General features: G+C 70.4%; 55 protein-coding genes, 3 tRNA genes, 1 pseudogene and 1 riboswitch (1 of these 60 only partly in view). Of the genes and pseudogenes, 42 read left to right on the top strand and 17 right to left on the bottom strand.

Going from position 1 to position 52,594, the window contains the following annotated elements; translation table 11 throughout:
- The 5 genes from ACYQ1K_RS12720 to ACYQ1K_RS12700 all read left to right on the top strand — a co-directional run.
- The coding region (locus ACYQ1K_RS12720) for an HNH endonuclease (protein WP_459983360.1) at positions 1 to 183 on the top strand (183 nt) is incomplete at its 5' end.
- 104 nt (positions 184 to 287) lie between these two features.
- On the top strand, positions 288 to 1,325 hold the full coding sequence (gene glsA, locus ACYQ1K_RS12715) for a glutaminase A (protein WP_459983359.1): 1,038 nt from the start codon (positions 288 to 290) through the stop codon (positions 1,323 to 1,325).
- Positions 1,326 to 1,382: 57 nt separating this feature from the next.
- Positions 1,383 to 1,967: a hypothetical protein gene (locus tag ACYQ1K_RS12710; RefSeq protein ID WP_459983358.1), complete on the top strand. Its 585-nt coding sequence runs from the start codon at positions 1,383 to 1,385 to the stop codon at positions 1,965 to 1,967.
- Positions 1,964 to 2,173: a DUF6186 family protein gene (locus ACYQ1K_RS12705; protein ID WP_459983357.1), complete on the top strand. Its 210-nt coding sequence runs from the start codon at positions 1,964 to 1,966 to the stop codon at positions 2,171 to 2,173. The genes ACYQ1K_RS12710 and ACYQ1K_RS12705 overlap by 4 nt, the downstream gene beginning before the upstream one ends.
- A gap of 127 nt (positions 2,174 to 2,300) precedes the next feature.
- A complete protein-coding gene (locus ACYQ1K_RS12700; protein WP_459983356.1) occupies positions 2,301 to 2,852 on the top strand; it encodes a hypothetical protein in 552 nt (183 codons plus the stop codon).
- Between the two features lie 128 nt (positions 2,853 to 2,980).
- Here the strand turns inward: ACYQ1K_RS12700 and ACYQ1K_RS12695 are convergent, their stop codons facing one another.
- The 3 genes and pseudogenes from ACYQ1K_RS12695 to ACYQ1K_RS12685 all read right to left on the bottom strand — a co-directional run bounded on the left by ACYQ1K_RS12695 (position 2,981) and on the right by ACYQ1K_RS12685 (position 6,280).
- Entirely contained in the window at positions 2,981 to 5,137 is a 2,157-nt protein-coding gene (locus ACYQ1K_RS12695) for an AAA family ATPase (protein ID WP_459983355.1), read from the bottom strand.
- A gap of 286 nt (positions 5,138 to 5,423) precedes the next feature.
- Positions 5,424 to 5,945: pseudogene (locus tag ACYQ1K_RS12690) on the bottom strand (trypsin-like peptidase domain-containing protein); the annotation flags it as partial.
- Positions 5,946 to 5,956: 11 nt separating this feature from the next.
- The gene (locus ACYQ1K_RS12685) at positions 5,957 to 6,280 is read right to left on the bottom strand and encodes a trypco2 family protein (protein ID WP_459983354.1); all 324 of its coding nucleotides are present in this window, start codon (positions 6,278 to 6,280) and stop codon (positions 5,957 to 5,959) included.
- Between the two features lie 127 nt (positions 6,281 to 6,407).
- On the opposite strand from ACYQ1K_RS12685, the gene ACYQ1K_RS12680 reads away from it, so the two are divergent.
- The 4 genes from ACYQ1K_RS12680 to ACYQ1K_RS12665 all read left to right on the top strand — a co-directional run bounded on the left by ACYQ1K_RS12680 (position 6,408) and on the right by ACYQ1K_RS12665 (position 9,683).
- A complete protein-coding gene (locus ACYQ1K_RS12680) occupies positions 6,408 to 7,763 on the top strand; it encodes a cytochrome P450 (RefSeq protein WP_459983353.1) in 1,356 nt (451 codons plus the stop codon).
- A gap of 75 nt (positions 7,764 to 7,838) precedes the next feature.
- Entirely contained in the window at positions 7,839 to 8,042 is a 204-nt protein-coding gene (locus ACYQ1K_RS12675; RefSeq protein ID WP_459983352.1) for a hypothetical protein, read from the top strand.
- Between the two features lie 45 nt (positions 8,043 to 8,087).
- Positions 8,088 to 8,387 (top strand): hypothetical protein, encoded by a 300-nt coding sequence (locus ACYQ1K_RS12670; RefSeq protein WP_459983351.1) that lies wholly within the window; start codon positions 8,088 to 8,090, stop codon positions 8,385 to 8,387.
- A gap of 108 nt (positions 8,388 to 8,495) precedes the next feature.
- Positions 8,496 to 9,683 (top strand): phospholipase D-like domain-containing protein, encoded by a 1,188-nt coding sequence (locus ACYQ1K_RS12665; protein ID WP_459983350.1) that lies wholly within the window; start codon positions 8,496 to 8,498, stop codon positions 9,681 to 9,683.
- 73 nt (positions 9,684 to 9,756) lie between these two features.
- Here ACYQ1K_RS12665 and ACYQ1K_RS12660 read toward each other — a convergent pair whose 3' ends face one another.
- A complete protein-coding gene (locus ACYQ1K_RS12660) occupies positions 9,757 to 10,143 on the bottom strand; it encodes a thioesterase family protein (protein WP_459983349.1) in 387 nt (128 codons plus the stop codon).
- A gap of 99 nt (positions 10,144 to 10,242) precedes the next feature.
- Positions 10,243 to 10,581: a transglycosylase family protein gene (locus tag ACYQ1K_RS12655; RefSeq protein ID WP_459983348.1), complete on the bottom strand. Its 339-nt coding sequence runs from the start codon at positions 10,579 to 10,581 to the stop codon at positions 10,243 to 10,245.
- 4 nt (positions 10,582 to 10,585) lie between these two features.
- Positions 10,586 to 10,741, bottom strand: a riboswitch (cyclic di-AMP (ydaO/yuaA leader).
- A 362-nt stretch (positions 10,742 to 11,103) separates the two neighbouring features.
- Between ACYQ1K_RS12655 and ACYQ1K_RS12650 the strand changes: the two genes are divergently transcribed.
- The gene (locus ACYQ1K_RS12650) at positions 11,104 to 11,712 is read left to right on the top strand and encodes a DUF402 domain-containing protein (RefSeq protein WP_459983347.1); all 609 of its coding nucleotides are present in this window, start codon (positions 11,104 to 11,106) and stop codon (positions 11,710 to 11,712) included.
- Between the two features lie 18 nt (positions 11,713 to 11,730).
- On the opposite strand, the gene ACYQ1K_RS12645 is transcribed toward ACYQ1K_RS12650, so the two are convergent.
- Positions 11,731 to 13,194, bottom strand: a complete 1,464-nt coding sequence (locus tag ACYQ1K_RS12645) for an aminopeptidase P family protein (protein ID WP_459983346.1) — start codon at positions 13,192 to 13,194, stop codon at positions 11,731 to 11,733.
- Positions 13,195 to 13,320: 126 nt separating this feature from the next.
- Here ACYQ1K_RS12645 and ACYQ1K_RS12640 point away from each other — a divergent pair, with 126 nt between their 5' ends.
- Entirely contained in the window at positions 13,321 to 14,259 is a 939-nt protein-coding gene (locus ACYQ1K_RS12640; protein WP_459983345.1) for a uracil-DNA glycosylase, read from the top strand.
- 24 nt (positions 14,260 to 14,283) lie between these two features.
- Here the strand turns inward: ACYQ1K_RS12640 and ACYQ1K_RS12635 are convergent, their stop codons facing one another.
- Together ACYQ1K_RS12635 and ACYQ1K_RS12630 are read right to left on the bottom strand one after the other, a co-directional pair.
- Positions 14,284 to 14,898 carry a maleylpyruvate isomerase N-terminal domain-containing protein gene (locus ACYQ1K_RS12635; RefSeq protein ID WP_459983344.1) on the bottom strand — a complete coding sequence of 205 codons (615 nt, stop codon included), beginning with the start codon at positions 14,896 to 14,898 and terminating at the stop codon, positions 14,284 to 14,286.
- Between the two features lie 34 nt (positions 14,899 to 14,932).
- Entirely contained in the window at positions 14,933 to 15,313 is a 381-nt protein-coding gene (locus ACYQ1K_RS12630) for a hypothetical protein (RefSeq protein ID WP_459983343.1), read from the bottom strand.
- 495 nt (positions 15,314 to 15,808) lie between these two features.
- On the opposite strand from ACYQ1K_RS12630, the gene ACYQ1K_RS12625 reads away from it, so the two are divergent.
- Positions 15,809 to 15,979, top strand: coding sequence for a hypothetical protein (locus ACYQ1K_RS12625; protein ID WP_459983342.1), 171 nt, complete (start codon positions 15,809 to 15,811; stop codon positions 15,977 to 15,979).
- On the opposite strand, the gene ACYQ1K_RS12620 is transcribed toward ACYQ1K_RS12625, so the two are convergent.
- The gene (locus ACYQ1K_RS12620; protein ID WP_459983341.1) at positions 15,922 to 17,022 is read right to left on the bottom strand and encodes an acyltransferase family protein; all 1,101 of its coding nucleotides are present in this window, start codon (positions 17,020 to 17,022) and stop codon (positions 15,922 to 15,924) included. The genes ACYQ1K_RS12625 and ACYQ1K_RS12620 overlap by 58 nt on opposite strands.
- A gap of 135 nt (positions 17,023 to 17,157) precedes the next feature.
- Between ACYQ1K_RS12620 and ACYQ1K_RS12615 the strand changes: the two genes are divergently transcribed.
- The gene (locus ACYQ1K_RS12615) at positions 17,158 to 17,754 is read left to right on the top strand and encodes a hypothetical protein (protein WP_459983340.1); all 597 of its coding nucleotides are present in this window, start codon (positions 17,158 to 17,160) and stop codon (positions 17,752 to 17,754) included.
- Positions 17,755 to 17,803: 49 nt separating this feature from the next.
- Here the strand turns inward: ACYQ1K_RS12615 and ACYQ1K_RS12610 are convergent, their stop codons facing one another.
- A complete protein-coding gene (locus tag ACYQ1K_RS12610) occupies positions 17,804 to 19,363 on the bottom strand; it encodes a bifunctional phosphatase PAP2/diacylglycerol kinase family protein (RefSeq protein ID WP_459983339.1) in 1,560 nt (519 codons plus the stop codon).
- Between the two features lie 41 nt (positions 19,364 to 19,404).
- Between ACYQ1K_RS12610 and serS the strand changes: the two genes are divergently transcribed.
- The 5 genes from serS to ACYQ1K_RS12585 are packed head-to-tail and all read left to right on the top strand — an operon-like array spanning position 19,405 to position 23,633.
- Positions 19,405 to 20,679 (top strand): serine--tRNA ligase, encoded by a 1,275-nt coding sequence (serS, locus tag ACYQ1K_RS12605; protein ID WP_459983338.1) that lies wholly within the window; start codon positions 19,405 to 19,407, stop codon positions 20,677 to 20,679.
- 1 nt (position 20,680) lies between these two features.
- Entirely contained in the window at positions 20,681 to 21,520 is an 840-nt protein-coding gene (locus ACYQ1K_RS12600) for an HAD family hydrolase (RefSeq protein WP_459983337.1), read from the top strand.
- A gap of 19 nt (positions 21,521 to 21,539) precedes the next feature.
- Positions 21,540 to 22,037, top strand: a complete 498-nt coding sequence (locus ACYQ1K_RS12595; RefSeq protein WP_459983336.1) for a GNAT family N-acetyltransferase — start codon at positions 21,540 to 21,542, stop codon at positions 22,035 to 22,037.
- 25 nt (positions 22,038 to 22,062) lie between these two features.
- On the top strand, positions 22,063 to 22,899 hold the full coding sequence (locus ACYQ1K_RS12590; RefSeq protein ID WP_459983335.1) for an HAD family hydrolase: 837 nt from the start codon (positions 22,063 to 22,065) through the stop codon (positions 22,897 to 22,899).
- A 50-nt stretch (positions 22,900 to 22,949) separates the two neighbouring features.
- A complete protein-coding gene (locus tag ACYQ1K_RS12585) occupies positions 22,950 to 23,633 on the top strand; it encodes a hypothetical protein (RefSeq protein ID WP_459983334.1) in 684 nt (227 codons plus the stop codon).
- A gap of 10 nt (positions 23,634 to 23,643) precedes the next feature.
- Here the strand turns inward: ACYQ1K_RS12585 and ACYQ1K_RS12580 are convergent, their stop codons facing one another.
- From ACYQ1K_RS12580 to mobA, 4 genes are all read right to left on the bottom strand, one after another.
- On the bottom strand, positions 23,644 to 24,192 hold the full coding sequence (locus ACYQ1K_RS12580) for a bacterial proteasome activator family protein (protein ID WP_459983333.1): 549 nt from the start codon (positions 24,190 to 24,192) through the stop codon (positions 23,644 to 23,646).
- 34 nt (positions 24,193 to 24,226) lie between these two features.
- Positions 24,227 to 25,216: an NAD(P)H-quinone oxidoreductase gene (locus ACYQ1K_RS12575; protein ID WP_459983332.1), complete on the bottom strand. Its 990-nt coding sequence runs from the start codon at positions 25,214 to 25,216 to the stop codon at positions 24,227 to 24,229.
- Positions 25,217 to 25,900: 684 nt separating this feature from the next.
- Entirely contained in the window at positions 25,901 to 26,059 is a 159-nt protein-coding gene (locus ACYQ1K_RS12570) for a hypothetical protein (protein WP_459983331.1), read from the bottom strand.
- 108 nt (positions 26,060 to 26,167) lie between these two features.
- Complete coding sequence (gene mobA, locus ACYQ1K_RS12565) at positions 26,168 to 26,887, bottom strand: molybdenum cofactor guanylyltransferase (RefSeq protein ID WP_459983330.1); 720 nt, start codon at positions 26,885 to 26,887, stop codon at positions 26,168 to 26,170.
- A gap of 24 nt (positions 26,888 to 26,911) precedes the next feature.
- On the opposite strand from mobA, the gene ACYQ1K_RS12560 reads away from it, so the two are divergent.
- From ACYQ1K_RS12560 to ACYQ1K_RS12545, 4 genes are all read left to right on the top strand, one after another.
- Positions 26,912 to 27,682: a carbon-nitrogen hydrolase family protein gene (locus ACYQ1K_RS12560; protein WP_459983329.1), complete on the top strand. Its 771-nt coding sequence runs from the start codon at positions 26,912 to 26,914 to the stop codon at positions 27,680 to 27,682.
- 181 nt (positions 27,683 to 27,863) lie between these two features.
- Positions 27,864 to 29,153: a hypothetical protein gene (locus ACYQ1K_RS12555; protein ID WP_459983328.1), complete on the top strand. Its 1,290-nt coding sequence runs from the start codon at positions 27,864 to 27,866 to the stop codon at positions 29,151 to 29,153.
- A 45-nt stretch (positions 29,154 to 29,198) separates the two neighbouring features.
- A complete protein-coding gene (locus ACYQ1K_RS12550; RefSeq protein ID WP_459983327.1) occupies positions 29,199 to 29,429 on the top strand; it encodes a biotin/lipoyl-binding carrier protein in 231 nt (76 codons plus the stop codon).
- A gap of 43 nt (positions 29,430 to 29,472) precedes the next feature.
- Positions 29,473 to 29,560 (top strand) — tRNA-Ser (locus ACYQ1K_RS12545).
- Between the two features lie 43 nt (positions 29,561 to 29,603).
- Here the strand turns inward: ACYQ1K_RS12545 and ACYQ1K_RS12540 are convergent.
- Positions 29,604 to 29,984: a hypothetical protein gene (locus ACYQ1K_RS12540; RefSeq protein WP_459983326.1), complete on the bottom strand. Its 381-nt coding sequence runs from the start codon at positions 29,982 to 29,984 to the stop codon at positions 29,604 to 29,606.
- Positions 29,985 to 30,063: 79 nt separating this feature from the next.
- On the opposite strand from ACYQ1K_RS12540, the gene ACYQ1K_RS12535 reads away from it, so the two are divergent.
- Complete coding sequence (locus ACYQ1K_RS12535; protein WP_459983325.1) at positions 30,064 to 30,543, top strand: hypothetical protein; 480 nt, start codon at positions 30,064 to 30,066, stop codon at positions 30,541 to 30,543.
- 128 nt (positions 30,544 to 30,671) lie between these two features.
- Here the strand turns inward: ACYQ1K_RS12535 and ACYQ1K_RS12530 are convergent, their stop codons facing one another.
- Positions 30,672 to 32,621 (bottom strand): APC family permease, encoded by a 1,950-nt coding sequence (locus ACYQ1K_RS12530; protein ID WP_459983324.1) that lies wholly within the window; start codon positions 32,619 to 32,621, stop codon positions 30,672 to 30,674.
- 159 nt (positions 32,622 to 32,780) lie between these two features.
- On the opposite strand from ACYQ1K_RS12530, the gene ACYQ1K_RS12525 reads away from it, so the two are divergent.
- The 9 genes from ACYQ1K_RS12525 to ACYQ1K_RS12485 all read left to right on the top strand — a co-directional run bounded on the left by ACYQ1K_RS12525 (position 32,781) and on the right by ACYQ1K_RS12485 (position 41,501).
- Positions 32,781 to 33,149 carry a hypothetical protein gene (locus tag ACYQ1K_RS12525; RefSeq protein WP_459983323.1) on the top strand — a complete coding sequence of 123 codons (369 nt, stop codon included), beginning with the start codon at positions 32,781 to 32,783 and terminating at the stop codon, positions 33,147 to 33,149.
- Positions 33,150 to 33,225: 76 nt separating this feature from the next.
- The gene (gene kdpF, locus ACYQ1K_RS12520) at positions 33,226 to 33,315 is read left to right on the top strand and encodes a K(+)-transporting ATPase subunit F (RefSeq protein ID WP_459983322.1); all 90 of its coding nucleotides are present in this window, start codon (positions 33,226 to 33,228) and stop codon (positions 33,313 to 33,315) included.
- 3 nt (positions 33,316 to 33,318) lie between these two features.
- Complete coding sequence (gene kdpA, locus ACYQ1K_RS12515) at positions 33,319 to 34,980, top strand: potassium-transporting ATPase subunit KdpA (RefSeq protein WP_459983321.1); 1,662 nt, start codon at positions 33,319 to 33,321, stop codon at positions 34,978 to 34,980.
- Complete coding sequence (gene kdpB, locus ACYQ1K_RS12510) at positions 34,980 to 37,094, top strand: potassium-transporting ATPase subunit KdpB (RefSeq protein ID WP_459983320.1); 2,115 nt, start codon at positions 34,980 to 34,982, stop codon at positions 37,092 to 37,094. The genes kdpA and kdpB overlap by 1 nt, the downstream gene beginning before the upstream one ends.
- Positions 37,095 to 37,105: 11 nt before the next feature.
- Positions 37,106 to 37,711 (top strand): potassium-transporting ATPase subunit KdpC, encoded by a 606-nt coding sequence (kdpC, locus tag ACYQ1K_RS12505; RefSeq protein WP_459983319.1) that lies wholly within the window; start codon positions 37,106 to 37,108, stop codon positions 37,709 to 37,711.
- A gap of 7 nt (positions 37,712 to 37,718) precedes the next feature.
- On the top strand, positions 37,719 to 40,319 hold the full coding sequence (locus tag ACYQ1K_RS12500; protein WP_459983318.1) for a DUF4118 domain-containing protein: 2,601 nt from the start codon (positions 37,719 to 37,721) through the stop codon (positions 40,317 to 40,319).
- Positions 40,316 to 41,005 (top strand): response regulator, encoded by a 690-nt coding sequence (locus ACYQ1K_RS12495; protein WP_459983317.1) that lies wholly within the window; start codon positions 40,316 to 40,318, stop codon positions 41,003 to 41,005. The genes ACYQ1K_RS12500 and ACYQ1K_RS12495 overlap by 4 nt, the downstream gene beginning before the upstream one ends.
- Positions 41,006 to 41,050: 45 nt before the next feature.
- Positions 41,051 to 41,144: transfer RNA gene (locus tag ACYQ1K_RS12490), tRNA-Ser, on the top strand.
- A 234-nt stretch (positions 41,145 to 41,378) separates the two neighbouring features.
- Positions 41,379 to 41,501, top strand: coding sequence for a hypothetical protein (locus ACYQ1K_RS12485; RefSeq protein WP_459983316.1), 123 nt, complete (start codon positions 41,379 to 41,381; stop codon positions 41,499 to 41,501).
- A gap of 126 nt (positions 41,502 to 41,627) precedes the next feature.
- Here ACYQ1K_RS12485 and ACYQ1K_RS12480 read toward each other — a convergent pair whose 3' ends face one another.
- Positions 41,628 to 42,635 (bottom strand): LuxR family transcriptional regulator, encoded by a 1,008-nt coding sequence (locus ACYQ1K_RS12480; protein WP_459983315.1) that lies wholly within the window; start codon positions 42,633 to 42,635, stop codon positions 41,628 to 41,630.
- A gap of 138 nt (positions 42,636 to 42,773) precedes the next feature.
- On the opposite strand from ACYQ1K_RS12480, the gene ACYQ1K_RS12475 reads away from it, so the two are divergent.
- From ACYQ1K_RS12475 to ACYQ1K_RS12430, 10 genes are all read left to right on the top strand, one after another.
- Positions 42,774 to 42,846 (top strand) — tRNA-Arg (locus ACYQ1K_RS12475).
- A gap of 559 nt (positions 42,847 to 43,405) precedes the next feature.
- Positions 43,406 to 44,125: a hypothetical protein gene (locus tag ACYQ1K_RS12470; RefSeq protein WP_459983314.1), complete on the top strand. Its 720-nt coding sequence runs from the start codon at positions 43,406 to 43,408 to the stop codon at positions 44,123 to 44,125.
- Positions 44,126 to 45,175: 1,050 nt separating this feature from the next.
- Positions 45,176 to 46,675: an ABC transporter substrate-binding protein gene (locus tag ACYQ1K_RS12465; protein WP_459983313.1), complete on the top strand. Its 1,500-nt coding sequence runs from the start codon at positions 45,176 to 45,178 to the stop codon at positions 46,673 to 46,675.
- 72 nt (positions 46,676 to 46,747) lie between these two features.
- On the top strand, positions 46,748 to 48,151 hold the full coding sequence (locus ACYQ1K_RS12460; RefSeq protein ID WP_459983312.1) for an FAD-dependent oxidoreductase: 1,404 nt from the start codon (positions 46,748 to 46,750) through the stop codon (positions 48,149 to 48,151).
- Positions 48,148 to 49,026, top strand: a complete 879-nt coding sequence (pucL, locus tag ACYQ1K_RS12455; protein ID WP_459983311.1) for a factor-independent urate hydroxylase — start codon at positions 48,148 to 48,150, stop codon at positions 49,024 to 49,026. Before ACYQ1K_RS12460 ends, pucL begins: the two co-directional genes overlap by 4 nt.
- Positions 49,026 to 49,577, top strand: coding sequence for a 2-oxo-4-hydroxy-4-carboxy-5-ureidoimidazoline decarboxylase (gene uraD / locus ACYQ1K_RS12450; RefSeq protein WP_459983310.1), 552 nt, complete (start codon positions 49,026 to 49,028; stop codon positions 49,575 to 49,577). The genes pucL and uraD overlap by 1 nt, the downstream gene beginning before the upstream one ends.
- Positions 49,574 to 49,897 carry a hydroxyisourate hydrolase gene (uraH, locus tag ACYQ1K_RS12445; RefSeq protein ID WP_459983309.1) on the top strand — a complete coding sequence of 108 codons (324 nt, stop codon included), beginning with the start codon at positions 49,574 to 49,576 and terminating at the stop codon, positions 49,895 to 49,897. Before uraD ends, uraH begins: the two co-directional genes overlap by 4 nt.
- A 164-nt stretch (positions 49,898 to 50,061) precedes the next feature.
- Positions 50,062 to 50,982 carry an ABC transporter permease gene (locus tag ACYQ1K_RS12440; protein ID WP_459983308.1) on the top strand — a complete coding sequence of 307 codons (921 nt, stop codon included), beginning with the start codon at positions 50,062 to 50,064 and terminating at the stop codon, positions 50,980 to 50,982.
- Between the two features lie 12 nt (positions 50,983 to 50,994).
- Positions 50,995 to 52,008, top strand: coding sequence for an ABC transporter permease (locus tag ACYQ1K_RS12435; RefSeq protein WP_459983307.1), 1,014 nt, complete (start codon positions 50,995 to 50,997; stop codon positions 52,006 to 52,008).
- On the top strand, positions 52,005 to 52,594 hold the 5' portion of the coding sequence (locus tag ACYQ1K_RS12430) for an ABC transporter ATP-binding protein (RefSeq protein WP_459983306.1). 532 nt of this gene lie beyond the right edge of the window; only the first 590 of its 1,122 coding nucleotides appear in the window; it begins with the start codon at positions 52,005 to 52,007; the stop codon falls past the right edge of the window. The genes ACYQ1K_RS12435 and ACYQ1K_RS12430 overlap by 4 nt, the downstream gene beginning before the upstream one ends.

Here is a 52,594-nt window from a genome sequence, read left to right as displayed (position 1 = left end):
CACTGCGACCGGCCCACCAGTCAATGCGAAGCCGCCCACCTGGACCCCTGGTGCGAGGGCGGCAGAACCGACCTGGCCAACGGCGCCCTGCTCTGCCCGCGCCACCACACCCTCGCCGACCACCCCGACCACACCATCGAACAACTCCGACCCGGACGCATCCGCATCAACAGACGCTGCTGAGAAGCGCCGGCCACACGGAACCACACGGTAAGGGTGATGGCGCCATCATCCGGTCTCCCTAGCGTGCAGACTCGAACTCACATGAGAGCCAAGGGTGCGATGCCGTGACCGAGATCTCGATGCACGAGAGACTCCCGTTCGACGAGGAGCTGAGCCCGCCGACGGTGTCGACGGGCGAGCTTCCCCAGACGGAGGAGGTCGTCCGGCTCGTCACCGAGGCCTACGAGCGCTATCGCGCGACATCGGACGGCAAGGTGGCCGACTACATCCCCGTCCTGGCGGAGGCGTCACCGGATCTCTTCGGCATCTGCGTGTTCGGTGCTCGGGGCAGGTTCTTCGAGATCGGCGACGTCGACACGCGGTTCTCGATCCAGAGCGTCTCCAAGCCGTTCGTCTTCGCGCTCGTCTGCGACGAGGTCGGCTACGACCGGGCGCGTCACGACCTCGGCGTCAACAGCACGGGGTTCCCGTTCAACTCCTTGATGGCCATCGAGCTGAACGACGACCGGACGATGAACCCTCTCGTCAACGCCGGTGCGATCGCGACCACGAGCTTGGTGCCGGGCGCGAGCGCGGCCGAGAAGTTCGACCGCATCCGCGACGGACTCTCTCGGTTCGCGGGTCGCGAGCTCAGGGTGAACGACGAGGTCTACGCCTCCGAGGCGGCGTCGAACCTGCGCAACCAGGGCATCGCGCATCTGCTCAGCAGCTATGGCCGTCTCTACTTCGATCCCGACGAGGCCACCGACGTCTACACCCGCCAGTGCTCGCTGGATGTGACGGTCCACGACCTCGCTGTGATGGCCGCAACGCTGTCAAACGGAGGAGTCAACCCGCACACCGGGCAGCGTGTGGTCGCGCAGGGCGTGTGTCGGCGGGTGCTGGCGGTCATGGCGACCGCTGGCTTGTACGAGCTGTCCGGAGACTGGCTCTACGAGATCGGCATGCCGGGCAAGAGCGGGGTCAGCGGCGGCATCGTCACCGTGTCGCCCGGCAAGGGCGGTCTCGCGACGTTCTCGCCACCACTCGACCGAGCCGGGAACAGCGTCCGAGGCCAGCTGGTCACCAAGTATCTCGCCGACCGGCTCGGCCTCAACCTCTTCGCATCCGAGCCGGCTCAGTCAGGGCCCGCGTCGACCTGACGTCGGGAGGGGGTGGGCACAACGAGTGAACGTCGAAGGCGGGGATGGACGCAGTCGGTGCACCCCGCCATCGTGATCCTGTTGATCACCGGCTGCTTCCACCTCTACCGCGGGGCTCCGGTCGACGGCATCGCGTTCCTCGGCGTCGGCGGGTGGTTGATGGCCGCCGAGGCACGGTGGCCGGCCTTGGAGGTCGACTCGTTGGTCGCGCCGCCACCCCGTCGATCGGCAGCATCGGCACTACTCGTCGCCACCGCGGTGCTCGCGGTCGCGCCCCGCTACGGGGTCATCGACACCGCTGTTCTCGGCCTGCTCGGTCTCGGTGCCGTCGTACTCGCCGCCACCCGTGAAGACGCCCCGCTGCCGCCGCGCCGCGGACACGCGTGGCCTTACGCCGCAGTGGGACTGGTGGCCGCGCTCAACGAGCTGATCGCCTACTTCCTCGAGACGTCGCCGGCCGCGGACTGGCGCCACCCGGCAGTCTCCGACCTCCTCGATCCGGTCTTCAGCCAGCCACTGACCCGTGGGCTCCTGGTGCTGACCTGGCTGGTGGGCGGCCTGTGGCTCCTCCGGCTGCTTCCGGCCAGGCCCGAACCTTCGCCGATAACCGACCCCGTGGAGCCCTGGGAGCCTGGATCATGACCGCCCGCATCGTCACGATCGGGATCTTCGCCGCGTGTCTCCTCACGCTGATCGCCCTCGGTCTGGCTGCCCGCATGAGACCCGACCTCGTGACCACACCGCGCTTGCTGTTCGCCCGGCTGATGGCGCGCCGCGCGACTCGGGTTGCCGTGACCCTTGCCTGGGCGTGGCTCGGCTGGCACTTCCTGGTGACTCCACCGAAGTGACTCGAGACCGAAGTGACTCGAGACCGAAGTGACTGGAGGGCCGGTGAGAAGGTTGCTCGTGAGCCTCGCCGAACAGCGGCATCATGGGACGGTGGCAAGCCAGCGCGGACCGCGGAGCTTCGATCCCGTGGCGGTCGGGAACGCGGAGACGGATGCGTGGGCCGCCTACTACCGGCGCGAGTGGACGTCATTCCTCCGGGCCGCGGTAGCGATGGTCCGCGAAGGGTTCGGGATGGGTCGGCTCCATACGCTGCAGGGTGCGTACTACGTGTTGCGGGCGAACCAGAAGTGGGCGCCGTACCCAGACAACGACCCTGCCGCGGCACGCGAGTACATGCGCCGGTTCTACGAACTGGTGCGCATCGAAGGCGACCTTCAGATCGACACCGGTGAAGCGTCGCGACGTGAGGTCGAATGGTGGCGACTTCATCGGGAACACCAGCACGGCGTGGTCGACAGGGAGGAACCGCTCGTCGAGTCCCTCGTCGACCTCTACTCCTACGTCTACGGTGCTGTCCCCGGCGACGTCCGTGAGGCCGCTCGGCAGCGGGTGCTGGCCATGCGATATTCGGACGCCTGGGTGAAGGCCGGCTGTGATCGGGGCGACCCCCTGCTGACGAAAGAGCGAGAAGCTCTCCTTGCCTCCTACCGCGCTCTGCGGGAGGCAGTCAGGCCGTAGGGGTGGGTCTGCGAGATAGCGCGGCGGTTCGCCGCTGGCATCCCGCCGTGCTTCGTTGTCGGCACTCGGCGCAGCACGCTGCGCTCTCGCACCTCCGCCTTGCCCGACGAGCGCCAGACGACGAACCGTCACCCGCGCTGTCTCGCAGACACACCACTGCGCTTCGCCAGCGGGAGGGCGATCGCGGTCAGCACATCGGTCGACGGCCGGTAGAAGTCGGCATTGTCAGCCGAGGCCGTCGCGGCGGACGCAAGGACCTCGCGAGGGTCGCGGTCCTCCCCGAGGGGTGGACTGCGGTCCACACTCCGGTCGGCTACCAGCTCTGCGAGCGCTCTCGGCGTCTTCGCGGCGCGAGCGCCCGTCGCGTCGAGTCGTTCGCAGGCGCGGTGTGCGGCGGCCGCACAGGCTCCGACGTTGCCTGCCCGCAGCTCGGTCCACGCGAGGTTCGTGGCACAGATCCCTGCGAGCCGATCGATCTTGAAGCGAACGGCGGTCTGCTCGCCTTCCTCCAGCTGCGTGCGAGCCCGGTCGAGGTCATCGCGCTCCAGCCACACCAGGCCGGCGACATTGTGCGCATATCCGGCGTTGTCCTGATGGGGTGAGTCGAGATAGAGCCTGATCGCCTCCTCGGCGGCGGCGAGGGCCAGCTCGTGGTCGCCGGAGCCGAGACCGGCAAGTGCCCGGATGTCGGCCGGGCCCGCGGCCAGCTTGGTCCCGTCTTCGGGGCATAGGGTCTCGGCCAGCTCGTCCGCCGCGCCGAGGGCATCGCCCCAACGTTGCTGGTAGCACAGCGCCAGTCCCAGCTCGAAGAGCGCCTCGAGTCTGGTACGACGCTCGACAGGCGCCGCCTGGCGGGCGACCTCCTGCAACATCCGAACGGCTTCGTCGTTGTCGCCCTGGTGCCTGAGCACCGTCCCGAGGTCCACCCGCAACTCGTCCGCCGCGCTCGACATGCCCGCTTGTGACGCCAGCTCCAGAGCCTCGCGCGCGATCGTCTGCGCCGATTCCAGCGATCCGGAGAAGAACTCGACTTCGAGTCGACATCGCCTCGTCGCGACCTGAGCGGGCAGCCCCAGGGCCACCGTGTCGGCATCGGCGAGGGCTGAGCGCAACAGCGCGGTCTCACCCTTGCGGGCCAAGAAGTCGGCTATCTCGGCGAGGACGATCATCGCGTCGTCATGCTGGCCCGCACGCCAGCGGTGCTGGAACTCCAATCGCTGCGGCTCGACGTCCTCGAGGGACCGCCACTGACCCGGCGGAGTAGAACGCGCCCGATGCCAGTCAGCGAGACGAAGGTCGAGCGCGACCTGCTCGCTGCGGTGGTGCTCGAGGAGCTCTCGCCTGCACCAGTCGACCTCGACCGGATGCAGTCGGACCGTGCGCGTCCGCGGTTCGAACCCGACGCCGCGCCGGCGCACGAGTGTGCGGAGCGCGTCGCGGATGGCTGGTGGCGTGACCAGCCCGTCGAGGATCTGTGGAAGCTCGCGCTCAGGCAGCGGCACGCCCGAGAGCGCGAGGAGCTCCACCACGTGACGCTCGGGTTCGTCGAGGCCGAGGAAGATCCGCGACACCAGCTCGAGGAGGATGGCGTCCAGCGTCGCGTCGGACTCGATCAGGTCGAGCGCGTAGAGATCGCCCTCCATGAGGCTGCCGAGCATCTCGATGCCATGAGGCACGCCGTGCAGACGCTCCGTGGCACGACCGAGCTCGTCGTCGGTGAACTGCTCGAAGCCCGTCGTAGGGTCACGCGATCGCAGCAGTGCGATCGCGTCGTCGCCTTCGAGTCCGGATTCGAGGGGGAACTCCCGCACGTGCGGTTGCAGCTGAGGGGGCAGACGGAGGGGCAGCTGCGACGTCGTGACCACGTGCGGTGGGTACGGCGTCGCGCACACGGAGGTGAGCAGTGCGACGAGGTCGTCGGCCCTCAGAGAGCCGTCGTTCTCGTCCTGCAGGTCATCGAGGTTGTCGAGCACCAGGATGGTGCGCTGGTGGCGCATGACCTCCCACAGCTCGGGGAATGCGGTCTGGTGCGACGTCTCCCAGAGGCGTCGCATGCGGTTGCGCTGCTTCTTCTCCAGCAGCCCCGCAAGGGTGTCGAAGACGACGGCCCCGCTGATCGAGCCGGACCCGGTCCGTGTCGACAGGTACACGAGCGAATCGAAGTCCTCCAGCGGACCACGGCGGGGGTCGGGCTGCTCGAACTCGGCCAGGACCTTCGCGACCGTCGCGCTCTTGCCGATCCCGCGACGACCGGTGACGCTGAGGATGCGGTGGAAGCTGGGCACCTCGAGCAGTGCCTGTCTGAGCTCGGCCCGCAGCACATCCCTGTCGCGCCAGAAGTCGACGCCGGTGGAGAATGCGGTCGCCCTTCACGCGCGCGGTCGTGGTGTGCGATGCGCTCGGGTCCGACTCCCGTTCATGCCCGACGGACACGTCCGCCCGCACGGGCGAGAACACCACGGGCAGACCGAGATCCTCGGCGACGTCCGTCTGATCGCCGATGTGCGTCGCGCGCAGCCCGGTCAGGCTACGACCCCAACGACTGGGGTCCGCGGTGATGATGCCGACGAGACGAGATCCGCTGAACACGGCGGCGCCGGACAGCCCCTCCCATCCGCCGTTGCCGAGCGCGCCTTCGACGGGCTCGCGCGACTCGACCGTCAGATCGAGCCGTCCCTTCGACTCGCCCGACCCGGGTGCGAGCCGGCCGAACACCCCCTCCTCGACACGGTCGTCCTCCTCGAGCGAGGCCACCGGGTAGCCCAACGCGCTCCACTGGATCGGCTCCGGTCCCTCGACGGCACCCCAATCGAGCGCTGTGAGGTCGGCGCCGAGGCCCTCCACTCCCACAATGCCGACGTCCTCGGAGGGATGCAGCCACGCGATCGCCCCGTCGACCCACGCTTGGTCAGGCCCGCACGGCCACACGCGGACCTGGCAGAGCTGGCCGACCTCAGCCGTCCTTCCTTCAGCGGCGAGGACGTGCCGTGCCGTGAGGACGCGCCCAGGGGCGACGAGATGCCCGGTCCCGAAGACGAAGAGGTCGTCCGAGATCGGAACTCTCGTGCGCACCACCCGGTGCTGCTCGTCCATGGGGACACGCTCTACTTCGATCCGGTCGATCCGATGAGCTTGTCCTGGCCCTGCCGGTCCACCGGAGTCAGAGTCACGCGCAGTCGATGGGTATCGCCACGCTTGACCTCTCCTCTGGCACCGAGCGACACCACCCATACCCGCACACCGGCGTCCGCCCCGGCGCTGGCCTCCACGACGACCTCGAACTCGAGCTCGACCGGCCCGGCCCGGAAGGCGACGGGACTGTCTCGACCCTCCTCGATGGCTTGAGCCAGCTCGCGACGTACCTGCGAGATCGCGTCCGCCAACCGGATTCCCGGGAGACCGACGGTGTCTGTCGCGCCATCCGCCATCTCTCTATGGGACTCCCGCCGGGCGCGTGGAGAAATAGCCCGAAAGGACTATCGCGGACACGGTGGAACATCCGTAGGCCCACGTCCACAATGGTGGCGGACGAAGGGGTCCTCGAGGGGGCGCACGATGACCACGGCATCAGACACGTTGCGTCTGCCGCCTGTCGTGCCGATGTCGCTCCCGGCACGACTCCGTGCGTTGAGGGACTTCCACACCGGTCCGGCCGTCGTCCGGGACCTGGCTGGACCGGTCGTGCGGGTGCCGATCGGCTCGCGGCGCCTCGTTCCGACGTTCGTCGTCGTGACCTCGCCACAAGGCGCCCACGACGTGCTCGCCGGGTCCAGCAACGACATCATGGACAAGCTGACGACCGTGCACCGGGAGACCCGACTGGTCGGCGACAACCTCTTCAACCTGCCGTACCAGGCGTGGAAGCCGCAGCGACGCACGCTGCAACCGCTCTTCACGAAACAGCATGTGGCGACGTTCGCGGGTCACATGGCGGCCGCAGCCGACGAGCGCGCCTCCCGTTGGTTCGACGGTGCGCGGATCGACCTCGACCGCGACATGCGCGACCTGACGCTGCGGGTGTTGGGCCGCTCGCTGTTCGGCGTGGACCTCGACGAGCACGCCTCCGACCTCGGCCCGAGCATCGAGAGGGTCCTGCGCTACATCACCGCTCGAGGGCTCCGCCCCGTTCGGGCCCCGAAGTCGCTGCCGACTCCCGCGCGGCGCCGGTTCCGTGGGGCGCTGGCCGACATCCACGCGGTCGTCGAGGCGGCCATCGCCGCCTGCGAGGCGGACCCTGACAGTGACAGCGAGCTCGTGCGGCTCCTGCTCGCGGCGCACGACCCCGAGACCGGTCGGGCGCTGACCCATGACGAGGTCGTCAGCGACCTCGCGGTCTTCCTCATCGCCGGTCACGACACGACGTCCACCACGCTGACCTATGCACTCTGGGCACTGGGTCACCATCCGGAGCTGCAGGACCGGGTCGCCGAGGAGGTGGGCGCGCTCGGCGACCGGGCGTTGACGGTCGACGACGTGCCCGCCCTGCCGTTCACGGTGCAGGTGATCCACGAGGCGCTCCGCCTGTGCCCGCCGGCCGCTGCGCTGGCCCGGCTGGCCATGCGTGACACGGTGGTCGATGGCTTCCGCATCGAGCGCGGGACCAACCTGCTGGTCGGGATCTATGCCCTCCATCGAGATCCGGCGCTCTGGGAGGCTCCGGAGACCTTCGACCCGGATCGGTTCAGCGCCGAGCGGGCGCGCGGTCGGGACCGCTGGCAGTTCCTGCCGTTCGGGGCCGGCTCCCGGTCGTGCATCGGTGACCACTTCGCCATGCTGGAGGCCACGCTCGGACTCGCGAGCGTCGTACGGCGCCATCGCGTCACCTCACTCGACCCGGACTTCCCTCTCGCGCTTCCGTTCACGATGACGGCCGGCGGGCCGATCCCCGTGCGGGTCGACAAGCGAGGCTGAGCTTGGCGCAGGCGGTCTGCACATCCCCCGTTCACAGGATTCCCACGGTCAGTCGAGCGGCGTACCGTCATCAGCATGTCCGCCGTTGTCCGTGCGACTCGGGTGCTGCTCCTCCTCATGCTGGCCATGCTGGTCATCTCGTTCGTCATGGCACTCGGCACGCCCGACACGGGCTTCGCCGAGAAGGTCGTGCTGCTCCTCCTCATCGCAGCATGTCTCTATGCCGCCGCGAAGGTCGCCACCCTCAGCGAGTGGATGGTGCGGCGCCTGCATCACTGAGCCCTCGACCGCCGCTGGGCGAGCCCGCCGGAGGAGGCGACGCGCATGGCCGACGGCACGCGGACAAGCTGGTGGACCACGGCGCCCGGCCTCATGACGGCGGTCGCCGGCTCATCACGGCGGTCACGGGGCTTCTGCTGGGACTCACCAGATCGGCGTGCTGAACGCCTCGTCGAGTCAGACACCGTCGCAGACCGTCATCGACGGGCCACGCTACGGATCCGGCGCCGGCGGGTCCAGCTCACGGGGGCTCACTGCGGCACGCGCAACGGCACCCTGACCATGCGGTTCGCCGGGGACCAGAAGCGCACGGTCCCGTTCCAGCTCGTGCCTGCCTCGGGGTGAGGCTCGCCCATCCCCACTATGGGTGACGAGTCAGGGGATCGGCGATGTGCGCTCCGTGCCAGTGTCAGCGTGGTCGGAGGCTGAGAAGGACAACGCCGACAAGGGAGCGTGGTTCTCGTGTTCCGCTCGGGTGGAATCGACATGTACATGGGGCCGCCGGTTCTCGGTGCCCCTGACGACCTCGAGCAGGTCATCGTGGAGTTCATCGGCGGCGCCACCCGCCAGCTCGACATCGCGGTCCAGGAGCTGGACTCCCGCGCCATCGCGACGGCGATCATCGCTGCCAAGCAACGACGGGTCGCGGTCCGGCTGATCCTCGAGGGCGACTACCTCGTCGAGGCGCCCGGTCGCCCCGACCCCTGGACCGTCGGCGGCGACTTCGAGGAGAACCGGACGATCCATGACGCCGTGCTGCGCGCCGGGATCGATGTGATCACGGACCTGAACGCGGCGATCTTCCACCAGAAGTTCGTCGTCCGCGACCTCGGACTGCCCACGGCGGCCGTGCTGACGGGCTCGACGAACTTCACTCTCACCGACACGGGCAAGAACACCGTCACCCACGGCATCGGAGCGGGCAACAACCTCAACCATGTGGTGATCCTGCGCGGCCAGCGGGTGACGGCGCAGTACGCCGCCGAGTTCGACCGTCTCCGCTCGGGCACCTTCGGCGCCCTTCATGAGCGTCGAGACCCCCGGCCCAGCGAGATCACCCTGGGCGGCATCAGGGTCAAGCCCGTCTTCGCCCCCGACCAGGGTCCCGAGATGGAGATCATGAAGCAGATGCTGAAGGCCACCAGCACCGTGGACTTCGCGATCTTCACCTTCGCCCAGTCCTCCGGCATCGACGACACCATGTTCCGGCTCGCGCCTCCCGCCCTCGAGCGGCTCCGCGGGGTGCTCGACCGGGACCAGGGGGCCCAGGCATGGGCAGCGACCGGACCGCTGAAGCGGGCCGGGGTCGACCTCTACCAGAACCGGCCCGGGACCGGGGTCCGCAAGGTGCATCACAAGCTGATGGTGATCGACAGCCAGCTCGTGATCGCGGGGAGCTTCAACTACACGGACCCGGCCAACACGCTCAACGATGAGAACATCGTCGTCCTGGGGGACCTCGAGGCCACCGACCCCGACGTCAGGAAGGTCCAGAGCGAGCTGGCGACCTACGTCCTCACGGAGATCGAGCGCATCATCACCGCACTCTGCGACCCGGTGCCAGCGGCGGTGACGCCACAGCCGGCCCCAGGACCTGCTCCCGCGCCTGCACCGGCACCCGCGCCTGCACCGGGCCCCTAGCTGGTCGCGGACGGAGACCGGCCGGCCCGACCCCGGCTCTGCGAGGTCCGTGCCGACTCACGGCCCTCGACCCTCAGGGCTTTCGACCGAGCCTCTCCAGGAACCGTCCCGCGTCCACGACGGCGCGCGTGATCACGCCATCGGCCAGCACCTGACCTGACGACGCATCAGTCGCCTCGACGTCGAAGGTCAGGAGCCGCCCCTCTACGGCGGTCAGCGCGGCGCCGACGCGCACGGACGCGCCGATCGGCGATGGCGCCCGGTGCTCGACCACCACGCGCGTCCCGACGGTGGTCTGGCCCTGTTCGAGCGTGGGACGGGCGGCCTCACAGGTGGCTGCCTCCAGCCACGCGATGAGCCTGGGCGTCGCCAGCACCTGAAGGTCCCCGGAGAGCAGCGCGCTGGCGGTGTCCGCGTCGGTCACCACGAACTCGAGCACTGCCGTCACGTCATCGCGCACAGCGACATCATGCGGCAGGCCGACGTCAGGCGTCCGGCCACGCGTGGGATCCCCCCGAGATGCTGGAGATCCCACGCGGACCGGCGAGAGCCGTGGCCCTCAGCGCACGCCGATGCGCGCCGAACAGGACGGCCATGCGCCCCAGCCCTGGCCGCGCTTGATCCGCTCGGCGATCTTGATCTGCTGGGCCTTGGTGGCGCGGCTGGGCAGCCGGGCGAACCGGCCGCCGCCGTACCCCCGCCAGGTGCTGCGGCTGATCTGCAGGCCGCCGTAGTAGCCGTTGCCGGTGTTGATGTGCCAGCGGCCGCCCGACTCGCACATGGCGAGCCGCTGCCAGGTGCGGGTGCTGGCGGCGTCGCTGGGTGCCGCGATCGCGACGAGGGGAGTGGCGGTGCTGGCAGCGAGGACGAGGGACGTCACGAGAGTGCGCAAGCGCATGGGGATCTCCTCCGCGCCTGCGAGGTTAGCTGTCGGGTTCGGGCGGAGCATGCCCGGCCGCCGGTCTCGGCGACTTCACCCCAAGGGCGCCCCTGCTGTGAGCAGAGAGCCCGGAAGGACCTGGGTCCCCCGCTCCTGCCCGTGCGATTCCGATCGAAGGGCCGCCCGGCCGGACAGGACTCGGCGGGACCGGGGGCCGTCCCCCCGTTGGCGGGACGGCAACGAGGGTAGGCAGACGACCCCCCTCGATGGCAAGTCCTCAGGCTCAACTCGACAGGTGGGGGTCAGGTCCGGGTCAGGTACGGCGAGCCGGCTGTCAAGCCCCATCCGCCGCTGTCGCCCCCGCAGCCGAGCGCCGAGTCGCCGCCCCGGATCCTGCGCCACGGAAGTAAAACCTCGCGCGGCAGGCGCTCGAGGGAGGCCCCACCTGTTGTCGCGGCCCGTCGCACCCCACCACACTGAGAGGGTGCGCGCAGCCGCCCGCCCCGACCACCCTCACGTCGCCTTGTCGGTCGTGGCGTGATGGCCGCCGTCCGCGTGGTGAAGTCCAAGTGGGACGGGACCGTCTCGGCAGTGAGCTCGGCATGCTCGGTGGGCGTCGCGAACGACATCTGGGCATGGCTCGTCCCCGCCGGCAGCCGCCGGGAGCGGCCAGGCACCGGCCGGATCGAGGTCGTCGGAACGGATGAGCTGTGGGTCGCGGTCCCGGGTGAGTGGTGGGTGCTGTGCGCCTATGCGGACGCCGCGGGGTCGCTGATCGGCTACATGGGGCACGCGTCGGCTCCCTTCGAGCCGCCGCGCGACGATGCGGAGATCGGCTGGATCGACCTCGACCTGGACTTCGAGGTGGCAGGCGACGTCGGGTCGGTCCGCGACGAGGCCGAGTTCCATGGTCACGCGCGGACGATGGCCTATCCGGCCCACGTCGTGCACGGGGCGTGGGTCGGGGTCGCGACGATCGCAGCCCGGTTCACCAACGGCGACTGGCCGTTCGACGGCTCGCTGGACGAGCTGGCGAGCGCCGTCCTCGCGTCCCGGGAGGTCGGCCGCGGGGCGGAACGGGCGTCGCCGACGTCGGCATCCGGCTCGCGTCGTCGAGCGCGCGACGAAGCAGCGCGACTGGCCCGTTGACGCTGGCCGGACGCTGCCTCAGTGCACGGCTTCCGCCATCCAGGCCTCGATGCCGACGGCGTCGAGGGGCAATGCCCCCGAGAGCACCTCGCTGCCCGACTCGGTGACGAGGACGTCATCCTCGAGCCGGACGCCCACACCGCGAAGCTCCGGCGGGACCGAGAGGTCGTTGGCGTGGAAGTAGAGACCCGGCTCCACCGTCATGACGACGCCGGGCTGCAGCGTGCCGCCCTGGTAGGCGTCATATCCCGCGCGTGCGCAGTCGTGGACGTCCAGCCCGAGGTGGTGGCCGATCCCGCAGACCAGCCAGCGACGGTGCTGCTGTCCGGCCGGTGAGAGCGCCTCGTCGACCGAGACCGGGAGCAGGTCCCAGTCGTGCAGTCCTTGGGCGATGACCTCCATGCAGGCCTTGAAGAAGTCGCCGAACCCGCGCCCCGGACCGACGCTGGCCAGGCCGGCCCGGTGGGCCCGCTCGACGAGGTCGTGCACCTGGCGCTGCACCGGCGAGAAGCGCCCGGAGGCAGGGAAGGTGCGCGTGACGTCGGCGGTGTAGAGCGAGTCGACCTCGACGCCCATGTCGAGGAGGAGGAGCTCGTCCGGCAGGACCGGGCCGTCGGCGCGCACCCAGTGCAGCGTCGGCGCGTGCGGTCCGGAGCCGACGATCGTCGCATATCCGGGACCGTTGCCGAATGTGCGCGCAGCGCGGTCGAAGGTGCCCTGCAGCCAGCGCTCGCCGCCCGCGCCCATCGCGGTGGGGATCTCCCGGACGGTCTGGCGGAAGCCCAGCACCGTCGCATCGACCGCCTGCCGCAGCTGCGCGACCTCCCACGCGTCCTTGACCATCCGCAGCTCCGACAGCACGCGGGTCAGGTCGACGGAGTGCTCGAGGGCATCGAGCGCCGTCGGGCGGTCTCGGTGACCGGCGAGGAGCGCCCCGACGGATGTCGCGATCACCGTGTCGAGCTCGGTCAGGTCGCGGACAGGCAGCTCCAACGCACGCTCCCAGTCACGCAGGCGTGGCGTCGCGCCGACCCACAGCTCGCCGTACGTCGCGTTCGCGAAGAACCCCTCCTCGCCCGGGCCGAAGGGTGCCGGCAGATAGAGGGTCGCGTCGTGGGCGGAGCCGGCCGGGGTCATCACGAGCACGGCGTCCTCCGCCGTGCAGCCCGTCAGCCAGACGAAGTCGCTGTGTGGCCGGAAGTCGTAGTAGCAGTCGTTGACCCGCGCGGGTGCGCGCCCGCCGGCGACGATGATCATCTGTCCCGGGAATGCCGTGCTGAGCCGGGCCCGGTGGGCGGCTGCGGCCTCGGCGGCGCCGGCGACCACCGGAGCTTGGCGCTCCGAGTCGCCCCACTGGTCGGCGATGAACGCGGTGAAGCCGGGTGATCGCCCGAGCCGGGGCATGCGGGGATCTTCGTCTGCTCCTTGCGGCATCGAGGAGGGCGAGGCGGGGGTGCTGGCCGGGCGGGCGACATCTGTCACGACAGATCACCTTAAGCAGCACCCGTCGCTGAGGAAATTCGCCGGACGATCTCCGGCCGCCTCACCGTCCCGCAGGAGAGCGTGCCGTCGACGCGCGGCTTGCCGCCATCCCGGAGGATGGATGCCATGGGGGAGGAGCTGCTGCCGCACCCGGCGACGGGCGAGCTGTTCGAGTCGCCGGTGCCCGCGGGCACCGGATGGCCAGGTGACCCCGCCACTGAGGAGACGCCGGTGGCGAGGACGGCCTCACAGGTACGCCGGCTCGCCATTCGCGTCCCCCTCGACGAGCTCGACGCCCGGATCAGCGTGTGCCGTGCGTGCCCCCGGCTGCTTCGCTGGCGGGAGGACGTGGCGCGCACCAAGCGGGCGGCGTACGCCGGCCAGCCCTACTGGGGCCGCCCCATCCCCGGCTTCGGCTCCCCGACCCCGAGCATCCTGATCGTGGGCCTGGCCCCGGCAGCGAACGGCGCGAACCGCACCGGACGCGTCTTCACCGGCGATCGCAGCGGCGACTGGCTGTTCGCCTCGCTGCATCGCGTCGGTCTCGCCACCCAGGGCACGAGCGTGCACGCCGCCGACGGTCTCGAGCTCGTCGACACCCGGATGGTCGCGACCGTCCGATGCGCGCCGCCGCAGAACAAGCCCACGACGATGGAGCGCGACACGTGCTCCCCGTGGATCGAGGCGGAGCTGCGCCTGCTCGCCCCGCACGTGCGGGTCGTCGTGGCGCTCGGTGGCTATGGGTGGGAGGCGACGCTGCGCTCGTACGCCGCCCTCAGCTGGCAGGTCGCCCGCCCCAAGCCTCGCTTCGGGCACGGGGTGGAGGCGACGCTCGTCGGCGACGGTCGCTCGGTCGCGCTGCTCGGCTGCTACCACCCCAGCCAGCAGAACACCTTCACCGGCCGTCTCACCGAGGTGATGCTCGACGACGTGCTGGGTCGGGCGGCGGTGCTGGGTCGGGCGGCGGTGCTGGGCGGGGCGGCATCGCCGGGCGGGGCGGCGTCGCCCGTCGAGGATCATTGCCGCGAATCCGAGTCGAGGGATGACTCGGATCGGCGGCATTGAGGATGCGCAGGGGCCCGAGCACCCTCAGAGCACCGTGAACGCCGCGTGCGGCACCGATCGGCCGGTCGCAGCGAGCAGCAGGTGCGCCGCCTTGCCGTCCGCGATCGCAAGCTCGCCGACGAGACGAAGCGCCTGCCGCGCCGCTGAGGCCGGAAGCTCGAGAGGCTGGCCGAGCGCGGAGGCCAGGTCGGCGCCATGCACGGTCAGCTCGAAGGTCCGTGTCGGCAGGTAGTCGCGCAGCCGCATCGCACCGGCCACCGTCGTCAGGACCTCTGTGCCGTCGCGTGCGCTGAGGAGGTCGCACACCCGCGTGCGGATCTGCGCCACGGCACCGACCGGGTCGTCGCCCAGTGCACGACCGGCCGCCCGTCCGCGCTCGGCGACCTCCGGCCCCGCCGCGATCCCGCGCGTGGCTCGGACGTAGTCGGCCGCCGTGTCGATTTCGACGACGGCGGCAGGCTGGGCCAGGTAGGCCTCGACCGTCAGGAACGAGCGAGTGGTGTGTCCCACCAGCGACCGCACATCCCACTCGCCGAGGCCCCGCTCCTCCCACCGGTCGCCGACCACGGTCGTCAGACGCACGAACGCCTCTGCCGCGTCCCCGAAGGCCCGCAGGGACTCCTTCCAGTCGAAGGTCACGCCGGGAATCTAGCCCCGTCGACCCTCCAGCCGCTCACGACTTCTCGGGCCGCACCGGTCGGCTGACCTTCTTGGTGACGGCCGCCGTCTTCTTGGCGGTTGCGGTGCCGGTCGACCGCCTCGCTGCCGACGTCGTCCTCTTCGTCGTCTTCTTCCCGGGGGCTGCCGCGGACGCCGTTGCCTCTGTCGCCTTCTTCGCGGGGGCTGCTGCCGACACTGCCGCCGACGCCGTCGCCTCTGTCGTCTTCTTCGCGGTGCTGGTCGCGGCGGCTGCCGTGCTCTTCCCGGCCGCGACCGGACGCGGTGGGAACCACACCATCTTCGTCGCCTTGACCTTGGCCATGAACGACGCTCCTCGCGCCGCCCACTTCTCCTGGTCAGCGACGCCGCGCATCCGGCTCTTGAGATCGATCATCGCCTGCTCCCTCCCAGTGCCCCCCGATCGGAGACAGGTCCGGGCCCCTCCCGTCACCCGCCTCTCGATATATCCGTTCCCGGCCGGGCCCGCAGTTACTCCTGACCGTCGGACAACGTCAGGCGGATGGTGGAAGCGGTTGCTCCGTCCGCATGACGTTCGGGGCCAAAGAGTCTCACTTGTTGAGACACTTCATCTCGTCGTACGCACGTGCGAATGGTGCCCTTCCACGCCTGGTGGGAGCGTTTCCACAGGTCACAGCCGGTAATTTCACGTTCAATCATAGTTGTGATCTGGCTCACGCTTGGGTAGGAAATGACTCGGCGAGGCGTTCGGAGACCTATCCCTTACGCAGCGGATCGTTCTCCGAATGCTTCGCCTCCACCCCACCGAGCGACTCACTTCTCCCTGGCGGCATGAGCCGGGACGAACCTCCCGGCTCCTCGCGTGCCGGATGACCCCACCCACGCTTTCGAAGCGAAAGTGAGCGAGCGCATGACAGCGACGAAGAACCCTGCCGGCCAGAGCCTCATGGCCACCACCCTCACCGACACCAACGCGACGACCGAGACCCCCGACTCCGTGCGCAGGAGCGCCAGCCAGTGGCGCTACGGCTCGGCGATCGAGGCCGCACGGGCCCTCAACGCCGGTTCAGGCGGCCGCTGAGGCTGCTGAGGACGCCTGCGTCCGAGGCGAGCGCGCAAGGGACGCTCCACGAACCGGAAGCTCACCTCCGCCATCGGGAGGAACAGGGCGATCCAGACGACATCCCCGATCAGCGTGTGGCCGAGCCAGGCGAGCACGGCGATCCGGGCCAGGACGTTCCACAGATAGAGGGAGTAGGACCGTTCACCCAGCCAGCGCATGGGCCGGCTGGCCATGATCGTCCCGATCGCCGACTCCGGGCGCGTCTCGACGCCGACCAGTGCGACGAGCGTGAGCGCCGTCCCGGCCACGATCACCACGGAGGGCCGGTAGGTGTCGTTGTGAGACGCCACCAGGGGCAGGGCGGCGACGGCGAGGACGGCGAACGGCGCCAGGTGTCGGAGCGTCCCACGTAGCCAGCCGTTGTGCACCACGATCGCGAGCAGCGCCCCCACCAGGATCGGCAGGGCGTTGGTGTCGGTGCCGAAGTACTCATGCTGGTCGTACTTCACCGCTCGGGTCAGCGCGAGATACAGGTCGAGGGCGAGTGTCGAGAAGGCGAGGAACAGGGTCAGCCCGGCGAACAGTCGCGGGCTGCGGCGGTAGCCCCAGATGAGGGCGAACGGCCACAGCAGGTAGAACTGCTCCTCGACCGAGAGGGACCACGTGTAGTTGAAGTAGTCCTTCGTCGCGAAGACGTGACCGCTCCAGTCGAAGAGGCTGGTGGTGTAGGTGAGGGCGGCGCCCGCGGGCGCGAGCACCTGCCCGGCGCTGAGATCACGTCGGTCCAGGAGCAGGGTCACCGTGGTGGCCGCGACGACCGTCGCCAGCGCCGGGCACAGACGAGCCGCACGACGGCGATAGAAGCCGCGGACGTCGATGCCGCCCGTCTCGAGCTCGCGGACCAGCAACGTCGTGATCAGGTAGCCCGACAGGCAGAAGAAGACCGTCACGCCGATGAACCCGTCGATGAGTGGCCTCGTCATGGCGTGCTGGCCCAGCACCAGGAGAATGGCCAGGCCTCGGATCCCATCCAAGCCGGGGTGGCAACCGCGGTCGCGCACCCTTCGAGCCTAGCTCCGGCAAAGACGTGCGCGACCTCCTCACGGGCTATGGACCCCGGACGCGGGCGGTTCTAACGTCGGTGGGTGGACACGAGACCACCTCACTCCCGAGGCGGCCTCAGAACGGAGGCCACGGTGTTCATTCAGATCATTCAGGGCAAGTGCACGCGGCAGGACGAGCTGCACGCGTTGGCAGACAGATGGCGCCAGGAGATCGGCCCCCAGGCGGACGGCTGGCTCGGCGGCACCTACGGCTTCACCGATGACGACATGTTCGTCGGTGTGGTCCGCTTCGAGAGTCGCGAGAAGGCCATGGCGAACTCACGCCGTCCGGAGCAGGGCGCGTGGGCCGAGCAGATGATGGCGCTCATGGACGGCGAGGTCACCTACCACGACTGCGACGACGTGACCCTGCTGATGGACGGCGGATCGGACGACGCCGGCTTCGTGCAGGTGATTCGCGGCAAGGTCGACGACCCGAGCCGGCTCAAGGCCATGCTGACCCGCGACTCGACCATGTTGCACGAGATGCGGCCCGAGATCCTCGGCGCGACTCTTGCGATCGAGCCGGACGGCACCTTCACCGAGACCGTCGCGTTCACCGACGAGGCCAGCGCCCGCAAGGGCGAGAGCATGGAGCCCCCGGAGGAGGTGCGTGCCGAGCTGGACTACGCCATGAGCGGCGCGACCTTCTACGACCTGCACAGGCCGTGGTTCGACTCGGCTGACTGACGCCACACACACGACAGCGCCGATCCGGCCGGCTCGGGCGCCGGCCGGATCAGCGCGGGACGCGCACCAGCAGCCGCCCGTGCACGTTCGTCATCCGCAGCTCGCGGCCCGGACCGATCGTGTCGCCGTCGAGCTGGCGGGGGGTGTCACGGTCGGCGCGGATGACGACCGTGCGGCCGGTCATGCGGTTGACCAGCTCGTCGGTGCGGGGGCGCCTCGCGAGCACCCGGAAGGCGAGCGGCAGCCACGACCAGAACCGCTGCGGATAGAGCAGCACGACGTCCAGCAGCCCGTCGTCGATCTCGGCGTCGGGCAGCAGCGGCATGCCGGCGGTCAGGGAGCCCACGTTGCCGACGACGATCGTGCGCGCCCGATGCTTGGTGAACTCTCCGTCGTCCACGGAGATCTCCAGGCGCACCGCGGGGTACATCAGCGCCTTCAGGCCCGAGAGCACGTAGGCGAACCAGCCCACCCGCGCCTTGATGTCCTCGTTGACGCCCTCCATGATCGCGGCGTCGAAGCCCATGCCGGCCATCACGAGGAAGTGGGTCCGCTCGGTCCCGTCGCCCTCCACCTCGACCATGTCGATGGCGCGGTCCTGCCCGGTGAGCGCCACGTCGATGGCCGCGCGCAGGTAGAGCGGGATGGCGAGGTTGCGTGCCAGAAGGTTCCCGGTGCCGGCCGGGATGATGCCGACCGGGATGCCGGTGCCGGCGAGCTCGGCACACACCTCGCGGACGGTCCCGTCGCCGCCGCAGACCAGCACCAGCTCGGCGCCGTTGACCGCGGCCTGCTCGGCCTGGCCCGTGCCGGAGTCCTCGACCGTCGTGAAGTACCACCGCGGCTCCTGCCACCCCGCCTCGACCGCCATCGAGTTCACGATCGACTGGAACTGGCCGACGCTCTCGACCTTGCTCGGGTTCAGCACGACCGCGCAGCGCTTGTCGCCGGCGTACACCTCCGGCAACGGCTCCGCCTTCACCGCCTGCGAGACCGGCAACGGCGAGTAGACGACCAGGCCGACGAGCACGAGGCCGGCGCCGAAGAGGAGACCGCCGAGCACGTCGGTGATGTGGTGGCGGCCGAGCAGGAGGCGGTCGGCGCAGACGAGGACGATGAGGAGGACCGAGGCGGCCACGATGAGGCGCCGCAGCCACGTCTTGCGGACGAAGATGAGCGCGAGCGCGGTCGTGACGCCGAAGTACGCCGTCGCGTGGATGACGTGGCCGCTGGGGAACGCGAGCCCCGTGTAGGGCGACAGCGGGTCCTGCCACGACGGCCGCGGACGGTCGACGACGCGCTTGACGACCTGGCTGACGACGAGGGCCGCCGCGTTGACCCCGATGGCATACACCGCTGCCCGTCGGTAGCCCTTCACCCACAGCCCGACCGCCAGCACCGCGGTGTAGAGGACGAACGGCAAGAACTCGAAGAGCGCCTCGACGAAGCGGGCGCCGCCGTGCACCACGCCATGGGCCACGACGAGCGGCTCCCCGAGCGCCTTGTCGAACCCGTCCGCCGCGCCCAGTCCGACGACGACCGCCAGCAGGAGCCCCAACGCGAGGCAGGAGATCCCTGCGGTGAGCGTGGTGGTACGACGGTCCGGCACGCGCGAAAGGATACGGTCCCGGCCCCGATAGGCTCGTCACCGTGATCGACCCGCGCATCCTCCGTGAAGACCCCGACCGCGTCCGAGCCTCCCAGGCCAAGCGGGGGCTGAGTGTCGCGGCGGTCGACGAGGCGCTCTCGGCCGACGCGGCGCGCCGCGCCGCGATCGTGGCCTACGAGGAGAGGCGTGCCGAGCAGAAGCAGATGGGCAGCCAGGTCGCCAAGGCCCAGGGCGAGGAGAAGGTGGAGCTGCTCACCCGGACCAGGGCGCTCGCGGCCGAGGTGAAGTCCCTCGAGGAGGCGCAGCGGAGCGCCGAGGACACCTGGGTCACGGCGCTGAAGAGCATCCACAACATCACCGCCGACGAGACGCCCGCCGGGGGCGAGGATGACTTCGTCGTCCTCGAGCGGGTCGGCACCCCGCGCGACTTCGCGGCCGAGGGCTTCGAGCCGCGCGACCACGTCGAGCTCGGCCGCATGCTCGGCGCCATCGACCTCGAGCGGGGCGCCAAGGTCTCGGGGTCGCGGTTCTACTACCTGACCGGCGTCGGCGCCGAGCTCGAGTTCGCGCTCATCAACCTCGCCATGGAGCAGGCGCGCGAGGCCGGCTTCACCCAGGTGATCGCGCCGGCCCTGGTGCGCCCCGAGGCGATGGAGGGCACCGGGTTCCTCGAGCAGGCCGAGGAGAACGTCTACCGGATCGAGGGCGAGGAGCTCTATCTGGTCGGCACCTCTGAGGTGCCGATGGCGGCCTACCACTCCGACGAGATCCTCGACCCCGCCACGCTTCCCCTGCGGTACGCCGCCTTCTCCTCCTGCTTCCGCAAGGAGGCCGGCTCGGCGGGCAAGGACACCAAGGGCATCATCCGCGTCCACCAGTTCGAGAAGGTGGAGATGTTCGTCTACACCACGCTCGAGGAGTCATACGCCGAGCACGAGCGCCTGCTGGCCTGGGAGAAGGAGTTCCTCGACAAGCTCGAGCTGGCCTACCAGGTCATCGACGTCGCTGCGGGCGACCTGGGCAACAGCGCGGCCCGCAAGTTCGACTGCGAGGCGTGGATCCCGACCCAGGGCAAGTACCGCGAGCTCACCTCGACCTCCAACTGCCTCGACTTCCAGGCCCGCCGACTCGACATCCGCGGCCGCTTCGAGCGAGGCACCGCCCCCGTCGCCACCCTCAACGGCACGCTCACCGCGATCACCCGGGCGATCGTCGCGCTCCTCGAGACCCATCAGCAGGCCGACGGCTCCGTGCGGGTGCCGAAGGCGCTGCAGAAGTGGCTCGGCCGCGACGTGCTCGAGCCGGTGGCGCGCTGAGATGACGGCATTCGCCGCTGCGAGCGCTTGGAAGCCGAGGGTCGTCGCGCTCGACATCGACGGCACCCTGCTGAAGTGGATCGCGGGACAGGGCGCCACGGTGGAGGAGATCCCGCCCGCGGTGTACGACGCCGTCAACCGCGCCTACGACGCCGGCGCGAACATCGTGCTGGCCTCGGGCCGCTCCCCGCACGGCATGACCAAGGTCGCCGACATGCTCGGCCTGCCCCGCGACGGCGATGACCGGCTCTGGATCGTGGCCTCCAACGGCTCGGTGATCCTGCGCTACCCGCCGATGGACGTCGTGCATGAGGAGACGTTCGACGCCCGGGAGGCCGTCTTCGCGATCCTCGAGCGGCACCCGTCGGCGCTGGTCGCCGTCGAGGAGCGCGGCGTGGGCTACCGGCTCAACGACCACTTCCCGCCCGGCGAGCTGACCGGCGACATGATCGTCACCCCCGTCGAGGAGCTCGTCGCCCAGCCGGTCTCCCGTGTGATCATCCGCGATCCCGCGGCGACCGCGGACGAGTTCGTCGCGCTCGGCCGCGAGCTGGGCCTGCAGGGCACCTCCTACGTGGTCGGGTGGACCGCCTGGCTCGACCTCGCGGCCGTGGGGGTCTCCAAGGCGTCGGGTCTCTCCTACGTCGTCGACCAGCTCGGGCTCGAGCCGTCGGACGTGCTGGCGATCGGCGACGGTCGCAACGACGTGGAGATGCTGGAGTGGGCCGGCCGCGGGGTCGCGATGGGGCACGCGCCCGAGGAGGTGCGCGAGATCGCGGACGATGTCACCGGGTCGGTCGACGACGACGGTGCCGCCGAGGAGATCTCGCGGTGGTTCTAGTGCCGATGGCTCGCGGACCGTGGTGCTGACCCTGGCGCCGGTCGCCAGCGAGCGGCTGGTGCTGGCGCTGTGGGACGCGGCGACCGTGGCGGCGATCCGCGGGGGCGGGCGTCTGGACGGCTGGCACCGCGACTTCCCTCGCGAGGACGACCGCGATGTGGCGTCGTTGTGGCACGAGGGCGACCCGTGGGGGCCGCGCTCGATCGTGCGCGGCGTGACGACGCTGGGGTCGATCGGGTTCTTCGGTCCGCCGACCGTCTCCGCGGACGGAGTGCCGGAGACCGAGGTGGGCTACGGACTGGTCGCCGAGGCCTGGGGCTGGGGGTTCGCGACCGAGGCACTGCGGGCGCTGCTGAGGCACACCGACGAGGCCGGCGTACGGATCCGGGCGTCGGTGGAGCCCGAGAACGCCCGCTCCCTGCGGGTGCTGGCGAAGTCGGGCTTCACCCAGCTGCGCGGCTCGAACGACGACGGCGAGCTGGTGATGGCGCGGCCGCTGCCGATCACACGGCCCTGAGGTCGCGTGGGGGAGAATGCGTCGCGTGGTTGCCGCCGCTGACACGCCCTCGTCGCTGCCGGGGCTCGTCGCCACCGATCTGGACGGCACGCTGGTCCGCTCCGACGGCACCGTGTCGGCCTACACCGTCGACGTGCTCGCCGAGCTCGACGCACGCGGCGTGCACGTCGTCTTCGTCACCGGTCGCCCGCTGAGGTGGGCGCGCGAGGTCTTCTCCTACGTCGGCAGCCACGGCCTGGCCATCGTCTCGAACGGTGCGCTGGTCTGGGATGTGGCCGAGGACCGGCCGTGGCTCGAGCGCCCGATGACGCCCGAGATATCCCTCGACGTCGCGCACGCGCTGCGCGCTGCGATCCCCGGTGTGCAGTTCGCCGCCGAGACGGTCGCCGGGTGGGCGATGGAGCCCGGCTACCTGCGCGGACGCGTCGCCGACGACCGCGGCTTCACGCCCGAGGAGCTGCCGTTGGAGGACCTCGTCGGTGTCCCGGTGCTCAAGCTGCTGGCCCGCGGCGGCGGGCTCGACGCTGACGACTTCGTGGCGGCCGCCGTGCCGGTCGTGGGCGACCGGGTCAACGTCACCCACTCCTCGTTCCCGCTCCTGGAGATCAGCGCGCTCGAGGTGACGAAGGCCTCCACGCTCGAGCTGGTCGCGTCGAAGCTCGGCGTCGACGCCGCCGACGTCGTGGCCTTCGGCGACATGCCGAACGACCTTCCGATGCTCACCTGGGCGGGGACGTCGTACGCCATGGCGGACGCACACCCCGAGGTCCTCGCCTGCGCGACGCACGTGGCGCCGGGGCACGACGACGACGGCGTGGCGCGTGTGCTGGCCGACGTGCTGGCCGGCGCGCTGGGCCGCTGACCGGGCGGCCCGACGTGTCATCCGGCCCCCGGATCTGGTCTGATGGGCGGGTGCTGCGCCGTGCTCTCGCCTTCGCTCTCGTGGCGGCCTGCCTCACGGTCGGCGGCCTGGTCGGCTTGGGGTCGCCGGCTTCGGCAGCGTCCGCCGCGTCGGGTGCGTCGGCTGTGTCGGGTATGTCGGGTGTGTCGGCTGCCTCGGTGGGGTCGGTTGGCCCGGCCGCCTCGGCTGCGGTGGCCTGCCCTCGGCCTGCCCCGGCGGTGGCGGTGCGGCGGGCCGCGGTCGTCTTCACCGGTGTCGTGACCTCAGCCTCGGTGAGCGGCGACTCGTTCGTGCAGACGGTCAAGGTGGACCACGTCTACAAGGGCCAGGTCACCAGCGAGGAGGTGCGGGTCCGCACGACCGGCGGCCCTTGCGGGCTCGGCAAGCTGACGACCGACGAGCGGTACGTCGTGATGGCGATGCCCGACGGCGACAGCTGGCTCGCCGGCCCACGCTCGGGGACCGCGCAGGCGAGCGACGCGCTCCTCGCGCGGATCCAGACGCTGCTCGGACCCGGCACGGCGCCCACCACCGCGCCGCCGGAGCCGAAGCAGGTCGCCTACACCCAGGTCGGGTCGACGCACCCGCGCTCGTTCCTCCGAGTCGCGGCGCCAGGCATCGCGCTCGTCATCGTCGGACTGCTCGGCCTCGTGGTCGCCCGCCGCTGGGGGCACGGGCACACGTCCGAGGTCTAGCGGCGCAAGCCTAGAGGTACATCCCGCTGCTCTGGCCCGGGTGCTGGAGACCGTCGCCGCCCGGCTGGCCGGGAGCCTCCGGCTGCCCCATCCCTTGCGGCAGCCCTCGCCGGATCTGCTCGAACTGCGCGCGAGCCGCGACCTGCTGGGCGTAGATGGCCGTCTGGATCCCGTGGAAGAGGCCCTCGAGCCAGCCGACCAGCTGCGCCTGCGCGATGCGCAGCTCGCTCTCCGACGGCACGTCGTCCTCGGTGAACGGCAGCGTCAGGCGGTCGAGCTCCTCGACGAGCTCGGGCGCCAGCCCCTGCTCGAGCTCCTTGATGGAGGAGGCGTAGATCTCCCTCAGGCGGGTGCGCGAGGCCTCGTCGAGCGGCGCAGCCTTCACCTCCTCGAGGAGCTGGCGGATCATCGAGCCGATCCGCATGACCTTCGCGGGCTGCTCGACGAGCTCGGTGATGCTGCGCTCGCCGTCGTCGTCCGACCCGTCCCCGGGGGCGGTGGGCGTGACGGCGACCGGGCGACCATCAGGGCCGATGACGACTACCTGCTCCTCGCTCATGGCTCCCACCCTAGATGGCATCGGAAAGCACTGTTCAGACGGTCAGCAGCAGCTTGCCGGTGTGGTCGCCCGACGTCATGCGCTCGTGGGCCTGCCTCGCCTCGTCGAGCGGGTAGGTCCGGTCGATGATCGGCCGGATCGTCCCCCTCTCGACGAGCGGCCAGACATGCTCGACGACCTCGGCGCAGACGGCCGCCTTCCCGCGCGGACCGTCGGTCGGCCGGCTGCGCAACGTCGTCCCCGTCACGGAGGCGCGCTTGCGCATCAGCGCGTTGATGTCGAGCTCGGCCTTGGCGCCACCCTGCAGGCCGATCACCACCAGGCGGCCGCCGTCGGCGAGGGCGTCGACGTTGCGGGCGAGATACTTCGCACCCATGTTGTCGAGGATGACGTCGGCACCGCCGTGGGCCTTCGCGACGCTCACCCAGTCCCCGGCGGAGCCCTCCTCGTGGTAGTCGATCGCCACGTCGGCGCCCAGCTCGCGGCAGAAGTCGAGCTTCTCCGGGGTGCCGGCGGTCGTCAGCACCGTGACGCCCATGGCCTTCGCGAGCTGGATCGCGAAGCTGCCGATCCCACCGGCGCAGCCGTGCACGAGGAGCGTGTCGCCCGCGCGAAGTCCGGCGGTCATGGCGAGGTTCGACCAGACGGTGCAGGCCACCTCGGGGAGCGCGGCCGCCTCGACGAGGCTCACCCCGGCCGGGACCCGCATGACCTGGCCGGCCGGGACGGCCACCTTCTCGGCGTAGCCGCCCCCCGCGAGCAGCGCGCACACCTCGTCGCCGACGGACCAGCCGTCGACGCCTTCGCCGAGCGCAGCCACGGTGCCGCTGCATTCCATGCCGATGATGTCGGAGGCGCCGGGCGGCGGCGGGTAGAAGCCCTGCCGTTGCAGCAGGTCGGCCCGGTTGAGGCCCGCGGTCGCAACGTCGATGACGATCTCGCCTGGCTGTGGAGCCGGGTCCGGGACGTCAGCGATGGTGAGGACCTCGGGCCCCCCGGGCTCGGAGACGACGACGGCGCGCATGGGTCTCAGGCTAAGGCTGTTCCCTCAGGGCCCCGCGTCGAGGTCCGGGCCGGACAGGCGCTGGCGGTGCGGGGCGGCGGAGGCTGCTCTGTTCGCTCTGTTCGCTCTGTTCGCTCTGTTCGCTCTGTGGGCTCTGTTCTCTCTGTGGGCTGGGTGGGCTGGGCGGGCTCTGTCGGCTCCGTCTCGACGGGCTCCGGAAGGCGGCGGGGCCAAGGACGCGACCGGCGACGCGGGCGGGGCATCCGCCGCCGGAGCCGGTCACAAGCCGTTCCCGGAGGCCGTTCCCGCCGGAGCGAGATGTGAACCCTGGCCCCGCGCCGACGGGCACGGTTTGCGGGGCAATTCCAGGTCACAGTCAATTGACTGTGACCTGGAATTGCCCGACGACAGTGGCCGGTGGCGAGGTGTCGGCTCGGGGGATTTGGTCACGCGATGGCGAGACGATCGGCCGCTGGCGCTGCGACGTGGGTGGGGCCGTCGACCGCCTGGCGCGGCAATGTGGTGGCATGGGCGTCGACCGTCTGGTGCGGCCAGGCGGCCCGGCTGTTCGCGACCTGACCCGGCGGCCCGGCTGTTCGCGATATGGCGCGGCGAGGCGGCCCGGCTGTTCGAGATATGGCGCGGCGAGGCGGCCCGGCTGTTCGGGACCTGACCCGGCGAGCCAGTGCGGGGGCCGAGGGGCGGTCAGACGCGAGCGGTGCTCGGCTCGGTCGGTCGGTCTGTGGGCGTGGTCTCGACAGGCTCGGGGGCGCCGACTCGGCCGGGGACGCGCGTCGTCGTCGTCACCTCGTACGCCGGCTGGAACGGCCGCCGCGGCGGCTTGGTCGGGACTGTCTTGGACATCGAACGCTTTCGTTGCTGCTGGGGGCCGAGACAGGCGGATCTGTCGCCGGCTGGATGGGCAACAGGATGATCCATCGGCCCCTGCAGCGCCCGGCAATGAGCCCGATATCACCCAGATGTGCTGCGATCTTGGTCACTTCGGGTGGTCTCGCGCTCGGCCGGCATCGCTCCCTCGGGTCCGCCGATCGTCTCGGGCCCGCCCATACCCTCAGGCTCGCCCGCCCTCCCTGCACCTCCGCCGGTCGCCTCGGGTCCGCCCGCCCTCCCCGCGCCTCCGCCCAGGTCGACCAGATCCGCCCAGGTGTCGAGATCGCGATGCTCGTCTCCCGTCGACTGCACGTCGACGAGCTCGAGCGGGGCGAGCAGCCTCCACAGCGCGAGGTTGCGCGCACCCTCCGAGTCGAGCCTGATCTCGCGCAGCCGCTGGGCGGAGACGACGAGGGCGAGGTGGCGTCGACCGTCCGGTCCGACGAGGACCGCACCATCAGCGTCAGCGGCCGCATCGACCAGCCGGCGCAGCGTCACGGAGGTCAGCCGGGGCATGTCGACGGCCACGACGGCGACGTACGCCGGAGGGGTGCGCATCGCGTCGAGGCCGGTGAGCAGGCCGGCGGCGGGGCCGCCGTACCGCGGCGTCTCGCGCACGAACGTGACCGGACCCTCCGTCGGCACGGCGTCGCCGACCACGACGACCTCGCCCGCCTCAGCGACCGCGTCCAGCGCCCAGTCGAGCAGCGTGCGGCCACCGATCTCGAGGCTGGCCTTGTCGCGCCCATCGAGCCGTGCCGCCCGGCCGCCCGCGAGCACGATCGCTGACCACGGCGCCATGCCGGCTGATCCTAGAGTGGTCCCATGATCGCCTGGGAGCATCTCGACGTCGCACTCGTCCAGGCCGCTGCGGACATCGCGCCGGAGAAGAACCGGGCTCGCCTTGACGAGCTCGCCCCGACCGGCGCGGACCTGGTCGTCTTCCCGGAGGCGTTCGCCCGTGACTTCGGGCCCGTGGGCGACGACTTGGACCCCGACGCTGAGCCGCTCGACGGGCCGTTCGCCACCGAGCTCGCACGCGTGGCGGCCGACCGGGGCAGCACCATGGTGGCCGGGATGTTCGAGGCGACCGCGGGCCACCCCTTCAACACCCTGGTCGCGACCGACGGCACGTCGCAGCGGACCTATCGCAAGATCCACCTCTACGACTCGTTCGGCTACCGCGAGTCGGACCGTCTCAGTGCCGGTGAGATCGAGCCGGCGCTCCTCGACGTCGGCGGCGCGACGGTGGGGCTGATGACCTGCTACGACCTCCGCTTCCCCGAGCTCGCTCGCGCGCTGGTCGCCGCCGGCGCCGAGATCCTGGTCCTGCCGGCGGCCTGGGTCGCCGGGGAGCGGAAGGTCGACCATTGGCGGACCCTCGTGCGGGCGCGTGCGATCGAGAACACCGCCTACGTCGTCGCAGCCGGGCAGCCGGCCCCTCGCTACAGCGGCCACTCCCTCGTGGTGGACCCGCTCGGCGACGTCCTCGCCGAGGCGGCCGACGGCGAGGAGACGCTCACGGCACGACTGGAGCGCTCGGTCCTCGACCGTGCCCGCGAGCTCAACCCCAGCCTGGCGAACCGTCGGATGTGAGCCCGCGCCGGTCGGCGTCGGGGCCTCAGGCCGGCCGGGCGAGGTAGTTCGGGACGTTTCCCGCGGTCTACTGGCCGGTCATGGTCGGAAACGTCCCGTATTACCCCGACCGGGCACGCAACAGTCGAGCGGCCGTCGGCGACCACCACTGGTGTGGTCCGATCCTCTACCCTTGCCTGCCGTGAGCAGAGTCGTCCCGCGTCGCCGAGCCGAGCCGGTTCGAGGCGGCGGAGGGCGCCGCGCCACCCCCCGGCCGAGCTCCGCCGAGCGCAGGGGCGAGCGCACGACTGAGCACACGACTGAGCACACGGGCGAGCGCTCGCGTGAGCATGCCGACACACGCCCCGACGGACGTCCCGATGCCCGCCGCGGCGTCGCCGCGATCGTGGAGCACGATCCGCACGACGAGCCGTCGACCCGGCGCAGTGTCGCCCTCGAGGGGCCGGCCGCACCTGCCGCCGTGGAGCCCGCCGACAGCACCCAGGCACCGCTCATCGAGATCGTCCTGTGGGTGATCGTCGTCGCGGCCGGTGTCGGGTCACTCGTGGCGGGCATGGTCCCGGTCGGTCCGTCGTGGCTGCCAGGCGCGGGCGCGGTGGCCATCGGCACGGCGTACACCTGGGTCCTGGCGGCCCGCACCGGCGGACGTCCCGTGGTCTTCAGCGTGCTGACGCTGGCGGTGGGGATGCTCACGCTCGTGCTCGGCAACGACGATCTGCGCACTGGGGCCGCCGTCGTCACGGCGGCGGTCTCCGCCGTGCTCGGCGTCGTGATCACGGTGCCGGCCGTGAGGTTCCTCGATGCCGTGCGCGAGACCTGCATCGCCGTCGCGGTCGCGGCCATCGGGGCGGTGGCCGTGCTGGGCTTCGAGCCGTCGGTCGACGTGACCAGGTTCGAGTACGCCGTCCTCGTCCTCTCTCTGCTGTGCGTCTTCACCCTCGTCTACCGCCTGGGCGCGGGTCTGCACGGCCTCGGCAGCCGCGGCCTGTTCATTGTGCTGGTCGGGGCGGTCGTGCTGGGCGTGACGCTGCTCTACGCCGAGATGCTGCGGCGCTATGGCACTCCCGACCTGGTCAGCACACTGCTGGACGGCGTGCACTGGAGCCGCGAGAACCTGGGGGCCTTCCCGCGGCCGATCGAGGCGGTGCTCGGGGTCCCGGCGCTCGTCTGGGGCACTCACATGCGGGCGCGTCGGCGACAGGGATGGTGGGTCTGCGCCTTCGGCGTGGCGGGCACCGCCGCCGTCTCCGACGCGCTGGTCAACCCGGCGATCACGGTGGTGGAGTCGGCGCTGTCGGTCGTCTACGGACTCGTGATCGGCCTGGTGATCGGCTACGTCGTCGTGCGCATCGACCTCGCCGTCACCGGTGCCGGCGGCAGCAGCCGGGCCGTCGGCCGCCGTGGCCGCCGAGCGGAGGAGGCCGAGCACGCCGTTCGCCCGGAGCCCAAGCGGACCGACGCGCTGCTCTGACCCCCATGACGACCTACGCGTCGGTAACGGCTAGCGTCCGTTGATGTGCCCAGGGAGAGTGTGACCGCGATCGTCGCCGAGATGGTCGCGAACGTGATGGAGGTCTCCGTCGAGGTCGGCTCGACGGTCGCACCCGGCGATGCCGTGGCGCTGCTGGAGTCGATGAAGATGGAGATCCCGGTCATCTCCGAGCACGGCGGCGTCGTGCGCGCGGTGAAGGTCGCGGCGGGCGATGTCGTCCAGGAGGGCGACGTGCTGGTCGAGCTGACCAGCTGAGCACGGTTAGGCTTCCGCCAGCACCGCAGTCGGGGTGCGTCCAGGATGGTTGGCAGAGCGGACGATTGCACTCGCCTTGAAAGCGAGCGTGCCGAGAGGCACCGGGGGTTCGAATCCCTCACCATCCGCCACGCGGGTCTCCGCCGCTCGCCGATGAGCGCCAGACGGTGATCCTCAGTCCTCGCCGCCGAGCTCGAGCTCCACGTCGTCGTACACCAGGTCGTGCACCCGCTGGATGTGGTGCGAGATGTCGCCGACGAGCCGCTTGAGCTGGTGCCGGATCTCCTCCGCGTCGTGCGTCTCCAGCACCGCTGAGGTCAGCGCGGCCAGCCGGGCGAGGAGGTCGTTGCGCTCGCGGTACGCCGCCCCTCCGCGGGCCGCGAGCCAGCCGTCGTGTGACCCGACGGCCTCGGTGACGAGGCGGTCGCGCAGGATCACGAGCCGCTGGCGCACCGACCACCGCCAGTTCCCGAGGGGTACGCCGGCCCCGCGCGGTGCGTCGAGGGCGTGGTCGAGTGCGCGCAGAGCGTCCGAGGTGCCCGCGGCGTCAGCCATGCGGCTAAGTGTGAGCCAGGTCACTGAGATCGACAACCCCGATGCGGCTCCCTCGCGGCATCCGGGAGACAATCGCGCCATGCCAGCGCAGGACCACGGAGCCCAGACCGAGCAGCGAACCGTCGACTATCGCCTGGCACCGCTCGTGACGGCCCGGTTCGTCGGGCTCTACCTCATCGTGCTCGCGATCGTGGTGTTCGCCCTCACGGGCATCGTCTTCGCGGCCGGCTGGAGCGCCGACATCATCGTCCTCGTCGCCCTGGTCGCGGTGGTCGGCCTCCTCGTCGCCGGATGGTGGCTGCGGCACCGTGCCTTCATCCTGCGCGCGGCACCGGATGGCTACACCGTGCGTCTTGTCCGCGGCGCCGGCGTCAAGGCGGCCCGCTGGACCCAGGTCGAGGACGCGGTGACGACCACCATCCACGACCAGCCCTGCGTCGTCCTGAGGCTCAAGGACGGCGGCACCACCACGATCCCCGTCTCCGTCCTGGACGTCGACAAGGAGCAGTTCGTCCGTGAGCTGCAGCAGCATCTGCAGCGGGGTCACCGCCTGCGCTAGCGCCGGACGTCATACGCCTTGGCGACCAGGGCGGCCACATCGTCTGACGTCCCCGGCCGGGTCGAGTGGGACGTCATGCGGGCTGGCCGTTCAGGCAGCCGGATCGTCTGACGTCCGCGGCGAGGCGGTCAGCCCGCGTGCAGGTGCGGTCGGCGGCCGGGATTCGGCTCGGCGCGGCGGACGACCTCGCGGGTGACGGGGGCGACCTCGCCGACGCCGAAGAGCAGGAACTTCAGCAGGTTCAGCGCCGGACTGCCCTCGGTCCACTCGAAGTAGATGTGCGGGCGCACGCCGGTCTTGTCGCGCAGGTCGAGCAGCAGCGCGGCCAGCGCGTTCGGCACCGAGGGCGCTTCGAGGGTGAGCACGCGGTACTGACCGTGCATCACCCCGCCATGCACCACCAGGGAGCCCTCGAAGTCGCTGTAGTCCTTCACCGTGACCTCCACGAAGAGCAGGTCCGAGGTGTCGGCGAGGTCGTGGTCGTCGGCGATCTGGCGGAGCTTCTCGCGGTATTCGTCGAGGTCCCGAGGCCCGGGCTCGTTCGCGACGAGGCGTAGGGCGCGGCGCGAGCAGTCGCGGATGAAGCGCTCGGCCTTGGCGTCGTACTCGATGTCGACCGTGCGCAGCTCCAACGCCCGCGCCAGCCGCGAGAGCAGGGAGACGAGGATGATCGCGGCGATGAAGCAGGCCCCGATCTTCACGCCGTCGGGGCGCTCCCGGACGTTGTCGAGCGTGGTGTAGAGCAGGACGAGGGTGATGAGAGCGAAGGCCACGGTCAGCTTGCGCTGGCCGGCGCGACGTGCCGCCAGCGTCACCGCGACGGCGGCCGATGTCATGAGCACCAGGACGCCGGTGGCGTAGGCGCCGCCCTGGGCGTCGACGCTCGCGTTGAAGATCCACGTGATGAGGAACGCGACGGCGGTGAGGACCATGACGAGCGGCCGGACGGCGCCGGCCCACTCCGGCGACATCCCGTAGCGCGGGAGGTAGCGCGGGATCAGGTTCAGCATGCCGGCCATCGCCGATGCTCCGGCGAACCAGAGGATGAGCACGGTCGAGACGTCGTACACGGTGCCGAACCCGTTGCCGAGGTAGCTGTGGGCCAGGTAGGCGAGGGCCCGCCCGTTCGCCTCGCCGCCGGGCTCGAACGCCTTCGCCGGGATGAGGAGCGTCGTGACCAGCGACGAGAGGATGAGGTAGATGCTCATCACGATCGCGGCCGTGGTCAGCAGCCTCTTCGTGTTGCGGATCCGGCCGGCGGGCTTGGTAGGTCGGTCGGTCGCGTCGCCGCGGACGTGGCTCATCACGGCCACGCCTGTCTCGAAGCCGGACATGCCGAGGGCGAGCTTGGGGAAGAGCGTCAGCGACACGGCGATCATGATGGCCACGTTGCCGTGCTCGACTGTGAGGGCGTGGGTCCAGTCGGTGACGAGGTGCGGGGCGCTGGCCACGTGTGCTGCGGCGACGACGATGACGACGGCGTTGAGGACGAGGTAGACGCCGACCAGGCCGACCGCCACGCCGATCGCCTCGGTGAAGCCCCTGAGGAAGACGACGCCGAGGAGGGCGACGAGGCCGAGGGTGATCCAGAGCTGCTGACCGTTCAGGAAGTCCGGGACGTGCGGGTTCTCGACGATGTGAGCGCTCGCGTCCGCGGCGGAGAGCGTGATGGTGATGATGAAGTCGGTCAGGGCGAAGCCGAGCAGGGCGAGGACGAACAGCTTCCCGCGCCAGTACGGCAGAAGCCGCTCGAGCATCGCGATCGACCCCTGGCCGTGGGGACTCTCGGCGGCGACGCGGCGGTAGACGGGCAGGGCGCCGAAGAGGGTCAGCAGCACCAGCACGACCGTCGCCAGCGGGCTGAGCAGCCCGGCGGCCAGGAACGCGATGCCGGGCTGGTAGCCGAGCGTCGAGAAGTAGTCGACACCGGTCAGGCACATGACCTTCCACCACGCGTGCGGCCGCTCGCCCGACGGCGTGGCGGCGTGCGGACCCGCGTGGCCCGAGACGGCTTCTGGCCGGTAGAACAGCCAGGTTCTGAAGCCGGAGGGCGCGGGTTCGCGCAGCACGGTGCTCATACCACCATCAAACTTCCCGGCGGCCCGCGTGGGCGTCTCCTAACACGTTCCTAACACGCCCGCGCACCGCGGCCGTCCACCCGTTAGGGCTGCGTTAGCCGACGTTAGAGGAGCGTTAGGCCGGCCCCACGCGGGCCGAGCGAGACCTTGACTGGAGTCGTGTCCACCAGACCTCACCCCCTCGACCAGGTCGAGATCCGCTTCGGCATCGGCGGCGGCGTGCTCGTGCTCGCGGTCATCGCTGCGCGCCTCGCAGGCCTCGACGAGGCGTACGCCGCCCTGCTGCTGCTCGGTGTCTGCGCCGTGCTCGGAGGCACGGTCGGCCGCGGTCGCGCGGCGGTCCTCGGCCTGACTGCCTGGGCTCTTGTCACCGGCTTCGTCACCCACCGGTACGGCGTCCTGACGTTCGCACCGTCCGACCTGCTGCTGATGCTGGTGCTCGTCGTCGCGACGGTCGGCAGCAGTTCGCTCGTCCAGCACGCCAGCCGGCCGGCACGGCCACGACCGTCGTACCGGAGGGCCACATGAGCGATGTCGTCTACCTCGTCCTGACGGTCGGGTTCTTCGTCGTCGCCTTCCTGATCCTGAAGGCGCTGGGCCGGCTATGAGCGCGGAGAACCTGATCGCCCTGATCGTCAGCCTCGCCCTTCTGGCCTACCTGTTCGTGGCCCTCGTCCTCCCGGAGAAGTTCTAGAACATGAGCGACACCGCCGCCGGTCTCCTGCAGGTCGGCCTCCTCCTGCTCGCCCTCGCGCTCTGCTACCGGCCGCTGGGCGGCTACATGGCACGCCTCTTCACCTCCGAGCGTGACCTGCGCGTCGAGCGTGTGGTCTACCGTCTCGTCGGGGTCGACCCGCGTGCGGACCAGCGCTGGCAGGCGTACGCCGCCTCCCTGCTGGCGTTCTCGCTCGTCAGCGTGGTCTTCCTCTATGCGCTGCTGCGGCTGCAGGCGCACCTGCCGTTGTCCATCGGGAGAGCGGGGTTCGACCCGCCTCTCGCGTTCAACACGGCCGCCTCCTTCGTGACCAACACCAACTGGCAGGCCTACTCGGGCGAGTCAGCTGCCGGGCATCTGGTCCAGATGGCGGGACTCGCCGTGCAGAACTTCGTCTCCGCGGCGGTCGGCATCGCCGTCGCCGTCGCGCTGATCCGGGGGTTCACCCGGTCGCGCACCGACCGGCTCGGCAACTTCTGGGTCGACCTGGTCCGCGTCGTGGTCCGCCTCCTGCTCCCGATGGCGGTCGTCGCGGCCGTCGTCCTGATCATCGCTGGCGCCGTGCAGAACCTCTCGGGCGGCACGGACGTCACCACCCTGGTGGGTGGTCACCAGACGATCCCCGGAGGCCCGGTCGCCTCCCAGGAGGCCATCAAGGAGCTCGGCACCAACGGCGGGGGCTTCTACAACGCCAACTCGGCCCATCCGTTCGAGAGCCCCAACCCGTTCACCAACTGGTTCGAGATCTTCCTCCTGCTGCTGATCCCCGTCGGCCTCACCCGCACGTTCGGCCTCATGGTGAAGGACACGAGACAGGGCTACGCCGTGCTCGCCGTGATGGCGAGCCTCTGGGGGGTGCTCGTCGCGGCCGTCACGACGCTCGAGGTCCGCCACTCAGGCAGCGCGCTCCAGGCTGCGGGTGCGGCGATGGAGGGCAAGGAGACGCGGTTCGGGGAGTGGGCCTCGGCGCTGTTCGCCGTCTCGACCACCGGCACCTCGACCGGCGCCGTCGACTCGTTCCACTCGTCGTTCACAGGCGTCGGCGGTGGCTTGCTGATCCTCAACATGGGGCTCGGGGAGATCGCACCCGGCGGTGTCGGGACAGGCCTCTACAGCATGCTCGTGCTGGCGATCCTCGCCGTCTTCGTCGCGGGCCTCATGGTCGGGCGCACGCCGGAATACCTGACCAAGAAGATCACCGCGCGCGAGATGAAGCTGGTCTCCCTCAACATCTTGACGATGCCGCTCCTCGTCCTGATCGGGACCGGCATCGCGATGTCGTTGCGCGGTCCGCGTGCCTCGATGCTCAACGCCGGGCCGCACGGGCTGTCGGAGGTGCTCTATGCGTTCATGTCGGCGTCGAACAACAACGGCTCGGCGTTCGCGGGGCTGTCGGCGAACACCGGCTTCTACAACGTCGCACTCGGGGTGTGCATGCTGGCCGGCCGATTCCTCCCGATCGTCCTCGTCCTCGCCCTGGCGGGGTCGCTCGGTCGCCAGACCGAGACCCCCCACACCAGCGGCACCCTCCCCACGCACGGACCGCTCTTCGCCGGGATGCTCGCCGGCGTCGCGGTCATCGTCGCGGGCCTGACCTTCTTCCCTGCGCTCGCTCTCGGTCCTCTCGCGGAAGGCCTCGCATGATGACGTCGACCACCCACCCCCGACCTCACGACCGCGCGTCGGGTCCGGGTCGGACCCCGAGCACCGCACCTGCTTCGGAGCCGACGACTCACCGCGTCGCCGGCGGTCTGCTGGACCCGAAGATGATGATGACGTCCCTGCCGGACGCCCTGCGCAAGCTCGACCCGCGGCTCATGCTCCGCAACCCGGTCATGTTCGTCGTCGAGGTGGGAGCGGTCTTCTCGACCGTCTCGGCCGCACTCGACCCGAGCGTGTTCGCGTGGGCAGTCGTGGCCTGGCTGTGGCTGACCGTGCTGTTCGCCAACCTGTCCGAGGCCGTCGCCGAGGGCCGCGGCAAGGCCCAGGCGGCGACGCTCCGGCGTGCGAAGACGGAGACGACGGCGAGGCTGCTCGACGGCACGGAGGTGCCCGCGACGCAGTTGAAGGTAGGCGACCAGGTCGTCGTCGAGGCCGGGCAGGTCATCCCGGGGGACGGCGACGTCGTCGAAGGGGTGGCGAGCGTGGACGAGTCGGCGATCACCGGCGAGTCAGCCCCGGTGATCCGTGAGTCCGGCGGCGACCGCAGCTCGGTCACCGGCGGCACGAAGGTGCTCTCGGATCGCATCGTCGTCGAGATCACCGCCAAGCCCGGCGAGAGCTTCATCGACAAGATGATCGCCCTGGTCGAGGGCGCCAGCCGGCAGAAGACCCCGAACGAGATCGCGCTGAACATCCTGCTGGCCTCGCTCACCATCGTCTTCCTGGCGGCGACCGCGACGCTGCAGCCGTTCGCGATCTACTCCGGCGCCGAGCAGTCGATCGTCGTGCTCGTGGCGCTGCTGGTCTGCCTCATCCCCACGACGATCGGCGCGCTGCTCAGTGCGATCGGCATCGCCGGCATGGACCGGCTCGTGCAGCACAACGTGCTCGCGATGTCGGGTCGTGCCGTCGAGGCCGCCGGCGACGTCAACACCCTGCTGCTCGACAAGACCGGCACGATCACGCTCGGCAACCGCCAGGCGGCCGAGCTATTGCCGGTCGACGGCTGCGACGTCGCTCTCCTGGCCGATGCCGCCCAGCTCTCCTCGCTCGCCGACGAGACCCCGGAGGGCCGCTCGATCGTGGTGCTCGCCAAGCGCGAGCACGGCCTCCGGGAGCGGCTGGCGGGCGAGCTGCCGAGCGCCCACTTCGTGCCGTTCACGGCGCAGACGCGGATGTCGGGGGTGGACCTGCCCGACCGGCGCGTGCGCAAGGGCGCCGCGGCGGCGGTCATGAAGTGGGTCCGTGAGAACGGCGGCCACCCGACGGAGCAGGTCGGTGCGATCGTCGACGCCGTCTCGACCGCCGGCGGCACGCCGCTGGTCGTGGCCGAGCACGTCGAGGGGGAGCCGGCACGCGCGCTGGGCGTCGTCCACCTCAAGGACATCGTGAAGGAGGGCATGCGCGAGCGCTTCGACGAGATGCGTCGGATGGGCATCAGGACCGTCATGATCACCGGCGACAACCCGCTGACGGCACGGGCCATCGCCGAGGAGGCAGGGGTCGATGACTTCCTCGCCGAGGCGACCCCCGAGGACAAGATGGCACTGATCAAAGCCGAGCAGGAGGGCGGGCGGCTGGTCGCGATGACCGGCGACGGCACCAACGACGCACCCGCGCTCGCTCAGGCCGACGTCGGCGTCGCGATGAACTCCGGCACCTCGAGTGCCAAGGAGGCCGGCAACATGGTCGACCTCGACTCCAACCCGACGAAGCTCATCGAGATCGTCGAGATCGGCAAGCAGCTGCTGATCACCCGAGGCTCGCTCACGACCTTCTCGATCGCGAACGACGTGGCGAAGTACTTCGCGATCATCCCCGCGATGTTCGCCGGCGTCTTCCCGGGGCTCGACAAGCTCAACGTGATGAAGCTGGCCTCGCCCGAGTCGGCGATCCTCTCGGCGGTCATCTTCAACGCGCTCATCATCGTCGCGCTGATCCCCCTGGCGCTGCGGGGCGTCCGCTACACCCCGTCGTCCGCCGCCGCGATGCTGCGGCGCAACCTCGCCGTCTACGGCATCGGCGGACTCATCGCGCCGTTCGTGGGGATCAAGCTCATCGACCTGTTGGTGTCCCCGATCCCGGGCATCGGCTGAGGAGACCGCACATGTCCACTTCCCTTCTCTCGCCCGCTCTGCGCCACAGCTGGGCCGGCCTTCGGATGCTCCTCGTCATGACGGTGGTCGTCGGGCTGGCCTACCCCCTGCTGATGACCGGGTTCGCCCAGCTGGTGGTGAGGCATCAGGCGGACGGCTCGATGGTGAGCCGCGACGGCCGTGTGGTCGGGTCGTCGCTGATCGGCCAGTCGTTCGCGGGGAAGCCGCAGTACTTCCAGTCCCGTCCGTCGGCCGCCGGCGACGGGTACGACCCGCTGGCCTCCTCGGCGTCCAACCTCGGCCCGACGAGTCCGCTGCTGATCAAGGAGGTCGAGGAGCGCCGGGCGGCGGTGGCCAAGGCCGACGGGACCGACCCGGCGACCGTGGCCCCCGACGCGCTCACCGCGAGCGGCTCGGGTCTCGACCCCGACATCAGCCCGGCGTACGCCGCCCAGCAGGTCGCCCGGGTGGCGGCCGCGCGCCACCTCGACCCCGCGACCGTGCGTCGGCTGGTCGCCCGGAGCACCCAGCAGCGCACCCTCGGCTTCCTCGGCGAGCCGCGCGTCAACGTGCTGATGCTCAACCTCGCCCTCGACAGGGTCGCTTCCGCGGGATGATGTGGGTGTGACACGAGGACGGCTGCGCGTCTACCTCGGCGCCGCTCCGGGCGTCGGGAAGACCTACGCGATGCTCGGCGAGGCCCGTCGCAGGGCCGACCGCGGCACCGACGTGGTCGTCGGCTTCGTCGAGACGCATGATCGCCAGCACACCGCCGAGATGCTCGACGGTCTCGAGATCGTCCCGCGACGCACCCTTCCCTACCGCGGCACCTCGCTCGAGGAGATGGACCTCGACGCGGTCCTCCGGCGCCGGCCGAAGGTCGCGCTGGTCGACGAGCTGGCACACACCAACGCGCCCGGGGTCCGTCACGAGAAGCGCTGGCAGGACGTCGAGGACCTGCTCGAGGCCGGCATCGACGTGATCACCACCGTGAACGTCCAGCATCTGGAGTCCGTCAACGACGTGGTCGAGAAGATCACCGGAGTCCCCCAGCGCGAGACGGTCCCCGACGCCGTCGTGCGTGCCGCCGACCAGATCGAGCTGGTCGACATGTCCGCCGAGGCGCTGCGACGCCGGCTGGCGCACGGCAACGTCTATGCGCCCGACAAGATCGACGCGGCGCTCTCGAACTACTTCCGTGCGGGCAACCTCACCGCCCTGCGCGAGCTCGCGCTGCTGTGGGTCGCCGACCGGGTCGACGCCGCGCTGCAGCACTACCGGCAGCAGCACGACATCGACAGCACGTGGGAGGCGCGGGAGCGGGTGGTGGTCGCCCTCACCGGCGGTCCGGAGGGGGAGCACCTGATCCGGCGCGCCGCCAGGATCGCGGCACGGTCGGGCGCGGGGGACCTGCTGGCGCTGCACATCAGTCGATCCGACGGCCTCACTGGCGCCGATCCGGCTCACCTCAACGCGCAACGGCAGCTCGTCGAGTCTCTCGGCGGGAGCTTCCACCAGGTGCTGGGCGACGACGTGCCGGACGCGCTGCTGTCCTTCGCCCGTGCCGAGAACGCCACCCAGCTCGTGCTCGGCGACAGCCGACGGCCCCGGTGGCAGTCGCTGTTCAGCGGCCCGGGCATCGGGAGCACGACGATCCGCCGGTCCGGTGACATCGACGTCCACATCGTCACGCACGCGCATGTCGGACGCGGCCGTCTGCTGCCCGAGTCGCGCGGCAGCCTGAGCGTGAGTCGGCGGGTGCGCGGGTATGTCCTCGCGGTCGTGCTCCCCCTGCTGCTGGCGGGCGTGCTCATGCTCGTCGACGACGCGTTCCAGCTGAACTTCGCCAGCGACATGATGCTCTTCCTCATCGCCGTCGTCGCGGTCACCCTCGTCGGCGGCCTCGGACCGGCCCTCGTGGCCGCCCTGCTCGGCTCGATGCTGCTCAACTACTTCTTCACGCCCCCGCTCTACACCCTGACGATCCAGAGCCGGAACAACGCCCTCGCCCTGGTCGCCTACGTGCTCGTCGGGCTGATGGTCTCCTCCGTGGTCGACGTCGCCGCCCGCCGTACCCGTGAGGCGGCGCGAGCCGTCGCCGAGTCCCACGTGCTCGCCAACCTCGCCGCGACGCCCATCGTCGGCCGCCAGGCCCTCGACGACATGCTCGAGCGGTTCAGGGAGACCTTCAGCCTGGAGTCCGTCGCGCTGCTGGAGGAGGAGGACGGCGGACGGCGGCTCGTGGGCTCGGCGGGTGCCTCGCCAGCTGGTACGCCGCAGGAGGCCGACCAGGTCATCGCGGCCACCGACACCGCGGTGCTCGCGCTGCGCGGTCAGCCGCTCACCGACTCCGACCAGCGCATCGCCCAGGTGTTCGCGGCGCGCACCGGTCAGGCCGTCGAGCAGATCCGGCTGGCGAAGGCCGCCGCGGAGGCCGCCCCGCTCGCCGAGGCGAACCGGGTCCGCACCGCGCTGCTGGCTGCTGTCGGCCATGACCTGCGGACGCCGCTCGCAACCGCGAAGGCCGTCGTCTCGGGCCTGCGCAGCCCCGACGTGACGCTCACCCCCGAGGATCGGGCCGAGCTGCTGGAGACGGCTGACATCGCGCTGGACAGGCTGTCGGGGCTGGTCGACAACCTCCTCGACATGAGTCGGCTCCAGGTCGGGGCGATGCCGGTGCACCCACGACGAGTGGCCGTCGAGGAGGTGCTCACCCGGGCGCTCGACGACCTCGGCGTGTCGCCCCGCTCGGTGGTGCTCGAGCTGGCCGAGAGGCTGCCGATGGTCGTCGTCGACCCTGGGCTGCTGGAGCGGGTCATCGTCAACCTCGTGTCGAACGCGCAGCGCTATGCGCCGCCGGGCAGCCCGCCGCTCATCAGCGCGAGCAGCATCCCGGGTCGCCTGGAGCTGCGCGTGGCCGACACGGGGCCCGGCATCCCGCCCAGCGAGCTGGAGAACGTCTTCCTGCCGTTCCAGCGTCTCGGCGACACCGACACCTCCACCGGTGTCGGTCTTGGTCTGGCCGTCTCCCGCGGTCTCGTCGAGGCGATGGGGGGCACGCTCGAGCCCGAGGAGACGCCGGGAGGCGGGCTCACGATGGTCATCTCACTTCCGACGGTCGAGGAGCCGGCCCCTGAGGTGATGGTCACCACGCCGGAGCCGTGGCCGGGCGCGGGGACGGCCCCGGAGCTCGGTGCGCGCACCATGCGAGAGGGTGGAGTGTGACCCGCGTCCTGGTCGTCGACGACGAGCCGCAGATCCTGCGCGCGCTCGCGATCAACCTCCGCGCCCGTGGCTACGAGGTCGCCACTGCCGGCGACGGCACTGAGGCGCTTCAAGAGGCCGCCGCCCACCCCCCGGAGGTCGTCGTCCTGGACCTGGGCCTGCCCGACATGGACGGCGTCGCTGTCATCGAGGGCCTGCGGGGCTGGTCGAGCGTGCCGATCCTGGTGCTGTCGGGCCGCTCGGACAGTGCCGACAAGGTCGACGCCCTCGACGCGGGCGCCGACGACTACGTCACGAAGCCGTTCGGCATGGACGAGCTGCTGGCGCGTCTGCGCGCGATGGTCCGCCGCAACGTCCCGGCCGGTCCCGAGGAGCCCTCGGTGGCGTTCGGCGACGTCGTCGTCGACCTGGCCGCCAAGCGCATCGCGGTGGCCGGTGCCGAGGTGCGGCTGACGCCCACCGAGTGGCATCTGCTCGAGGTCCTGGTGCGCCACCCCGGCCAGCTCCTGAGCCAGCAGCAGCTCCTCACCGAGGTCTGGGGGCCCGGCTATGAGACAGCACAGGGGAACCTGCGGCTCTACATGGCCCAACTGCGTCGCAAGCTCGAGCCCGACCCGGCTCGGCCACGGTACTTCCGCAACGAGCCGGGCATGGGCTACCGCTTCGAGCCTCGAGGACCGGGCTGATTGGCCGCGCGGGGCGCCCGCCTTGTAGCCTGTGCACGCTGTCGAGGAGGCGTCGCCTAGTCAGGTCTATGGCGCCCGCCTGCTAAGCGGGTTTGGGGCTACAACCCCATCGAGGGTTCAAATCCCTCCGCCTCCGCCAGCGGGTGTCATTGACATCCGATGGGGTCCGGATCCACGGTGTGGGTCCGGACCTTTGTCTTTCTCGGGATCCCCGGGCCGGTTGCACATCTGTGCAACCGAGCCGAGGCGTTGCAAGTTTATGCAGTGCAAATTTTTGAGGGACCAAGGTCCTGTCGGCATGCCCTGCTCACACGCGACACTGAGGCCACAAGGCGTCTCGGGCCGACTCCTACAGCATGACAAGGACACAACCATGAAGTTCGTTCGCAAGATCGGTGTCGTCGCAGCTGCCTGCGCCGTCAGCTTCGGCCTCCTCGGGATCACCGCACCTGCCCACGCAGACTTCACGTGGGGCATGGGCGCCATCAAGAAGTGACGCACTAGCACGTGGACGGCGCCTCGAGCCGACCCCCCAAGGCAGGGGCGCCCGTTCGTCAATGACGAGAGCAGTGATCTCCCCCGGATCACTGCTCTCGTCATTTCCCTGCGTCAGTTCTCTGCGTCAGCCGTCTGGGTCGCCGCCGTCGGCCGTGAGACCCATCTGGCCGAGGGTGTAGCCGAGCTGGAAGCGGGTTTCGGCGTCGAACTCGTCCTTCAGATCGGCCACATAGCCGGCGTAGGTGCGCGGGCTGACGCCTAGGCGCTTCGCCGAGACCGGATCGGAGTGGCCCTCGATGAGCATGCGCATCGTCATCGCGCGCTGCTCCTGCGCGATGTGGCGCATGACCGTGGCATCGCGTGCCGTGAACGGACGTGCCCGCTCCCAGGACCGCAGGAAGACGTCCACGAGATAGCCCACGACGGTGGGCTCTCGCACGGCTAGGGCGACCCTGAGGTCATCGGTCGACGGGATGATCGCGACCCGCCGGTCGACGACGATCATCCTGTTGAAGAACTCGTCGAGCGTCCGGACCTCGCCCCCGAGCTCGACCACGGCGGCGACGTACTCCCTGGTGGCGGTGCTGCGTCGCGCCGAGTGCTGGTAGAGCGTCAGCAGACGCACGCCACGTCCCAGCAGCGCCCGCTCGATCTCAGTCGCCTGCTCGAGCGGCTCGCCGGTCTCGCGCAGGTCCTGCGGCTGCGCGGTCAGCAGCTCCTCCTGCGCCTCGGTGACCAGGCCGGTGATGAAGGCGGGGATGTTGTGGCCGCGCAGATAGGTGAACGGTCCGCGCTCGTCCGAGACCGAGGACTTGCGCCACGCCTGCGCCACCGTGCTGAAGTGCTGGGTCCACCGCGAGGACTCCTCGAGCAGGCGAGCCCCCTCGACGCTCAGTGGTGCGACCACGCGCGACTGGGCGACCGTCGGGTCCTGCGGCACCCAGCGCTTGCTGTCGGCGTCCTCGCTGACGAGGCCGAGCTCGACGAGCAGCTCGAATGCCTCTCGGTGGCTGCCCTTCGCGCCGATCCTCGCGTCGTTGGTCGAGAGGCCGCCCTCGGCAGCAAGCTCCTCGTAGAGGGGGATCGACTCCTTCTCGAAGAGGGCACGTGCATCAGCGCCGTAACTGGTCAAGGCGTGGCCCCCTTCCGGATCCGGTGCGGGCGATCCTCCCATACGGACGAGCCCCTCCGTCCACCGCCCGCCGCGGATTTCGAGATCGCTGACGGGGTCCGCTATTCTCAACCAGTCTTGTGCGGGAGCACCGGACGAGCGCCTGTAGCTCAACGGATAGAGCATCTGACTACGGATCAGAAGGTTTGGGGTTCGAATCCCTACAGGCGCGCAACAGTCTGTGCAGGCTAGACCCGGATTCTTGGTTCGGCCGATCGAGGGCTCGTCCCTCCATCCCTCTATCTCATCCCTCTAACTGACGGCGGTCGTCTGCCCGCGGCCAGGCTGGAGGGGTGATGGGGCTCGACCTGGATGCGGTCTCGCCCGCCGGGGCAGCCTGAGGCGATGATCTCCTCCTCGTCAGCGTTAATGTCCTCCACCTCGTCCGGCTCCTCCGGCGATGCCTCTCGCGCGCCTGCGTCCGGGCCACCGCCGTGCCCGCTACCGCGGTCGCTGCCGGCACCGTCCGCAACGCTCCCGCCGGTGGCGAAGCGAGGACGACGGGGTGAGGGCACCCCAACGCGAACGCCGACCTGGACTCTGGGAGATCCGGATCCCCGGTCCACCCGACCCCACCACCGGTCGACGCCGCCAGATCTCGCTCACCCTGACCGGGACCGCTGCCGACGCTCAGGCCAGACGCGCCGAGCTCGCCGCCTGGAACCGCGACCACGCCCCATCACCTCCAGACCGACTTCGGTGCCACGGCTGGGAGAGGAGCCGGCCCCGGAGTGTTGCTCTCCCGCCACCAGCGCGGGTCCACCCTCGCGCAGCTGCTCGAGGCCTGGTTGCCCGCCGATCAGGCGTGGAAGCCGTCGACCTACGTCGGCTACCGCTCCACCGCCCGGGTGTTGGCGGTCGACGCCGTCGGCTTGTGCCGGGCGCAGAGCCTGACCCCGGAGGTTGTTCGTCAGCGGCTGCGGGCGTGGGAGGAGGACGGCGGCAGCCTCGCCGTCCGCTCCGGCCGGTTCCGGACCCTGCGAGCCTGCCTGTCCTGGGCCTACAACGAACGCCTCCTCGACACCCAGCTGCTACGTCTGATGCGCGGTCCCGGACGCGTCGAGCCCCGTCGGCCCCTGGCCCTCGAGGAGGTGCAGGCCCTTCTCCTGACCGCCGAGCTGCTGCTCCTGGAGGCTCAGGCCAACGCCCACCGCCCCGGGTCTGTGGGCGTTGGCTGGGGCAATGTTCATCCCGCCGCTTATCGTGCCGTCCATCGTGCCGAGCAGGATCTGCTCCTGGTCCGCCTTGCCGTCGACAGCGGCGCGCGACGCGGCGAGCTTGCTGCACTCCGCTTCACCGACCTCACCGGCCCTGTGCTGGCCGGCCCGGTGCTGACCGACCGCGTCGGTCCGGCGGCGCGACCAACCGGACTGGCGCGGACCCTGCACATCCAGCGCGCTGTGTCCGCGGGTCAGCTCACTGGCCGAAGTCCGGCTACGACCGTGCCGTGACTCTCGGAACCGATACCGCGGCCCTGTGGCACCGGCTGCACACCACCTGGGCCGACCGGCAGCTCGACTCCCAACTCGACGCCCAGCTCCGGTCCGGCACCGACCACGCCGAGCCGAGCGAACCGAGTGAACCGAGGGCCGCGCCTTGGGCCCTGGGTCTTCACCTCCGACCTCGCCCACCAACGGCGCCTCGGCGTCGAGGTCTTAGGGCATCGCTTCGAACGGATCCGCGATGCTGCCGGCGTCCGCGACGCCACGTTGCACCGGCTGCGTCACAGCGTGGCGACCTACCTCGTCGCCCGAGGTCAGATCCTGCAAGCCCAAGCCCAAGCTCGGCCACGCCGACGCGGCCACCACCCTGCGCGAGTACTCCCATGTGCTACCCGGCACGACGCCGACATCGCCGATGCTATCAACGACCACCTCGATCTCGCCGCAGGCGATTCACCACACGGCACCCGACCTTAACCAAATGCCTACAAGGCGTCCGATCGCCCGATCGCAGCCCCGCCCGGGGAAGTAGACGCATCCCGTGCTGCGGTCTGCCAATGCGCCGGTCAACCCTGGCGGGTACGCATGGGCCGTAGCTGATCAAGTCCGTGGCACTACGGGCGTTGTCTGAGTACGAGACTCGCGGATGGCGGTGCGTCGTAACGGTGTTGGATCAGGCGATCGACCGCAGCGTTCGCCGCCCCTTGGTGCGACGCGGTAAGAGGGCATTCGACTCCCACCGGCGACCGCGGCGGGCGTTCTGAGCATGCCGACCATCATTGACGCTCCGGGGCTCTGCTCAGCAGCCGTGCGGATATGCCCTCCCGGGTATGCCGAGGCGATGAACAGGCATTAGACAGGCATGTGTGAGGAGGCTCACGATGAGGACCACAAGTCGAGCAGCCGCAGCCGTCTACGCGACGGACGCCTCCTGAAAGGCCCACCCGAGTGCAACCCAGAACTCAGCTTCTCAAGATCGCAGCCGGCGCTGCCGCTGGCCTGCTGCTCCTGTCCGCGTGCAGCGGCAACTCGTCCGGTGCGGCCTCTTCGGCGAGCGGAGTGATCAACGTTGACTGGGCGACCGGCAACGCCAGTCTCGACCCAGCGTCAGCCTGCGCTGCGGATGACACCAGCCTGATCCACAACCTGTACCCGACGTTGACGACGTACGGTGTCAAAGCCGGGCCGGAGGGGACCGCGCAGTACGACCCGAGCAAGATCGTTCCGTCCTTCGCCACCGCGTGGAAGGTCTCGCCGGACGGGAAGACCTACACGTTCACGCTCCACCAGGGTGCCAAGTTCGACGACGGGTCGCCGATCGATGCCGCTGCCGTCAAGTACTCGATCGAGCGGGCGATCACCACCGGGGCCTGCGGTGCGTTCTACCTGCAGGCGGGCCTGATGGCGCCCCCGCTGGTGTCGACGATCGAGACCCCGGACGCGTCGACCGTGGTGATGAAGCTCAGCCGGCCCAACGCCGACTTCCTTGCCGGCCTGGCGACCCCGGCGGGCAGCATCGTCAACCCGAAGATCGTCGAAGCCCACGGTGGGGTGAAGGCGCACGGCACCAACGAGTGGATGGCGAGCCACGTCGCAGGCGGGGCGGGTCCTTACGTGTTGGAGTCCTACCAGCCGAACAACAAGGTCGTGCTGAAGGCCAACGCGGCGTACTTCGGCACGAAGCCGGCGAACACCCAGATCAACATCTCCTACGTGACCGCCCCGTCCACGTTGCTCATTCGCGCGAAGTCCGGAGCATCTGACGTGACGCTGGGCATGCCGTTGCAGAGTGCCAAGAGCCTCTCGTCGGAGGCGTGCTGCCGGGTGATCGCCAATGACGCGCCCCAGTTCGCGCAGGTGGCGTTGAGCAATGTCACTGCGCCTCTCGACAACGAGAAGGTGCGGCAGGCGCTGACCCTGGCGACCCCGTTCCAAGACCTGCTGAAGAACATTGCGTTCGGCTTCGGGTCACTGTTCTACGGCCCGGTCGTCCCGAATGTCGCGGGATATGACGCAGCCGGCTCGAAGCCGGTCGACTTCGACCTCGCAGCCGCCAAGAAGGCGCTGGCTGAGTCCGGGGTGAAGACTCCGCTCGACCTGAGCATGATCGTGAACTCCGCTTCACCGGCGGCGGTCCAGCTCGCCGTGGCCTTGCAGGGCGCGTGGGCTGACCTCGACGTTAACCTGCAGGTGAAGCAGATGGCGCCGTCGGAGTTCACACCGACCTACACCACGGGCAAGTTCCAGTCCGCGCTGACGATCGAAGGGCCCGGCGTCCCGACCGCGAGCTACCAGCTCACCCTCACCTCGTCGTGCTCCAGCATGTTCAACAACGCCAAGGTCTGCATCCCGGGCCTCGACGCCCTGTTGGACAAGGCGCGCGCAGCCGGACCTGCCGACTCCGCCCCGATCTACGCCCAGATCACCCAGCTGTGGCGCCAGGACTGGCCGCGGATCCCGCTGTACTCGGCCCAGGGCGTGACCGTCCTGAACAAGAAGGTCGACCAGTACCAGTACGCGAAGTTCGTCGACTTCAGCACCTGGTCGCTCAAGAAGTAGTCCAACGCGAGGCGGCGGACGCTCCGGCGTCCGCCGTCTCGCCGTCTCCTCATCCCTAGAGAGAAGGTCCGCGTGTTCTACCCGAATCATCCCTGCTTCGCCGATGTCGACGTGCTGGTCGTCGGATCCGGCGCCGCCGGCGCGAGCGCCGCGATTGCGGCGGCACGTGAAGGTGCCCGAGTCCTGCTGATCGAGCGCAACGGCTTCCTTGGCGGGAACAGCACCGCGACGCTGGACAGCTTCCACGGACTCTTCCACCGCTGCGGCCGGGGGCACGCCCGTATCGTCGGCGGGATCAGCCACGACGTCGTCGGCCGGCTGGTGGAGATGGACCGGGTTCTGCAGCGGGTCAAGCTGCACGGCGGCCTGGCGCTGGCCTACAACCCGTCGTACCTCAAGGTCGTCTGGGACCAGCTCGTCCTGGACGCGGGGGTGACGGTGCTGCTCCACACGGTGCTGCAAGATGCCGAGGTGGTCGACGGTCGCGTGGTCCAGGTCCTGGTGGCCACCAAGTCCGGGTTGCAGCGTGTCAAGGCGCGACAGTTCATCGACGCCTCCGGGGACGCTGACCTCGTGCACTTCGCCGGCTTCGGCTACGACCTCGCCGGCGACGGCGAGCCGGCATACGACCTGACCACGACCTTCACGATGGCCGGCGTCGACGTCCACCGGCGGCACGAGGTCAGCTGGAAGGAGATCCGCGAGATCCAGCAGCGGGCTGCGGACAGCAGGGCATACGACGTGCCGACGAAGTTCCGGGTCTCCGGTGACCACGCGGCCACGCTTCCTGGCACGATGGCGGCGATCATGACGCAGATCCCGTCGGTCGGCGAGCGCGACGGGGTCGTGGTCAATGCCACCGATCCCGAGCTGCTCACGGGCGCCGAGATCGCCGGCCGACGACAGGTTCTCGAGTTCGTCCGGTTCCTCCGCCAGGAGGTCCCCGGCTACGAGGAGGCCGAGCTCTCCGGGTTCGGCTCGCAGATCGGCGCCCCCGAGACGCGCCGGATCCGTGGTGCCTACACGATCACCCGCGACGACGTCCTGAACGCGCAGCAGTTCGACGACCAGATCGCGATGTTCGGCTCGATCGCCGCCGAGCGGTTCCGCGACCTCAACATGGCCGCGGAGGCAGCCTCCGACGACGTGCTCACGGTCGGCATCCCGTGGCGCGCGCTGCTCCCCGTCGGCGCCACGAACCTCGTCGTCGCCGGTCGCTGCTTCTCGACCTCCCACGATGCCCAGGCCTCGGCGCGCAGCATGGGCCAGTGCATCGCGATGGGCCACGCCGCGGGTGTCGGCGCCGCGGTCTCCGCCGCGAAGGGGAGCGACCTGTGCGACCTGGACGTGTCCTACCTGCGCGGCCGTCTCCGCGACCAGCGTGCGGTGCTCGACGTCGACGACATCACCGAGTTCGTGCCGATGCCGAGCACGGCCCACGAGGAATACGTGCCGGCCCAGGCAGGTGCTCGATGAACGCCGTCCTGGTTCACAACTCCTACGGCAAGGCGCGGGTCCGGCTGCTCTTCGTGGACCGGAGCGACCCGGTGCACCGGATTCGCGACCTGACCGTCACGACGACCCTCAGCGGCGCCTTCGGGGCGGCCTACACCGACGGCGACAACTCGGCGGTGCTGACCACCGACGCGATGAAGAACACCGTGCTCGCCCTGGCGCGCGACGAGATCGCGGGCCGGACCCTCGAGCACTACGCCACCGTGCTGGCCCGGCGGTTCCTCGACGTCGTGCCGGCGGCGACCGAGGCCGCGGTCCGCGTCGAGGAGGCGGACTGGCGGCGCACCGCGCTCGACGACGCCGAGCATCCCCATGCGTTCGAGACGGGTGGCCCGGAGCGGTTCGTCGCGGAGGTCGCGGTCCGTCACGACGGCGGGATCGATCGCGCCGGCGGCATCGTCGGCCTGCGCCTGCTCAAGACCACCGGCTCGGCATTCTCCGGGTTCCTGCGCGAGGACTACTCGACGATGGCGGACATCGCCGACCGGGTCTTCGCGCCGGTGATCGACCTGCGCTGGGACTGGTCCGCCGACGAGACAGCGACCGACCGGGTCCGGGCGCAGGTGCGGACCACCGTGGTCGAGGAGTTCGCCGGCCACGACGACAGCGCCTCGGCACAGCACTCGTCGTACGTGGTCGGCGCGGCGCTGCTGGCGGCCTACGCCGGCATCGACAACCTCCGGATCGACTGGCCGGGGCGGTTGCACCAACTGGTGGACCTGAAGCCCTTCGGCCGGGACAACCCGGGCATGGTCTACGTCCCGTCCGACGAGACCCCCGGGTTCGTCACGGCCCAGGTGTCGCGGCAACCGTCCCCGAGGGACGGGTCGGTGTGATGGGCGCCGGCGGCTCCGCGCGCGTCGGCTGGTTCAACGACCTCGGAACCGCGGAGGCGGAGGCGCTGCTGCTGTCTTGCTGTGCGTCGCCCGCCTGGGCAGCGACGGTCCTGCGCGGGCGCCCGTACGCCGACGAGGTCGAGCTGCTGCGGGTCGCCGCGACCGCCGCTGACCGGCTGTCGTCGGCCGCGGTGGGCCGGGCCCTGGCCGCGCACCCGCGGATCGGCCACGTGCCGCAGGGGACTGCACCCCAGGACGCCTGGTCACGGCGCGAGCAGGCCGGCGTCGCGACCGACGGGGCGACCCGACGGGCACTCGTCGTCGGCAACGCCGCGTACGAGCGCCGCTTCGGGCGGGTCTTCCTGATCGCCGCGCGCGGCCTGGACACCCAGGAGATCCTGGGGGCGCTGGAACGCCGGCTCCGCAACGACCCGGTCAGCGAGCACCGCGAGGTGGTCGCCGCGCTCCGTGCCATCGCGACGCAGCGTCTCGACGAGGCACTCCACGCCGGAGCCGGATCCGATCGAGGCGCCGGGCGAGAGACGTCGTGAGCGCGCTGACCTCGCACGTGCTGGACGTGGCGACCGGATCGCCCGCATCGGGCATCGAGATCACGCTCCTGGCCGGCGACCGGGCGGTCGCCTGCGGACACACTGGCGAGGACGGTCGCATCACCGATCTGGGGCCAGCGGTCCTCGAACCGGGCGACTACCGGCTGCGCTTCGGAGTCGCCGGGCACTTCGCGCGCGCCGGCCGCGACTGTCTGTTCCCCGAGGTGGTCGTCGCGATCGCCATCGCGGAGCCGACGGCTCATTTGCACGTCCCGCTGCTGGTGACGCCGAACTCGCACTCGGTCTACCGCGGGAGCTGACCGCTCGACGTACGGCACGGTGCTCACTCTGACAGTCGGATATGCCCAAACACCTATGGCTTTTCTCCGAAGAGGCATTAGACAGGCATGAGTGACCCGGATCACGATAGGACCGACGGAGCGGCGCGGACCTCGCGCCAGGCGTCGGAGGTGAAGGAGTCACGATGTCGGCGGTGAAGAGCCTGACGGAGACGGGTCGTGTGGAGACTGGTCAGGTGGACACGGTGACGGCCGCGCCGGCCAAGCCACGGCGTCGCTCCTTCCGACTGCGCGAGCCGGTGCTGTTCGTCGCCGGCGGCGCGATCGTCCTCATGGTGCTGCTCGCGGTGCTCGGCCCGCTGCTCTGGGCCACCTCGCCGAACAAGGTGGACCTCGGCAACAGCCTGCTGCCGCCGTCGGCCGACCACCCGATGGGCACCGACGACCTCGGTCGCGACGTCCTCGCCCGCTTCCTCAGCGGCGCCCGGGTCTCCCTCGCCGTCGGCGTCCTCGTCACCCTCGCGGGGACCCTGTTCGGCGGGTGTGCCGGCCTGATGGCCGGGATGTCCGGTCGCCGGCTTGACGGCTTCGTGTCGTGGGGGATCAACACCGTGCTCGCGTTCCCGGCGCTCATGCTGGCGATGGCCGTCTCGGTGGCGCTCGGCGCGGGCCTGCGCGCCGGCGTGATCGGCCTCATGATCGCCTCCATCCCCTGGTACGCCCGGGTCCTGCGCAGCGAGGTCATCCGGATCCGGTCGCTACCGTCGTACGAGGCGGCGATCGTCATCGGCGCGTCGCGGAGGCGGATCGCGCTGCGCCACGTGGTGCCGCACCTGCTGCCCACCCTCGTGATCCAGGCGGCCGCTAGCTTCGGCTGGGCGATCCTCACCATGGCCGCGCTCGGCTTCGTCGGCCTCGGTGCCCAGGCACCGCAGGCCGAGTGGGGAGCAATGATCAACGGCGGTCTGCAGTACGCCCTCTCGGGCCAGTGGTGGATCGGGGTGTTCCCCGGCCTCGGCCTGGTCCTCGTCGTCACGGCCGCATCCGCCCTCGCGGACCGGACCCGCGACCTGCTGGACCCGCGCGGCGAGTACGCGCGGGCCTGATCGGAGACAACGATGCGAATGACACTCCACCGGCTGGGCTGGGGGATCTCGACGCTCTTCGGAGCCTCCGTGCTCGCGTTCGTGCTGATGCGAGTGCTCCCTGGCGACCCGGCGCGGCTCGCGGCGGGCGACCTGGCCACCCCCGAGAAGGTCGCCGAGACGGCGAAGTCGATGGGCCTGGACCAGCCGCTCTACGTGCAGTACTGGAAGTTCGTCAGTGGCTTCTTCACCGGCGACTGGGGCTTCGCCTACTCCGTCGGGAGTCCGGCGCGGCAGGAGATCACGAGCCGGCTGCCCGCCTCGATCGAGCTCGGCCTGTTCGCGTTCGTCGTGGGCATCACCGCGGCGGTGACCTTCGCGCTGCTGGCCGTGTTCACCCGCCGGCGCTGGGTCGACGTGGCGATCCGCGGGGTCGCCTCGGTCGGTCTCGCCACTCCGCAGTTCTGGCTCGCGCTGGTGCTCCTGGTGATCTTCTCCGAGCGCCTGGGCTGGTTCCCCGGCCCCGAGGGCCGACTCTCCCCAGGAGTCCAGGCCCCGGACGGGCCCACCCACCTGTACGTGGTCGACGGCCTGCTCGCCGGCCAGCCGAGCGTCGCGTGGGACGCGCTGCTGCACCTGATCCTGCCGGGACTCGTCCTGGCCATGGTGCCGGCGGCGTTCCTGCTGCGGCTGCTGCGCGGGAACCTGATGGAGACCTCCCGGGAGCAGTACATGCTGGTGCTGCGGGCGAAGGGGACGCCGCGCTCCAAGGCGTTCCTCAAGCACGCCTTCCCGAACGCCGCGCTCCCGGCGATCACGGCCGGCGGCCTGATCCTGGCGGAGATGCTCGCCGGAAGCGTGCTCACCGAGAAGGCCTTCGGCTGGCCCGGCGTCGGCAGCCTGGTGGTCGACTCGATCCTGGCCAAGGACTTCTCCGTGGTGCAGTCCTTCATCTTCCTCAGCGCCATCGCGTACGTCGTCGTCAACACCTTCGTCGACATCGCCTACGGCGTGATCGACCCGCGGATCAGGAGCGTGGCCCGATGACCGGCCTCTCGTCGAACCAGACCCGGAACCTCCCTGCCGGGCACATCCCGGCCTCGTCGGGACCGCGGGTGCAGGGCAACGAGGTGCTCTTGTCGGTCCGCGAGATCCGCACCGAGTTCCACGTCGGCGACGCCGTCGTCCCGGCCGTCAACGACGTGAGCTTCGACCTGCGCCGCCTCGAGCGGCTCGGCGTCGTGGGCGAGTCCGGCTCGGGCAAGTCCGCGCTGGCACGCTCCCTGATGCGCCTGATCGAGCCGCCCGGGCAGGTCGTCGGCGGGACCGTCGAGCTGGAGGGCCGCCGGTTGGACACGCTGTCTGAGAAGGCATGGCGCCGGGTCCGAGGCAGCGAGATCGCGATGATCTTCCAGGACCCGATGAGCGGGTTCGACCCGCTGCGCCCGATCGGGCGCCAGATCGTCGAGGCGATCCGGCTGCACCAGGACGTGAGCAAGGAGGTCGCCCGCCGGCGGACCGTCGAGCTGCTCGGCGACGTCGAGATCAGCGACCCGGCCCGCCGGTTCGACGCCCATCCGCACGAGTTCTCGGGCGGGATGCGCCAGCGGGCGATGATCGCGATGGCGTTGGC

It is taken from the genome of Nocardioides sp. AN3, assembly GCF_054653495.1.
Note: the sequence above shows the minus strand (reverse complement) of the source record. Positions and strands in the feature narration are given on the sequence as shown.

Bases quoted from the DNA above. Each gene is read 5' to 3' on its own strand.
- ACYQ1K_RS12600 (WP_459983337.1), top strand. From the start codon at position 20,681: ATGACGGCATTCGCCGCTGCGAGCGCTTGGAAGCCGAGGGTCGTCGCG.
- kdpF (WP_459983322.1), top strand. From the start codon at position 33,226: ATGAGCGCGGAGAACCTGATCGCCCTGATCGTCAGCCTCGCCCTTCTG.
- ACYQ1K_RS12485 (WP_459983316.1), top strand. From the start codon at position 41,379: ATGAAGTTCGTTCGCAAGATCGGTGTCGTCGCAGCTGCCTGCGCCGTC.
- kdpC (WP_459983319.1), top strand. From the start codon at position 37,106: ATGTCCACTTCCCTTCTCTCGCCCGCTCTGCGCCACAGCTGGGCCGGC.
- ACYQ1K_RS12435 (WP_459983307.1), top strand. From the start codon at position 50,995: ATGCGAATGACACTCCACCGGCTGGGCTGGGGGATCTCGACGCTCTTC.
- ACYQ1K_RS12705 (WP_459983357.1), top strand. From the start codon at position 1,964: ATGACCGCCCGCATCGTCACGATCGGGATCTTCGCCGCGTGTCTCCTC.
- kdpA (WP_459983321.1), top strand. From the start codon at position 33,319: ATGAGCGACACCGCCGCCGGTCTCCTGCAGGTCGGCCTCCTCCTGCTC.
- pucL (WP_459983311.1), top strand. From the start codon at position 48,148: ATGAACGCCGTCCTGGTTCACAACTCCTACGGCAAGGCGCGGGTCCGG.
- ACYQ1K_RS12670 (WP_459983351.1), top strand. From the start codon at position 8,088: ATGGCCGACGGCACGCGGACAAGCTGGTGGACCACGGCGCCCGGCCTC.
- ACYQ1K_RS12440 (WP_459983308.1), top strand. From the start codon at position 50,062: ATGTCGGCGGTGAAGAGCCTGACGGAGACGGGTCGTGTGGAGACTGGT.
- ACYQ1K_RS12655 (WP_459983348.1), bottom strand. From the start codon at position 10,581: ATGCGCTTGCGCACTCTCGTGACGTCCCTCGTCCTCGCTGCCAGCACC.
- ACYQ1K_RS12530 (WP_459983324.1), bottom strand. From the start codon at position 32,621: ATGAGCACCGTGCTGCGCGAACCCGCGCCCTCCGGCTTCAGAACCTGG.
- ACYQ1K_RS12560 (WP_459983329.1), top strand. From the start codon at position 26,912: ATGATCGCCTGGGAGCATCTCGACGTCGCACTCGTCCAGGCCGCTGCG.
- kdpB (WP_459983320.1), top strand. From the start codon at position 34,980: ATGACGTCGACCACCCACCCCCGACCTCACGACCGCGCGTCGGGTCCG.
- ACYQ1K_RS12675 (WP_459983352.1), top strand. From the start codon at position 7,839: ATGTCCGCCGTTGTCCGTGCGACTCGGGTGCTGCTCCTCCTCATGCTG.
- ACYQ1K_RS12680 (WP_459983353.1), top strand. From the start codon at position 6,408: ATGACCACGGCATCAGACACGTTGCGTCTGCCGCCTGTCGTGCCGATG.
- ACYQ1K_RS12580 (WP_459983333.1), bottom strand. From the start codon at position 24,192: ATGAGCGAGGAGCAGGTAGTCGTCATCGGCCCTGATGGTCGCCCGGTC.
- ACYQ1K_RS12630 (WP_459983343.1), bottom strand. From the start codon at position 15,313: ATGATCGATCTCAAGAGCCGGATGCGCGGCGTCGCTGACCAGGAGAAG.
- ACYQ1K_RS12570 (WP_459983331.1), bottom strand. From the start codon at position 26,059: ATGTCCAAGACAGTCCCGACCAAGCCGCCGCGGCGGCCGTTCCAGCCG.
- mobA (WP_459983330.1), bottom strand. From the start codon at position 26,887: ATGGCGCCGTGGTCAGCGATCGTGCTCGCGGGCGGCCGGGCGGCACGG.
- ACYQ1K_RS12685 (WP_459983354.1), bottom strand. From the start codon at position 6,280: ATGGCGGATGGCGCGACAGACACCGTCGGTCTCCCGGGAATCCGGTTG.
- ACYQ1K_RS12640 (WP_459983345.1), top strand. From the start codon at position 13,321: ATGGGGGAGGAGCTGCTGCCGCACCCGGCGACGGGCGAGCTGTTCGAG.
- ACYQ1K_RS12625 (WP_459983342.1), top strand. From the start codon at position 15,809: ATGACAGCGACGAAGAACCCTGCCGGCCAGAGCCTCATGGCCACCACC.
- ACYQ1K_RS12650 (WP_459983347.1), top strand. From the start codon at position 11,104: ATGGCCGCCGTCCGCGTGGTGAAGTCCAAGTGGGACGGGACCGTCTCG.
- ACYQ1K_RS12575 (WP_459983332.1), bottom strand. From the start codon at position 25,216: ATGCGCGCCGTCGTCGTCTCCGAGCCCGGGGGGCCCGAGGTCCTCACC.
- uraD (WP_459983310.1), top strand. From the start codon at position 49,026: ATGGGCGCCGGCGGCTCCGCGCGCGTCGGCTGGTTCAACGACCTCGGA.
- ACYQ1K_RS12540 (WP_459983326.1), bottom strand. From the start codon at position 29,984: ATGGCTGACGCCGCGGGCACCTCGGACGCTCTGCGCGCACTCGACCAC.
- ACYQ1K_RS12535 (WP_459983325.1), top strand. From the start codon at position 30,064: ATGCCAGCGCAGGACCACGGAGCCCAGACCGAGCAGCGAACCGTCGAC.